This is a genomic window from Azospirillum rugosum, from assembly GCF_017876155.1.
Taxonomy (GTDB): Bacteria; Pseudomonadota; Alphaproteobacteria; order Azospirillales; family Azospirillaceae; genus Azospirillum; species Azospirillum rugosum.
Genome location: NZ_JAGINP010000008.1, coordinates 1 through 57,671, shown reverse-complemented (window position 1 = coordinate 57,671; position 57,671 = coordinate 1). Strand labels below are relative to the sequence as shown.

Genomic DNA, 57,671 nt, shown 5'->3' with positions numbered 1-57,671 from the left:
GAGGCCATGTGAATCTAAAGCGAACGGAAGTTCGCTTTAGTGGTCCTGCTTCACCTGCGCGTGGTTGATCAGCGCCACCATGCCCACGCCCCCGATCACGTTGCCGATGAGCGACGGCAGCAGGAAGCTGAGCGCGTAGGCGCCCCAGGTCACCACCCCGGTCATGGCCGCGAAGGAGACCTCGACCGAGCCCGCGACGACGTGCGCGAACTTGCCCAGCGCGATCAGCCAGGTCAGCGCGACGATGACGAAGAAGCGCGCCTGCCCGACCGACGGCGTGATCCAGACCAGCAGCGCGATCAGCCAACCGGCCAGAATGCCGTGCAGCAGGGTCGACCAGAATCCGCCGTCGGCGGCGTTGCGGCCAAGCTCCGCGAAGGCCTCGTGCAGGTCCGGGCTGAAGGCCGGGGTGAAGGCGGCCAGGGCGGCGAACAGCAGGGTGCCGACGATGTTCGCGACGAACACCAGCGCCCACAGCCGGGCGACGTGCCCCAGCGTGCTCGTCCGCCGGCTGTGGAGCAACGGCAGGATGACGGTCAGCGTGTTCTCGGTGAACAGCTGCTGGCGGCCGAGGATGACGATCAGGAAGCCGAAGCTATAGCCGAAGCTCGCCAGCAGTGGCCGCCACTGGGCATCGGGCAGATGCGTCTGCATCAACGCCTCCCCCACCATGGAGAAGCCCATGGACAGCCCGGCCGCCAGCCCCGACCACAGCAGGGAGGAGGACGGCCGCTTCAGCTCCTCCTCGCCTTCCAGGCGGATGGCCTCGTGCAGGATCAGGGCGGGCGGGTTCGACCGCTCGCGGACTTCGGCGCGTTCCTCGTGGTCGAGGTGGGGATCATGGACATCGGGCAAGGGGGAGTCTCCGGCGGGCTGGGCTCAAAGACCCTCAACCGGATTGCGCGGCGTTCGGCGCGGAAAAGGCTGGCGGAGGCGGATGGGAATCGAACCCACCGTTCGCTTTTGGCGAACCGTCGATTTTGAAGATCGCGAGGGCCACCAGACCCTTATCGCCTCCGGTCCTGAGATGGCGCCGCCATGGCCGCAGCGCCATTGTCCTTTCGGGGCGGCGGGGCGGCGGCCACGCGGCGGTCGCCCATGCGCCGCGACAGGCCAAGCCCGTCCAGATGCTCCAGCAAGGGAACCGCGAACTTGCGGGAGGTGCCGAGCAGGCGGCCGAGATCGCCCGTGGTCAGGCCTTCCGGCGCGCCGAGCAGCGCGTCGGTGACACGGGTGGCGGCGTCCGCGACGGCGTCGCGGTGGAAGACGATCTCGCGCTTCTGCACGCGGTCGAGCGTGCGTACCAGGATGCCGGCGCGCGCGAGGTAATGCAGGGCCTTGTGCCGGCGCTGGTCGCGGCCGGCGACCGCGGCCACGTCCGGCGGCGACAGGCCACCCTCGCGGAAGGCCGCCTCGACGGTTGCCAGCACGGCGCGGTCGGTGGAGGAGAGCAGGGACGAGGCCTCCAGGTCGCGTCGGCGCAGCCGGCCGGCGTCGCGGACCAGCGTCCCCTCCGTCACGAGCCGGTCCAGAAGCGCCGCGAACAGCGGTTCCGGCAACTCCGGCGGCAGTGCGTTCTTCAATTGGTCGGGGGAAGCGCCGCGTTCCGTGGGGCGGGCCGCCTGGAACTCGCGCACGGCCGTCAACAGGGCGGTCTTGAGATCGCGGAAAGCCGTCGCCGCAAGAAGCATGTCAGGCGGCAGGCGTTCCGCCCCCCAGGCGGTGGGGTCCACATGGTTGGCCGTGGTGCCGAGAAGCCGGGCCATATCGCCGATTTTCAGGCCGCGCACCCCCGCCTCGGCCAGCCGCGCCGCGACCGCGTCGTGCAGGCGCCCCTCGGCCAGGGCGGCGAGAGGGCGGCTCACGGCCGGGTCGAACCGGCGCCGCCGCGCGGAGGCCGGGTCGAGAATGCGCCCGCCCCCCACGGTCCGCGCCGGGGACCCGCTGCGCAGGATGAAGGGCTCGCCCGCCGGGACCGTCACCGGGGCCGCGGTGTGCAGTTGTGCCGGTGCCGTCTCGCCCGGTTCCAGCCGGTCGCGGTCGAGCAGGCGGAGGCGGGCCGGCACGTCCGTCGTGCCGAACAGCAGCTGCGCCGTGACGCCGGTCTCCAAGGACCGGTCGGCGCCGGGTAGCAATTCCAGATGCACATCCAGCCAGCGCGCGGGCTCCAGGACGCCCGGTGTCGCCAGGGCGCAGCCGGGGCCGAGGTCGTCCAACTCCACACCCCGCAGGTTCACGGCCACACGGCTGCCCGGTCCCGCCCACTCCACCGGCGTGCCATGGCGATGCAGCCCGCGCACGCGCGCCTCGGTTCCGCTCGGCCACAAGGTCACCGCATCGCCCACGCTGAGTGACCCGCGGCGCAGCGTGCCGGTCACCACCGGGCCGAAGCCGGGCACCGCGAAGGCCCGGTCGACGGGCAGGTAGAAGGCGGGGGACGGTGGGGGAGGGGCGTCGGCGTCGAGCAGCCCGGCCAGGGCGCGGGCGAGATCGTCCAGCCCCTGGCCGGTGGCGGTGGAGGTGAAGACCACGGGCGCCGCGGCCAGCGGGGTTCCGGCCAGCCGCTGCCCCACCGCTTCGGCCGTCCGCCGGGCGTCGTCCGGGGGCACGAGGTCGCATTTGCTGATGGCGACCACGCCGCGCGTCACGCCGATCAGGCGGGCGATGTCCAGATGCTCGACGGTCTGCGGCTTGACACCTTCGTTGGCGGCGACGACCAGCAGGACCGCGTCGATGCCGGTGGCCCCGGCGACCATGGTGCGGACGAAGCGCTCGTGCCCCGGCATGTCCACGAAGGCGAGCGTGCCGCCGGGCACCGCGCGGTGGGCGAATCCGAGCGCGATGGAGATGCCGCGGCGCTTCTCCTCCGCCAGACGATCCGTGTCCATGCCGGTCAGCGCGCCGACCAGGGCGGTCTTGCCGTGGTCCACATGGCCGATCACGCCCACAACGGCCGTCCTGTTCATGCCAGCACCGCGCGGCAGGCGGCGGCGATCTCCGGCAGTTCGGAGTCCGCCACCGTCCGCAGGTCGAGCAGAAGGCGACCGTCCTTGACGCGCCCCACCACGGCCGGCCGATGGCGGCGCAGGCGGCGGGCGAGGTCGCCGGATTCGATGGTCGGCGTGTTCAGCGCGACGACACGCGTCGGCAGCTCGACCCCCGGCAGGGAGCCGCCGCCGACGAAGCCGGTGCCGGACTGCACCTCCGCCCCCAGCCCCGGCAGGCCGGCCAGCAGCGCACGGAGGCGTTGGGCGCGGTCCTCCAGCACCGCCACCGGGGCGGCCAGCATGGCGAGCGCGGGGATGCGGGCCACCGCGCGTTCCGGATCCCGGTAGAGTTTCAGCGTCGCTTCCAGCGCCGCCAGGGTCATGCGGTCGACGCGCAGGGCGCGCATCAGCGGGTGCGCCTTCAGGCGCGCCACGAGGTCCGCCCGCCCCAGGATCAGGCCGGCCTGCGGGCCGCCCAGCAGCTTGTCGCCGCTGCAGGTCACCAGATCCATGCCGGCGGCGAGGCTGTCCTGCACCGTGGGCTCCTGCGGCAGGCCGAGGCTGCGCAGGTCGATCAGGCTGCCGCTGCCCAGATCCTCCAGCGCGACCAGCCCGTGGGCGCGGGCGAGGGCGGCCAGTTCGGACCGCTCCGGCGCCGCGGTGAAGCCCTGGATGCGGTAGTTGCTGGGGTGGACCTTCATCAGGACGCGGGTGTCCGGGCCGACGGCGCGGGCGTAGTCGGAAATCCGCGTCTTGTTGGTGGTGCCGACCTCCACCAGCCGGGCGCCGCTCTGCGCCACGACGTCCGGAACCCGGAAGGACCCGCCGATCTCCACCAGTTCCCCGCGCGAAACCACCGCTTCGCCCGGCACGGCCAGGGCGGCGAGGACGAGCAGGACGGCGGCGGCGTTGTTGTTCACCACCAGCGCCGCCTCCGCCCCCGTCAATTCGCACAGCAGGCCGGTGACGCCCTGGGTGCGGGAGCCGCGCCGGCCCTCCTCCAGGTCGTATTCCAGGTTCAGGTAGCCGGTGGCTGCCTCCGACACTGCGGCCACGGCCTCCGCGGCCAGCGGCGCGCGGCCGAGGTTTGTGTGCAGGACGATGCCGGTCGCGTTGATGACGCGGCGCAGGCGCGGGGCCGCCTCACCATGCAGACGCTCCGCCACCGCGGCCAGGATCGCCGCCGGGGCGGCCGCGGTCGCGTCTGCCTCCCCCGCGCGCAGCCGGGTGCGCAGGTCGTCCAGCCGGTCCCGCACGGCCTTCAGCACGGGCGCGCGGCCATGGGCGGCCACGAGCGTTGCCGCCTCCGCGCTGTCCATCAGCCGCTGCACCTGGGGCAGGAGCCGCAGGGGCGAGGCATCAGGGCTGGCCGTGTCCCGCACCGGCGCACTCCATGGGTGATCACCTGCCTGTGATTACTTGCAGGTCAGAACCCCGCCCGATCCCGCGGGTTCCTGGATTCCGTCGCGGTCCTCCTCCCGGACGAGGTCGAAGCCCTCGTCCAGCCAGCCGGTAATGCCGCCGGCCATGACCTTCACCGGCCGGCCGAGCTTGGCGAGGCGCAGGGCGCCGCGGGCTGCCCCGTTGCAGTGCGGGCCGGCGCAGTAGGTGACGAACAGCGTGTCCGCCGGCCAGTCCGCCATGCGGGATGCGGTGATCTTGCCGTGGGGAAGGTTGACGGCGCCCCGGATGTGCCCCGCGGCGAACAGGGCCGGACTGCGCACGTCCAGCAGCACGAATCCGGGTTCTTTCGACGCCAGAGCGTCGTGGGTGTCCCAGCAGTCGGTTTCGAAGCGGAACTGGGCCTCGAAATGCGCGACGGCCTCGGCCGAGGGGGCGGCGGGCACGGCGGTGACGGCGTTGCTCATGGCGGTTCTCCGGGTGATGGGGCTCGATCGCGATTTCGCCGCAACGGCGCGGAGGACGTAAGGGGCTGGCCGGACATCCACCGGCAGGATTCCGCCAATTCGAGCGGCCGCGGTGGACCGGGCGTCCGGAGATTGGCAGGATGCTGCCGTTTCCAGGCGTGGAGGTGCGGTGTGAAGGATCATCTCGTGGCGGCGCTCGCCTACGACGGGCTGTGCACCTTCGAGTTCGGCTGTGCGGTGGAGGTGTTCGGCCTCGCGCGGCCGGAGCTGCCGGTGGACTGGTACGATTTCGCGGTCTGCGGGGTGGAGGAGGGGCCGCTGCGCTCCACGGCGGGGGTCATGGTCACGCCGCCGCACGGGCTCGACACGCTGGACCGCGCCGGCACCATCATCGTGCCGGGCTGGCGCGGCATGGACGCCCCCGTTCCGCAACCGCTGGTCGAGGCGCTGCGGCGCGCCCACGCGCGCGGAGCCCGCGTGGCGTCGATCTGCTCCGGCGTGTTCGTGCTGGCGGCGGCCGGGCTGCTCGACGGGCGGCGCGCGACCACCCACTGGCGCTACACCGACCGGCTGCAAGCGATGCACCCGGGCGTCCGGGTCGAATCCGACGTTCTGTATGTGGACGAGGGCGACGTGATCACGTCGGCGGGATCCGCGGCGGGGCTCGACATGATGCTGCATCTCGTCCGGCGGGACCATGGCGCCGCGGTCTGCAACATGGTCGCGCGGCGGCTCGTCGTGCCGGCCCACCGCGACGGCGCCCAGGCCCAGGTGATCGAGCGGCCGGTCCCCGCCAGCCGCGACGCGCGGCTGAGCCAGGTCATCGGCCACCTGCGCGCGCGCATCACGGAGCCGCAGCGCGTGGAGGATCTGGCCCGCATGGCGGCAATGAGCGAGCGGACCTTCTTCCGCAAGTTCCGGGAGGCCACCGGCCTGACCCCGACCGACTGGATCGTCGCCGAGCGCGTCGCGCTCGCCAAGGACCTGCTGGAGCGCGGGCGGGACGGCGGGCGGCTGACCGTCGACCAGATCGCCGAAGCCTGCGGGTTCGGCGCGCCCGAGACGCTGCGCCACCATTTTCGCCGGCTCATCGGGCAGAGCCCGGCGGCCTACCGGCGCGGACACCGGGACGGCGGGCCAACCGTGGCGTAGATGAGCCCAGGCATTCGAACATCCGCAATCGCCTGGAACATATGCGCCACCCGTCTTCATTTGTGTCGCCGAGCATAAAACAGCTTTGCATTTACGTCTAAAGTAAGGTCGATAATTTCCGAACCGTATGTTGCTATGCGCCGGCAGAACGAACGGCGAAAAGTTCCGAGGCAAAGTCTTATGGATTTCCGTCATTTCGATGTTTTGATCGTCGAAGACGACGTTGTTGTTTCAGAAAGCGTCAGGGCTGTCCTCCTGGTTGCAGGATTTACCCTGGTGCGTACGGCGCGGACACTTGCGGAGGGGCTGGCGGAAGCGGAGCGGCGGACGCCGGACGGCGCCATCATCGACGGCAATCTGGCCGACGGGTCGAGCGGCCTCGACCTCGTGGCGTGGCTCTCGGCGCTGGGCGCGCCCTGCCTGGTGATCTCCGGCCACTTGATGCGCGAAGACGCGCTCTCCGCCGGGGCGCGGGGCTTCCTGCCCAAGCCCTTCACCGAGGCCCAGCTTCTGCGCCACGTCACCCGGCTCTTTCAGGCGCGGGGCGTCACAGGATGAAGCGGTTGCCCTCGTCCACCGCGCTGTAGCCGGCGAAGGTTTCCAGCCGCTTGCGGTCGAGCAGGACCAGGACGTTGTTCCCCAGGGTCGCCAGGCCGCTGTCGCGCAGGTCCGCCATGGAGCGGTTGACGTGCGCCCCGGACAGGCCCAGGGCGTCGGCGAGGTGCCGGCGCTGCGGCGGGAACTGGCACCAGCTGTCGCTGGTCATGCCGACCCGTTGCAGGCGGTCGAACAGCTCCAGCAGCAGATAGCCCATGCGCTGGGCCGCGGTGCGGCGGCCGAGGAAGGCCAGCTGCCCGTCGGTGCGCCTCTGGTCCTGCATCAGTGAGCGCAGCAGGATGCGGGTCAGGTCGGGCAGCCGTTCCGGCATCTGGTCGAGCATGTCGGCGTCCAGCGCGCACAGGCTGACCGCGGTCAGCGCCTTCACGCCATATTGGGTCTTGGGCAGGATCGCGGCCTGGAGCCCGATCAGGTCGCCGGGCAGCAGGAAATCCAGGATCTGCCGGGACCCGTCGGGGAAATCGCGGTAGCGGTAGGCCCAGCCCGCGAAGAGGGTGAAGAGCTTCCCCGTCTCCCCCGTGTGCAGGATGTCTGCGTCGGGGGAGAGCGTCGTCTGCTCGCGCTTCATGGAGCGGACGAAGGACAGTTCCTCATCGGATAGTTGATGGAAGAAGGTCCGTCGGCGGAGCTGGCACAAGTCGCACGCCACAAACGGCATCGTTCGGAGACCCACAAAAACCCGGCACGGACAGATTCTGCCCACGATGGAGCAACACGCTGGTGGATGGCGCGAACAATTATGACCGCATTGCCGATTTCCATGCCAGATGATCTTGGTGTCCTGGTGGATCATATGTGCCATCAACGCACCGACGTTCCCCCTTTTTCGGCGACGGACGGACATGTTGCGCAGAGCCCGCGGAGCCATGAAGGATTCGAACACAGGCTTGCCACTTAACGCAATGTTCGTTGGACGATGACGGCTGATTCCAAAGATGGAGTCATGGCGGGCCAAGAAGGACAAGCCCAAGTCTGAATTGATGTCCAGTCGGTAGGAACCGGATCGTGGTTCCGTCCGTTGTATCCATTCATTTTTACCCCGATGCGATTTCGGAGCTTCCGCCGATCGACATCGGGTCCTGTCAACATGGCGGAGCAATGACATGCAAACGACGCACATTCGAATCGTGATCCTTGATCGCGATCTGTCCGACGCCTTTTCCATGCGGCAGTGGCTGGAAGGCTCGGGACACCGCGTGATCGGCATCGCCTCGTCCCTGGCCCAGGCGCGCCGGATCGTCAGCCACGAACACGCGGATCTGGCCTTGGTGGAGACGGAGCTGGAGGATGGGACGGATGGCGCCGAGGCGGCCCGCATCCTGAAGCAGAGGCACGGGCTGAAGGTCCTGTTCGTGACGGCGGCGCCCGAGGCGGCCCGGCGTGGGGCCGATGCGGCGGTGGGCTGCGTGCTGAAGCCGATTCGCCCCCTGACGCTGCTCGCGGCAATCCAGCACGCGTTCGGTCCCTGCGCCGACCGGCACGTGCCCGTCGAACGGTCACGCGCCTTCGAGATGTATTGAGCGGCCGGCGGCGGCCCCTGTTATGGAACCCGCTTCTTCTCCAGCTTGCGGGCCAGCGTACGCCGGTGCATGCCCAGCCGGCGGGCGGTTTCGGAGATGTTGAAGCCGGTGTCGGCCAGCGTCTCGTGGATTCGCTCCCACTCCAGGTTCTTCAGGGAGGTCGTGCGCGCGGAGGGGGCCACGGACGGGTCGCCTTCCGTCCGGTCGAAGGCGGCCTCGATGTCGTCGGTGTTGGACGGCTTGGCGAGATAGTGGCAGGCGCCGAGCTTGATCGCCTCCACCGCGGTGGCGATGCTCGCGAAGCCGGTCAGCACGACGATCTTCATGTCCGGGTCGTGGTCGTGCAGCTCCTTCACGCACTCCAGCCCCGACCCGTTGGCGAGCTTCAGGTCAACCACGGCGTAGCCGGGCTGGCCTTCTTCCAGGAAGGAGCGCACGCCGTCCAGCCCGGTGCACCAGTGCACGTCGTAGTCGCGGCGCTTGAAGGAGCGGCCGAGCGCCTTGGCGAAGCTCTCGTCGTCCTCGACGATCAGGAGATTGCGCTTATCGTCCATCGTCGCGTCCATCGTCTGGTTCCTCGTCTCCCTGGGGGGAGAGTGCGGCCAGCGGCAGCGTCAGCTGGACCGACGCGCCGCCCCCGGACCGGTTGCGCGCCGCGACGGAGCCGCCCAGCTTGCGGACGACGTTCACCACCAGGAACAGGCCGAGACCGCCGCCGGGGCGGCCCTTGCTCGACCGGTAGGGCTTGCCGAACTCGGCCAGCATGCCCTCGGAAAAGCCGGGACCCTTGTCGTTGATGGAGATGATCAGGCTGTCGTCCTGCTGCCCGACCCAGACGCCGACCCAGTCCGGCGACGCCTCCAGCGCGTTGTCGAGCACGTTGAAGACCACCTGCTTCAGGGCAAGGTCGGAGATCATCGCGACCTCCGCGCGGAAGCTGTTGTCGTAGTCGAGGTTGGCCGGGGAACGGCCGGCGCGCCAGTCGGCGATCAGCTCGTCCATGAAGCAGCCGACCGTCGTGCGCAGCGTGCCCTCGCCGCGCGCCTCGCCGGACGACATCAGGATGCCGGAGACGATCGCCTTGCAGCGGTCGATCTGGCTCTGCATCTCCTCGATCTCCTCGGCCATGTCGGGGTCGCGGGCCAGCGCCGGCATGCGCCGCCAGTCGCTGACGATGACCGACAGGGTAGCGAGCGGGGTGCCCAGTTCGTGCGCGGCGCCGGAGGCGAGAAGGCCCATGCGGACGATGTGGTCCTCCTCGATCGACCGCTGGCGCAGGTCGGCCAGATAGGCGTCACGATCGCGCAGGTTCCGCGTGATCCGCGTGATGAAGGGAACGATCAGGCTCGCCGCCAGGACGAAGCAGATGAACATCCCCTGGATGTGCAGGTTGAGCAGCTCGCCCTCGTGCCGCGGCGGCAGGGCCAGCGCGCGGTAGGAGCCGGTCAGCCAGGTGAAGCAGGCGGTCGCGACGAAGACGAGCGCCCAGGTGGACCACGCTTCCAGCAGCACCGCCCCCAGCGTCACCTGGAGCAGATAGAGCGAGATGAAGGGGTTCGACGCGCCGCCGCTCAGATACAGCTGCACGGTCAGCGCCGCGACGTCGATCAGCAGTTCCAGGAACAGGTGGGTGTTGGTGACGACCGCCTGCTGGCGCAGCTGGAACAGGCTGGCGAGGTTCAGCCCAACCAGGAACAGGATGACCACGGCCATGGGACCCAGCGGCAGAGGAATCCCCAGCTGGACATGGACGATCAGGATCGTCACCACCTGACCGACGACGGCGAGCCAGCGCAGTTGAACCAGAAGAAGAAGGTTTTTCTTGTTGGTTGTGTCGCGCGCGGAAATCGTCCGGCTCCTCATCGGCTCTTCTTATCCCGACCTATATAGTCGGCCTCAGCCGTAAAGGGAGCCCTTTTCAAGGACTTTGCCGCTGTGCAGAACGCTGGGTCTTCCCCTGGCGGAGGTCATGGCGCAGGACGAAGGCACCGGCGCCCGCGGTCATGATCGCCAGGGCGAACCAAGTCAGCGCGTATTGCAGGTGGTTGTTCGGGAAGCTGATCACGGTCAGGCCGCCGACCGGAAAGCCCCCGGGGTTCGGCGTGCCGTCCGCGTCGATGAAGTAGGGGGCGGTGTCGGAAAGTCCACGCGCGGCGGCGATGGCGGCGACGTCGCGGGAATACCAGCGGTCCCCGGCGGGGTCGTTGGAGCGCAGGAAGCCGCCCTTCGGCTCCGTCATACGCAGCAGGCCGGTGACGGTCGTCTCGCCGGCGGTTTGGCCCTCCGCACGGCTGGCCGGGTCGCGCTTGTCCGGGGGAACGAAGCCCCGGTTGACCAGGACCGTGAAGCCCTCGGTGGTGCGGAAGGGGGTGAGGACCCAGAAGCCCCCGCCCAAGTTGGTCACCGCCTGGACCAACGTTTCGCGGTCGTTCAGGAAGGTGCCCCTCGCCTGGACACGGCGGTATTCGTCGCCTTCGGTGCTCACCGCCGGCCAAGTGGCCGGGCTGGGGGCGGGAACGGGGGCGGCGTGCACCCGCTCCTCCACCCGGTCGATCAGGGCGAGCTTCCAGACCCGTCGTTCCAGCTGCCAGACGCCCAAGGCGGTCAGGCCGGCCACGCCCGCCAGGGTGAGCAGCCCGATCAGGAGCAGCACCCAGCGCGGACGGGACCGGCCCGACCCGGACGTCACGGCAGCTGTCTCGGGTCCGGCATCGGCATCATGTTGGTGTTCAGGTGGTACATAACCCACAGCGAACCCGCCAAACAGATGACGACGACGATGATGGTGAAGATCATGGCCAGCATCGACCAGCCCCCTTCCACACGGCCGTTCATGTGCAGGAAGTAGATCATGTGGACCACGATCTGCACCGCGGCCAGGGCCATGATCGCCAGCGCCGTCTGCGTGTTGTCGAGCGTGCCCGTCATCACCAGCCAGAAGGGAATGGCGGTCAGGATCACCGACAGCACGAAGCCGAACATGTAGCTGCGGAACGTGCCGTGGGCGTGGCCGTCGTCATGGTGGTCGACATGACCGTGGCCATGTCCGTGGCCGTGGCCGGCCGGCGCGTGAGAGGTGTGCGCGTGGGTGCTCATCGCAGCATTCCCATCAGGTAGACGAAGGTGAAGACGCCGATCCAGATCACGTCCAGGAAGTGCCAGAACATGCTGAGGCAGGTCAGGCGCCGGCGGTTGGCCGGGATCAGGCCGTGCTTCTGGACCTGGACCATCAGCGTCACCAGCCAGACGATGCCGAAGGTCACGTGCAGGCCGTGGGTGCCGACCAGGGTGAAGAAGGACGACAGGAAGGCGCTGCGCTGCGGCCCGGCTCCCTCGTGGATCATGTGCGCGAACTCGTACAGCTCGATCCCGAGGAAGGCGAGGCCGAACAGGCCGGTGATGGCGAGCCAGATCTGCGTCTGCCGGGCCTGCCCCTTCTCCATGGTCAGCATGGCGAAGCCGTAGGTGATCGACGAGAACAGCAGCATCGAGGTGTTCACCGCCACCAGCGGCAGGTCGAACAGCTCCTTCGGCGTCGGTCCGCCGGCGAAGCTGCCGCCCAGCACGCCGTAGGTGGCGAACAGGATGGCGAAGATGAGGCAGTCGCTCATCAGGTAGATCCAGAAGCCCAGCAGCGTGCTGTGGCCTTCCGGATGCTCGTGCTCGTCCACCACGTGGAAGACCGGGGTCTCCTCGGTCCGCTCCGCGGCGGTCATGGTCATCGTCATGGTTTACACTCGCCCAGAGAGGAGACGCGTCCGGTCATTCTCGGTCTGCACGACCTCATCGGCCGGGATGTGGAAGTCGCGGTGATAGTTGAAGGTGTGGCCGATGGCGACGACCAGGATGCCGATGAAGCTCAGCGCGGCCAGCCACCAGATGTACCAGATCATCGCGAAGCCGAAGGCGACGCTCAGACCCGCCAGGATGACGCCGGTGCCGGTGTTGCTGGGCATGTGGATGGCCTTGAAGCCGCCCATCGGGCGCGTGTAGCCGCGCTTCTTCATGTCCCACCACGCGTCGTTGTCGTGGATCACCGGCGTGAAGGCGAAGTTGTAGTCCGGCGGCGGGGAGGAGGTCGCCCACTCCAGCGTGCGGCCGTCCCACGGGTCGCCGGTGACGTCGCGCAGCTCATGCCGCTTCCACACGCTGACGGCGATCTGCAGCAGGAAGGCGCCGATGCCGGCCGCGATCAGGGCGGCGCCGATGGCGGCGACGATGAACCAGGGCTGCAGCGACGGATCCTCGAACACGCGCAGGCGGCGGGTGACGCCCATCAGGCCGAGGACGTAGAGCGGCGTGAAGGCGACCCAGAAGCCGATCACCCAGCACCAGAAGGACACCTTGCCCCAGAACGGGTCCAGCCGGAAGCCGAAGGCCTTCGGGAACCAGTAGTAGATGCCGGCGAACAGGCCGAACAGCACGCCGCCGATGATGACGTTGTGGAAGTGGGCGATCAGGAACAGGCTGTTGTGCAGGACGAAGTCGGCCGGCGGGACGGCCAGCAGCACGCCCGTCATGCCGCCGATCACGAAGGTCAGCATGAAGGCGACCGTCCACATCATCGGCAGCTCGAACCGGATGCGGCCGCGGTACATGGTGAACAGCCAGTTGAAGATCTTCGCACCCGTCGGGATCGAGATGATCATCGTCGTGATGCCGAAGAACGAGTTCACGCTGGCGCCCGAGCCCATCGTGAAGAAGTGGTGCAGCCACACCAGGTACGACAGGATCGTGATGACCACCGTCGCGTAGACCATGGAGGTGTAGCCGAACAGCTTCTTGCCCGAGAAGGTCGAGGTGACCTCGGAGAAGATGCCGAAGCAGGGCAGGATGAGGATGTAGACTTCCGGGTGGCCCCAGATCCAGATCAGGTTCACGTACATCATCGGGTTGCCCCCGAGGGTGTTCGTGAAGAAGTTGGTGCCGACGTAGCGGTCGAGCGACAGCAGGACCAGTGCTGCGGTCAGGATCGGGAAGGACGCGACGATCAGCACGTTGGTGCAGAGCGAGGTCCAGGTGAAGACCGGCATCTTCATCATGGTCATGCCGGGCGCGCGCATCTTGATGATGGTGCAGACCAGGTTGATGCCGGACAGTGTTGTTCCGACACCCGCGACCTGCAACGCCCAGATGTAGTAGTCGACGCCCGTCGCGGGGCTCGCCTCCAGGCCGGACAGCGGCGGGTAGGCCAGCCAGCCGGTCTGCGCGAACTCGCCGACGAACAGCGAGATCATCACCAGCACGGCGCCGCCGACGGTCATCCAGAAGCTGAAGTTGTTCAGGAACGGGAAGGACACGTCGCGCGCGCCGATCTGCAGCGGCACGACGTAGTTCATCAGGCCCGTCACGAACGGCATCGCCACGAAGAAGATCATGATCACGCCGTGGGCGGTGAAGACCTGGTCGTAGTGATGGGCGTTCAAGTAGCCCTCGCTGCCGCCGAAGGCCATGGCCTGCTGGAGGCGCATCATCACCGCGTCGGCGAAGCCGCGCAGCAGCATCACGAGGCCCAGCACCATGTACATGATGCCGATGCGCTTGTGATCGACCGTGGTGAACCACTCCTTCCAGAGATAGCCCCACAGCTTGAAGTAGGTGAGGGCCGCGACGAGCGCGGCGCCGCCCAGCACGACCGCGACGAAGGTCGCGACCACGATGGGCTCATGATAGGGGAAGGCCTCCAGGCTCAGGCGCCCGAAGATCGCGTGCATCACACTGGACATATCGAATCTGCCGGTTGGCCGTCAGGAGTTGGAGGGACGCGGCAGGCCCGCGCCGGTGAGGGGGGCGTCCGGGGCGGCACTGCCCTGGATGGACTGGCCCTGGATGGACTGGCCCTGGATGGGCTGGCCCTGCGGCGCGGCGCCGTGCCCGCCGTGTTCGCCGCCGTGGCCGGAGGAGCCATGCTCGCCGTGACCGGAGGAACCGTGCTCGCCGGTGCCCATGCCCATGTTGTCCGTGCAGGTCCTGGCCGGATCGACGCACTGGCCGAGGACCGCCTTGAAGAGGGCCGGATCGGTGGTGGCGAAGCGGCGCACGGGGTCCGCCACGCTCGGCTTCTCCAGCTGCAGGTAGCCGTTGCGGTCGAGCGAGCCGCCGCCCGCCTTCACGTCCGCCACCCACGTGTCGAAGCCGTCGTGGTCGAGGCCGTGGAAGGCGAAGCGCATCTGCGAGAAACCGGCGCCGCTGTAGTTGGCCGAGAAGCCCTTGTAAGTGCCGGGCTTGTTGATGACCGCGTGCAGCTGCGTCTGCATGCCCGGCATGGCGTAGACCTGGCCTGCCAGCGCCGGGATGTAGAAGCTGTTCATCACCGTGGAGGCGGTGATGTTGAAGCGGATCGGCCGGTCGACCGGGGCCGCCATCTCGTTCACCGCGGCGATGCCGTATTCCGGATAGATGAACAGCCACTTCCAATCGAGGGCGACGACGTTCACCTCCAGAGGCTTGGCGTCCGCCGGGACCGGGCGGTTCGCCGCGATCCGGTCGATCGGGCGGTACGGGTCCAGCAGGTGCGAGCCCATGTAGGTCAGGGCGCCCAGGCAGATGATGATCAGCAGCGGGGCGGCCCAGATGACCAGCTCAAGCTGCGTCGAATGGTCCCATTCCGGCTCATACCGCGCTTTGGTATTGGACTGCCGGTAGCGCCATGCGAACAGCACGGTCAGGGCCATGACCGGCACGATGATGAGCAGCATGAGCAGGGTGGAAATGACCACAAGGTTCCCCTGCTGGCTCGCCACGTCGCCGGACGGGTTCAGCACCACCAGGTTGCAGCCACTCAGTGCCGCCATCAGGGGCAGCATGGCGAAGACACGATAACGGCTCAAGGCATGACCTGTTGACTAAGGTTTGCTTTGGGCGAACAGCTAGTTCCCACGCCGCGGGTGGGACATTGGACAATTTGTCCAATGCCCCCGCGCGCCGTCGCGCGACAGATCTTGGGCAGCCGGTGCGGCGTGGCGTCGCACCGCTATGCATTTATGTCGCAACTGCCCACCGGTGCCGAGATCATGGGGACCCCTACAACGGCGGCTGAGCACGACGCGCGGCTGGTCAACGCTCGCCATCACGGAGTGAATCCGGGCGAGATCGCCATCGGCGTCATCATCGGCCGGACATCCGAATTCTTTGACTTTTTCGTCTACGCAATCGCTTCGGTCATCGTGTTCCCGAAGCTCGTGTTCCCCTTCGTCGACGCGCTGACCGGCACGCTCTACTCCTTTGCCATCTTCGCGCTCGCCTTCGTGGCGCGCCCGCTCGGCAGCGTCGTCTTCATCTCCATGGACCGTGCCTTCGGACGCGGCGCCAAGCTGACGCTGGCCCTGTTCCTGCTGGGCACCGCCACCGTGGCGCTCGCCTTCCTGCCGGGCTACGAGCAGATCGGCGTCTATTCGGTCTGGCTGCTGGCCTTCTTCCGCATCGTCCAGGGCATCGCGCTGGGCGGCACCTGGGACGGGCTGGCCTCGCTGCTGGCGCTGAACGCGCCGGAGAACCGCCGCGGCTGGTACGCGATGATCCCGCAGCTGGGCGCCCCGCTGGGCCTGATGGTGGCGAGCGGCCTGTTCGCCTACTTCGCCGGCAACCTGTCGGCCGAGGATTTCTTCAGCTGGGGCTGGCGCTACCCGTTCTTCGTGGCCTTCGCCATCAACGTCGTGGCGCTGTTCGCGCGCCTGCGCATCGTGGTGACGCCGGAGTTCACCAAGCTGTTCGAAAGCCGCGACCTGCAGCCGGCGCCGGTGCTCGACACGGTGAGTTCGGAAGGCAAGCGCATCGTGATCGGCGCCTTCGCGCCGCTGGCCAGCTTCGCGCTGTTCCACATGGTCACGGTGTTCCCGCTGTCCTGGATCTTCCTGTTCACGAAGAACCCCCCGGCCGAGTTCCTGGTCATCGAGGCCATCGCGTCGGTCTTCGGCATCCTTGCCATCGTGGCGTCGGGCTTCATCGCCGACCGTGTCGGCCGCCGCACCCTGCTGGGCAGCTGCGCCGCGGTCATCGCGGTGTTCAGCGGCTTCGCCCCGCAGCTGCTGGACGGCGGCCCGATCGGCGAGACCATCTTCATGGTGCTGGGCTTCGTGCTGCTGGGCCTCGCCTTCGGCCAGTCGTCGGGCGTCGTGGCCTCGCAGTTCACGCGCTACTACCGCTACACCGGCTCCGCCCTGACGTCGGACCTGGCCTGGCTGTTCGGCGCCGGCTTCGCGCCGCTGGTCGCGCTGGTCCTGTCGGCCAACTTCGGCCTGGTGTCGGCGGGCGCCTACCTGCTGTCGGGCGCCATCTGCACGCTGCTGGCCCTGTGGTGGAACAAGGCCCTGGGCTGATGCCCGGCGTGTGAAAGTTTGAGACGGGCACGGGCGGCGAGGGGAGACCTTCGCCGCCCGTTCCGTTTTCGGCGCGCCCGTTTCCGGTGCGGGCTTGCCCGGCGGTGGCAGCATTGGGACAATGGTGCCATCGGCGGGACCGGCTCCCGCTTCCGAAGAGGACCAATTCCATGGCGCGCCGCTCCCGCCCCGTGCTGGCCGGATTGGGGCCGATTCCGCTCGACCGGGGGGCGGAGGGGCCGCTGTACCAGCAGCTCTACAAGGCCCTGCGGCAGGCCATCCTCGACGGGCGCATGAAGCCCGGCGCGCGCATGCTGGCAACCCGAGTCGCCGCTCAGGAATGGGCGGTGTCGCGCAACACGGTCGTCACCGCCTATGAGCAGTTGCTGACCGAAGGCTACGTCACCGGCCGGGTCGGGGCCGGGACCTACGTCGCGACCGCGCTGCCCGACCCGCCGCCCATCGGTTCGGCCGACGGGACGGGCGGGACGCGCGGCGTCAGCCTGTCGCGCCGGGGTGCTGCGCTCGCCACGCCATTCCATCCCTGCACTCCGGCCAAGCGCCCCTTCTCCCTCGGCATCCCGGATCCGGAGGGCTTTCCCTTCGCGCTGTGGAGCAAGCTGCTGGCCCAGCCCTGGCGGGTCGGCGGTCGGTCGCTCGCCGTCAGCGCCGATCCGCTGGGCTATCCGCCCTTGCGCGCGGTCATCGCCGATTACCTGCGGGCCATGCGCGCGGTGCGCTGCGAGCCGGAGCAGGTGGTCATCCTGTCGGGCGCGCAGCAGGCCCTGGCGCTGATGGCGCAGCTTCTGCTCGACCCCGGCGATCCCGTCTGGATGGAGGATCCCGGCTGGCCCGGCACGCGCTCCGCCCTGGCCGGGGCGGGCGCCCGCATCGTGCCGGTTCCCGTGGACGGGGAGGGGATCGACGTGGCGGAGGGGGAGCGGCGCGCGCCGGACGCCCGCATGGCGCTGGTCACCCCGTCGCACCAGTTCCCGCTCGGCGTCACCATGAGCCTGCGGCGGCGGGCCGCCCTGCTGGACTGGGCGGTGGCGCGCGACGCCTGGATCGTCGAAGACGACTACGACAGCGAGTTCCGCTACGCCGGGCCGCCGCTGGCCGCCTTGCAGGGCTTGGACGAGGCGGGGCGCGTCCTCTACATCGGCAGTTTCAGCAAGGTCATGTTCCCGACCCTGCGACTCGGCTATCTGGTCGTGCCGCCCGACCTCGTGGACGCCGTGTGCGCCGGGCGGCGCCATTTCGACGGCGGGACCAGCGTCGTGCCGCAGGCGGCGCTGCACCGTTTCATTGCGGAGGAGCATTTCGCCTCCCACCTGCGCGCCATGCGTGCGCTCTACGCCGAACGCCGCGACGCGCTGCTGGACGCCCTGCGCCGGCACATTGAGCCGGTCACCCGGATCGACGGCGGGGAGGCCGGGCTGCACGTCGTCGCCCATCTGGACGAGCGGCACCGCGACGTCGAGGTCGCCGCGCGGGCGGCACGGCTGGGGCTGAGCTGCCCGCCGCTGTCCGGCTATTACGCGGAGCCGACGGCTGCCAATGGACTTGTGCTCGGCTTCGCCGCCCACCCGGCGGAGACGCTGGCCGCTGCGGTCCGCGGACTGGCGGGGGTCTTCGCCGCATCGCCCTGACGCCCTCTGAAAGACCATAGAAGAAAAACGGTCAAATAACGTGAATAGTCAATTGAGTTTGGAAAAATTCTTCTGACCACCGCCGCTCAATTCGCAGGCAGTGGGAACGGCGTCGTGGGCATCCGCCTCCCCGGCTTCCATCGCACATCGCAACGCGTAAGCCTTTGAACGACAATGATGTTGCTTCCATGGGGAGCTTCCGGGCCATTCCCTTCCCGCAGCGTCCCAAAAGTGGCAATGACCGGTGCGCCGCCCAAATAGCGGGCAAGACAAAGCCAAAACATAGGCAGAAAACAGCCAAAAACTTACTTGCGAATTCAAGGGCTTGTGGCTTAATGGGCGGCGAGGATGCGCAGCGCGCGGCAAGAACCATCGATGTCGGCCGCCATGCAAGGGTGCCCGCAACCAGTCAACATCGGCCATCCACAGCCGCAAAACCCATTTTCCGATTCGAATCGCTGTTCTTTTGTTCATCAACACTCAAAGAGCGATGGCAAGCGCGGCACAACAACACGCGCACCCATCAACGAACCATGCCGGCTCGGCGGTCTCGCGAAGAACAAGGAGGGTTGTCGTGTTTGGAAGACGTTTCGCCTATTCGCTGCTGTTCAGCGCGCTGATGGTCGGCACCGCCCACGTGCAGGTCGCCCAAGCCCAAGTCAAGGTTGGGGTCGTCACCTCCTCGACCGGTCCCATCGCTCTGGTCGGCATTCCGCAGAAGAACAGCGTCCCGCTGCTGCCCACCACGGTCGCCGGCAAGTCGGTGCAGTACATCACGCTGGACGACGCCAGCGACCCCACCGCGACCGTTTCGGCCTTCAAGAAGCTGATCACCGAGGAGAAGGTCGACGCCATCATCGGCCCGTCGGGCTCGCCGAACGCCATGGGCGTCATCCAGTTCGCGGCGGAGGCCGGCGTCCCGATGCTGGCCCCGGTCGGCACGGCGGCGGTGGTGCTGCCGATGAACGACCAGAAGAAGTGGGTGTTCAAGACCACGCAGAACGACGACCTGATCGCCGCCGCCCTGATCGAACACATGGCCAAGACGGGCATCACGTCGGTCGGCTTCGTCGGCACCGCCGATCCCTACGGCGACAACTGGCTGAAGGTGTTCAGCGAGCAGGCGGCCAAGCAGAACATCAAGGTGGTGGCGAGCGAGCGTTTCCAGCGCCAGGACACCTCGCTGACGGCGCAGAGCCTGAAGATCATCGCCGCCAACCCGCAGGCGGTGCTGATCGCCGCGCCCGGCAGCTCCTCGGTCCTGCCGCAGACGACGCTGGTCGACCAGGGCTTCCGCGGCAAGTTCTACCAGACCCACGGCGCGGCGCTGCCCGACTTCCTGAAGCTGGGCGGCCGGAAGGTCGAGGGCACGATCCTGGCGGCCAGCCTGATGCTGGTGCTCGACCAGGTCGGCGACAACCACCCGTCGAAGAAGGTCGCCAGCGACTATGTCGCCGCCTACGAGAAGGCGAACGGCAGCAAGCCGGCCACCTTCGGCGCCAACGTCTTCGACGCCGGCCTGCTGCTGGAGCGCGCCATCCCCGTGGCGCTGAAGAGCGGAGAGCCGGGATCGCCCGCCTTCCGCTCCGCACTCCGCGACGCGCTGGAACAGGTGAAGGAGTTGCCCGCGACCCAGGGCGTCTACAACCTGACCCCGGCCGACCACAGCGGCTTCGACGAGCGCGGGCGTGAGCTGATCACCGTGTCCAAGGGCACCTGGACCCTGGTGAAGTAAGCCCCAGACCGGCCCGGCGGTACGGGGCTGAGCCCCGCCGCCGTGTCGAGACCACGGCCCGCACCCTCCTCCGCCGGGACATCGCGCAGACCATGAACACCCCCCTTCGATGGTGGCGGGCGAACGCCCTTGGCTTGCCCGCGTCCGCCGCGCCGCTCCGCCATGGAGGCGGCGCATGAACCTCCAGATCGTCATGCTGCTGGGCCAGGACGGCGTCACCAACGGCGCCATCTACGCCCTGCTGGCGCTGTCCATCCTGCTGGTCTTCACGGTGACCCGCATCCTCCTGATCCCGCAGGGCGAGTTCGTGTCCTTCGCGGCCCTGACCATGGCCGCCATGCAGTCGGGAACGCCGGTCCGCATGGGCTGGCTGCTGGTCGCCCTGGCGCTCGCCGCCGTGGCGCTGGACCTCTACGACGCCGCACGCGGCAAAGGTCGTTGGCGGCCGCGGGGCGCCGCCCTCGCCATGCTGGCCTACGCCGCGGCGGTCACCGCGCTGACCGGGCTCGTCCCGCTGGACAAGGCCGGGGTCGCGGTGCAGGCGCTGCTGACCGTGGCGCTCGTCGTGCCGCTGGGGCCGCTGCTCTACCGGGTCTTCTATCAGCCCATCGCCGCCGCCCATTCCCTGGTGCTGCTGATCGTGTCGATCGCGGTGCATGTGGTGCTGGTCGGCGCCGGGCTGCTGATGTTCGGCCCCGAGGGCGCCCGCACCGAGCCCTTCTCCGAGGAGGGGCTGAGCATCGGCATGGTGACGCTGAACAGCCAGACCCTGTGGGTCGTGGCGGTGTCGCTGCTGCTGATCGTCCTGCTCTACGCCTTCTTCGAGCGGACGCTCTACGGCAAGGCGCTGCGCGCGGCGGCGGTCAACCGGCTGGGGGCGGAACTGGTCGGCATCTCCCCGGAGATCGCCGGCAAGGCGAGCTTCGGGCTGGCCGCGCTGATCGGCGGGCTGTCGGGAATCCTGATCGCGCCGATCACCACCATCTACTTCGACAGCGGCTTCATCATCAGCCTGAAGGGCTTCGTCGGCGCCATCATCGGCGGCATGGCGAGCTACCCGGTGGCCGCACTCGGCGCCCTGTTCATCGGGCAGGCGGAATCCTTCTCCACCTTCTGGGCCAGCAGCTACAAGGAGGTGATCGTCTTCACGCTGATCCTTCCGGTCCTGCTCTGGCGCTCCCTCTCCCACAAAGGCGCGGAGGACGAGGAATGAGGATCGCTTCTCTTTCTCCACACGCGCGGATCTTCCTGGTCCTGGTGCCGCTGCTGGCGCTCCTGCCGCTGGTGCTGCCCACCTATCAGGTCACGCTGGCGAACAACATCGGCATCTTTGCCCTCGCCACGCTGGGCATCGTGCTGCTGACCGGCATCGGCGGCATGACCAGCTTCGGGCAGGCGGCCTTCGTCGGCATCAGCGCCTACAGCACCGCCTATCTGGCGATCGGCACCGACCTGCCGGCGCAGTTGGGCTGGCTCGGCGGTTCGCCCTGGGGCGGGCTGCTGCTCGGCATGGTGCTGACGCTGGCGGTCGCGGCGCTGCTGGGCGCGCTGACGCTGCGGCTGTCCGGCCATTACCTGCCGCTGGGCACCATCGCCTGGGGCCTGTCGCTGTTCTACCTGTTCGGCAACCTGGAATTCCTGGGCGGCCACACCGGCCTGTCCGGCATGCCGGCGCTGCGGCTGTTCGGGATCAGCCTCGACCGGGCGGAGTCCCTCTACTACCTGATCTGGGCCCTGGTGCTGCTCGCCGTCGTGGTGACGCTGAACCTGCTGGATTCGCGGGAGGGCAGGGCGATCCGGGCGCTGCGCGGCGGCCAGCGCATGTCCGAATCCATGGGCGTGAACACCTTCCGCGCCAAGATGGTCGCCTTCCTGGTGTCGGCCGGATTCGCCGCGCTTGCCGGCTGGCTCTACGCCTACACGCAGCGCTTCGTCAGCCCAGCGCCCTTCAGCCTCCAGGCCGGCATCGACTTCATGTTCATGGCGCTGATCGGCGGCGTCGGGCAGGTGTGGGGCGCACTGATCGGCGCCACGGCCGTCACCTTCCTGAAGCAGTGGCTCCAGGACTGGTTGCCGCACATCCTCGGCCGGACCGGCAATTTCGAAAGCATCGTCTTCGGCCTGCTGATCGTCGTCCTGATGCAGCGCATGCCCGGCGGCATCGCCGGCTGGCTGGCCCGTCACCTGGGCCACGCCCGCAAGCTCGCGCCGTCGGCGCAGCCGGCGCCGACCCCGGTGGAACCCCTGCCGCGCCGCGCCCTGCCGGCGAAGGGGGAGGCGATCCTGGAGGTGCGCGGCGTCACCAAGCGGTTCGGCGGGCTGGTCGCCAACAACGACATCAGCTTCGACGTCCACGCCGGCGAGATCCTGGCCGTGATCGGCCCCAACGGGGCGGGCAAGAGCACGCTGTTCAACCAGCTGTCCTGCGTCGACCGCCCGACGTCGGGCGAGATCCGCTTCCGCGGGCGGCGCATCGACGGGCGAACCGCGCGGGAGATGGCCGGCGCCGGCCTCAGCCGGACCTTCCAGCACGTAAAGCTTCTGCCCACCATGAGCGTGCTGGAGAACGCCGCCATCGGCGCCCACCTGCGCGGCGGCAAGGGCGTGGCCGCCGCAGCCCTGCGGCTCGACCGCCGGGAGGAGGCGCGCCTGCTGGACGAGGCCCGCCGGCAGCTTGGCCGCGTCGGCCTCGGCCAGCATCTGCACGCGGAAGCCGGCAGCCTCGCGCTCGGCCAGCAGCGCATCCTGGAGATCGCCCGCGCGCTCTGCGCCGACCCCTGCCTCCTGCTGCTCGACGAGCCGGCGGCCGGCCTGCGCCACCTGGAGAAGCAGGCGCTCGCCGAGCTTCTGAAGAGGCTGCGGGCGGAGGGCATGGCCATCGTCCTGGTCGAGCATGACATGGACTTCGTCATGGGCCTCGTCGACCGCGTCTTCGTCATGGAGTTCGGCGAGCAGATCGCGGAGGGCGTGCCGGAGACCATCCAGACCAACCCGGCCGTGCTGGAAGCCTATCTGGGAGGTGTCGAATGAGCCCGCACGGCCATCAGGCTCCCTTGCTGGAGGTCCGGGACCTCTGCGTGTCCTACGGCAAGATCCAGGCGCTGACCGATGCCAGCCTGCGCGTCGGGGACGGACAGATCGTCACGGTGATCGGCCCCAACGGCGCCGGCAAGACCACGCTGCTGTCCGCCATCATGGGCGTTCTGCCGTCGCGCGGGCGCATCGCCTTCGCCGGGGCGGAGGCGTCGTCTCCCACGATCAAAAGCATGATCGGGCGGGGCGTGAGCCTCGTCCCGGAAAGCCGCGCGCTGTTCGGTTCCATGAGCGTGGAGGACAACCTGCGCCTGGGCGGCTTCCGCTTCCACCCCCGGCCCCGGCGCGCGCAGGACGCGGCGCTGGAGGAGATGTACGCCCTTTTCCCGCGCCTGAAGGAGCGGCGCGCCCAGGTGGCGGCCACGCTGTCGGGCGGGGAGCGGCAGATGCTGGCGCTCGCCCGCGCGCTGATGACCCGGCCGAAGCTGCTGATGCTGGACGAGCCGAGCCTGGGCCTCGCCCCGCTGATCGTGCGCGAGGTCTTCCGCATCATCGCCGACCTGCGCCGCCAGGGCGTCTCCATCCTGCTGATCGAGCAGAACGCGCGGGCCGCCCTGCGCGTCGCCGATTACGCCTATGTGCTGGAGCTGGGGAAGATCGTCATGGAAGGCCCGGCGGCGGAGTTGGCGAACGACCCGCGCGTGGTCGCCGCCTATCTCGGCATCGCCGGCAAGCACCAGGAGATGCTGGCGACATGACCGATCCGTCTTTGCGCATCGGCATCGCGGGCGCCGGCGCCATCGGCACGACGCTCGGCGTCCGCTTCGCGCTCGGCGGGCACCGCGTCAGCGTGCTGGCGCGCGGCGGCACGCTGGACGCCATCCGCGACCACGGGCTGCGGCTGGTCGACCGGCAGGGCGAGCACCACGCGCCGGCGACGGCCGGCGGGCCGGACGATCTGGGGGAGCAGGACGTGCTGTTCCTCTGCGCCAAGGCCCAGGATCTGGCGGCCCTCGCCCGGTCGTCGCAGGGGATGATCGGGCCGGGCACGCTGGTCGTCCCGGTGGTGAACGGCATCCCCTGGTGGTATTTCGAGGGGGAGGGCGGGCGCCACGACGGGCGCACCGTCCGCGCCGTCGATCCCGACGGCAGCCTCAAGGCCCTGCTGCCGATGGACCGCATCATCGGCTCGGTGGCCTTCATCACCGCCGAGCGGCTGGCCCCCGGCGTGGCGCGCAGCCTGAACCCGCTGCGCCTGTCGATCGGGGAGATCACCCACCGCCATACCGGGCGGGCCGACCGGCTGGGCGCCGTGCTGACCGCCTGCGGCATCGACACGACGGTCAGCGACCGCGTGCGCGACCCGCTGTGGACCAAGGTCATCGCCAATCTGACCTCCAACCCGCTGTCGGTGGTGACCGGCGCCACGCTGCGCGACATCTACGGCGACCCGTCGCTGGCCCCCATCGCCCGCCAGATGCTGGACGAGGCGCTGCTGACCGCCGCCTCCTTCGGGGCGCGCGTGGCGCTCGACCCCGTGTCGCTGCTGGCGATGGGAGCGGGGATGGGGGACGTGAAGACCTCCATGCTCCAGGATTTCGAGAAAGGCTTGCCCCTGGAACTGTCCTCCATCTGCGACGCCGTCATCGAACTGGCCGAGATGCAGGGGCTGTCCATGCCGCTGACCAAGAACATCGCCAGCCTCGTCCGCTACAAGAGCGCGAGCGCGGCCGGCTGCCGAAAGGAAGAGGGTGCTCCATGATCGCGAACGCCGACACGCCTGTGGTCCAGCCGCCCCAGTGCAGCGACGAGGAATGGGCGCTGCGCTGCCAGCTGGCCGACTGCTACCACCTCGTCGATTTCATGGGCTGGACGGAGACCATCTTCAACCACATCTCCGCCCGCCTGCCCGGCCCGGCGCACCATTACCTCGTCAACCCCTTCGGCCTGAACTACACGGAGGTCACGCCGGCCAACCTGCTGAAGGTGGGGCTGACGGGGGAGAAGCTGGAGGAGTCACCCTATGACGCGAACCCCGCCGGCTTCGCACTGCACAGCGCGATCCACGAGGCGCGCGAGGACGTCCACTGCATCATCCACACTCACACGACGGAGCTGTCGGCCATCGCGCAGAAGAAGGACGGCTTCTCCCACAACGACTTCTACGGGGCGCAGCTGTTCGGGCGCGTCGGCTACCACGCCTTCGAGGGCATCACCCTGTTCGCCGACGAGAAGCCGCGCATGCTGGAGAGCCTGGGCGACAAGCACGTGCTGGTGCTGCGCAACCACGGCATCGCGGTGGGGGAGGGCAGCATCGCCAAGGCCTTCTTCCTGCTGTGGACGGTGCAGCGCGCGGCGGAGATCCAGTGCTTGGCCGATTCCATGCGCGGCGAGGACACGGTGCTGGGCGACGAGGTGCGGACCAAATGCTCCGACCTGACGGCCATGCTGATCCGCGAGAGCGGCTTCGCCACCAAGTTCTTCAACGCCATGGTGCGCAAGATGCGCGCGGAGCGCGGCCCGGGCTGGTGACGGCCCGCCGCAAGGCGTTTGGAAAAGCAACGGTGCGTTGGTAAAAGATGAACCCCGGCATCGCCCGGCCCGCGCGTCAGGCGGGGCGGGGATGCCGGGGCTTTGCGGATCGAAGCACGGACACCGGGCACAATGGTCATCACCAAGAAACTTCGCCGCTACGTTCCGTCCAGCGACGATTTCCGCTATGAGGACTTCCCGTTTTATTGGGTGGCGCGCGTCCAGGGCATTTACCTTCAGCACATGGAAAAGGCGCTGAAGAAGATCGGGACGGACATCCCGACCTGGCGGGTCCTGTTCATCCTGAAGACCCACGGCACGTCGAGCATTTCGGAGATCGCGACCCACGCCATCGTCAAGCTGCCGACGATGACCCGCATCGTCTACCGCATGAAGGCCGAAGGTCTGGTCGACACCGGCCCGCACGCGGAGGACGGCCGCGTGACCGAGGTGACGATGACCGAGGCCGGCCGGGACCTCGTGCAGCAGATCCAGGCCGCGACGGAAAAGCTGTTCGCCCGCAGCTTCCGCGGCCTGTCGGAAGCGCAGATCGACAAGCTGAACGCGACGCTGGAGCAGCTCTACGACAATCTGGCGGAGGATTGAGGGGGGAGTGGTTGTGTTGGGCCCCCACCCTAACCCTCCCCCATCTTCGACGGGGGAGGGAACTCCGCCGGGCTCGCGCTCAACTCCTCCCCCCGCGAAGTGGGGGGAGGTCGGGAGGGGGGCCCAGCACAACCACTCCCCACACCCCCCACCACTCACCCCACCGTCGCCGGATGCCTTGCGGACACGGCGTAGCAGCCCTTGGCGAAGACCAGCGGGGCGAGTGCCGTCTGGTAGTCGTAGCGCATGACCTGCCCTACGATGATCAGGTGGTCGCCGCCGTCGTAGACGTTCCAGGTCCGGCATTCGAACCGGGCCGACACGCCGTCGAAGACCGGGCAGCCGCCCAGGCCTTCCGCCCAGTCGATGCCGCCGAACTTGTCCTCGCCGCGGCTGGCGAAGCGGTTGGAGAGAAGGATCTGGTCCTCGGTCAGAACGTTCACCGCGAAATGTTCGGCCGTCCGGAACGCCTCGGCGCTGAGGGCGGCCTTGTCGAGGCTCCAGAGGACCAGTGGCGGGTTCAGCGACACGGCGTTGAAGCTGCTGGCGGTCACGCCGACCGGGGCGCCGGCCGCGTCGCGCGTGGTGACCACCGTCACGCCGGTGGGGAAGTGGGAGAGCGCGCGGCGGAAGTCGCGCGGGTCGAGCGCCGGTTCGGTCATGAGATGTCCTTTGGGAAGTATCAGACGTCCAGCACCAGCCGGGCCGACTTGGCGCGCGAGCAGCAGACGACGATCTGGTCGTTGTCCTCCCGCTCCTCATCGCTGAGGAACTTGTCCTTGTGATCGGGCTCGCCCTCGATGACGTCGCACAGGCAGGTGCCGCACACGCCCTGCTCGCAGGATTTCGGGATCTTGATGCCGGCCTTGGCGAGCGCGTCCAGAATGGTCTGGTCCTCGGCCACCCGGACGGTGACGCCGCTGCGCTTGGCAACCACCTCGAAGGCGGCGCCGTGCGTGTCGATGTCGGCGTTGAAGTATTCAAAGTGGATGCGGCCGCCGTCGATGCCCGCCGCCTTCGCCGCGCCGATGACCCAGTCCATGAAGCCGGTGGGGCCGCAGACATAGAGGTGAACGCCGGCCGGAAGCCCGGCAAAGCAGGCCGCGGGGTCGAAGCGCTGGTCGGCCGCACCATCGTCGAAATGCAGCCGAAGCTGCTCCGGGAAGTCCTGCGCCAGCTCCTCCAGGAAGCCGGCGCGGTCGCGCGAGCGGGTGCAGTAGTGCAGCTCGAACGGCTTGCCCGAAGCGCGCAGCGCGTGGGCCATGGCGAGCATCGGCGTGACGCCGATGCCGCCGCCGACCAGCAGCGACCGCTCCGCCGCCGGGTCGAGCGGGAAATGGTTGCGCGGGGCGGAGATCCGCACCGTCGATCCCACCGCGAAATCGCGGTGGATGCCGCGCGATCCACCGCGGGAGTTCGGGTCGTCCAGCACGCCGATGCGGTAGCGGTCGGTGCCGCCCGGCGCGTTGCACAGCGAATACTGGCGCACCAGCCCATCGGCGACCTGCACGTCGATGTGCGCGCCGGCCTCGAAGGCGGGCAGGGGGGCGCCATCGGGTCGCGCCAGCTCGAAAACGGCGATGCCCGCCGCATGGTCCTCGCGGCGGAGGATCGTCACGTCGATCATGTCGTCGCTCATGTCCATTCACCCATTGCGGCTTCACCGCATGAAGATGCCGCCGTTCAGGTCCCAGGCAGCCCCGGTGACGAAGCCGGCGTCCCGGCCGGCCAGACGGACGACGATGTCCGCGACGAAGTCCGGATCGCCCAGCGCCTTCACCGGGATCATGGTGTCGATGATCTGCGCCAGCTTCTCCGGCGGGACGATTTCCCGCACTGAGGGCAGGTCCATCGGCCCCGGCGCCACCGCGTTGACCGTGACGCCCGACGAGGCCAGTTGGCGGGCGAAGATCTTGGTCAGCGTCAGGATGGCGCCCTTGCTGGCCGCGTAGTGCGCGCCCGACGCGGTGCCGCCGTTCTGCCCGGCCAGGGAGGCCATGTTGACGATGCGCCCGTAGCCCTGGAGTGCGAAATGCGCGCCGAAGACCTGGCAGCCGAAGAAGGTGCCGCGCTGGTTCACGGCGGTGACGCGGTCGAACTCCTCCGGCGTGATCTCCATCAACGGGGTGGTCGGCGTCATGGCGGCGTTGTTGACCAGCACGTCCACCCGCCCGAAGGCCTCCGCCGCGCGGGCGAGCCCGGTGGCGAAGTCCTCCTTCTTCAGGACGTCGAGGCCGAAGGCGGTGATCCGCTCCCCGGTCGGCGCGATCTCCCGCGCCGCCTCTTCCGCCGCGTCGGCCCGCACGTCGGTCACGGCGACGGAGAAGCCGGCCCGGTGCAGGGCGGCGGCGATGGCCTTGCCGAGCCCCTGCGCGGCACCCGTTACGACGGCTCCTGTGCTCATGCGCGCGCCCTCACAGGATGTAGCCGATGCTGGACAGGTGGTGGTCGGCGTTCAGCAGACGCACGACCTTCTCCACCATGCGGAATCCGTCGCCGGAGCGGCGCAGCGTGAAGGTCACGTCGGCCGGGTAGGTCTTCAGGTTGCCGTGCCGGTTCTCCGCGATGAACTGGGAGCAGCGCGCCTTCACCGTGTCGCCATCCTCCGCCAGGATGCGCAGGCGGCTGACCGAGCGCACGGTCTTGTAGGTGGTCTGGGTGGAGATGGCGTCGCCGCTCAGCAGCCGGGCGACGCGCAGCGACCGCATCTCGGCCTTGTCGTAGGCGAAGTTCAGGGTGTTGGCGAAATCCTCGGTCTCGCGGTCGATCGGCACGACGTAAACGCCGTCCGGCTCCCACAAATCCAGCCACTCGCGGTACTGGTTGAAGTCGAGCATGTCGGCTTCCAGGTCGATGAAGGCCGCCACCTCGGCGCGCAGGGTGCTCATGCTTTGGATCCTTGCTGTCGGGGCTGTCGGGGCTGGTCAGGCCGTCATCATCTGCTTGTACTTGCGGTAGGCCGCGCGCATGCCGGTCTCGGAGCAGACGGAGCCGGCGGTGTTGCCGTCCGGGCTGGTCACCAGCCGGCCGAGGCTGCGGTTGACCAGGATCCATTCCCGGTCCCCGGCGCGGGAGCCCTTCTGCACGCGCTCCCACGCCTCCGCGTCGTCCGGCGTGCCGAAGCCCATGGGGCCCTGGAAATGCTCGTGCAGGCGCATGCGCAGCTGGTTGAAGGCGGCCGGCGCGCCGTCGCCGCCGATGGCGACGTGGTGGATCTCCGTCTCGTCCACCGCGACCGGCCGCAGCACGCGGAAGAAGGCCATGGAGCAGGCAACGTTCGGGAACAGGTTCAGGTTGAAGCCCGACCCGCCGACCGCGCGCACCAGCCGGCGCACCTGGGCGTCGTCATAGCCCTCGCACTCCAGCTCCGCGGCGAAGTCCTTGAAGCGCTCGGGGATCGGCGCGTCGAGGTTGGCGTCGAGGTCCACCAGTTCCGGGATCATCACCATCACGGAATGGCCGTTGCCCAGATCCTCCACGAAGCCGGGACCGTCCAGGAAATCGAAGATCTTGCTGGTCTGGTCGTCGAGCGAGGAGACGAAGGATTTGTGCACCACCGGGAAGTGATAGGCGTCGGTGGTGTTCTCCAGCTGGATCTTCCAGTTGCCGGGGAAGCGGAAACGGTGGTCGCCCAGCACCTTCAGCGGGTAGCCGCCGGACTGCTTCATGAACAGGTCGATCCACTTCTTCGCCCCGCCCAGATGCTCCTCCAGCGGCTGGATGTCCGGGTTGAAGGTGGCGAAGATCATCCCCTGGTAGGTCTCGTGCCGAAGGCGGACGAGCGGGAAGTCCTTCTTGTCGAGGACGCCCTGGTATTCCTCCGGCTTCGGAATGGCGCGCAGCTCGCCGTCCAGCGCGTAGCCCCAGCCGTGGTAGGGGCAGACGAAGCTCTTCACCTTGCCGCGCTTGCCCTCGCAGACCGTCGCGGCGCGGTGGCGGCAGCGGTTCAGCATCACATGGATGTCGCCCTTGCGGTCACGGCTGACGATGACCGGCTGGCGGCCGATGAAGGCGGTCTTGTAGGACCCGCTCTCCGGCACCTCGCTGGTGTGGCCGACCCAGACCCAGGTGTTGTTGAACACCTTATCCAGCTCCGCCTCGAAGATCGCCGGGTCGGAATACAGCGAGGAATGAACCTTGTCGTCCTGCACCAGGTCGGCGATGTCGACCTCGGGCGCGCGGGTGGTGAGGCATGCGGTCATGTCGGTCGGTCTTTCTGATGGCGTCCGATGACGCGGGTCATTCGGGGACCGGAAGGTCCGTGTCTTCGTCCCAGGGCTGGGTGACCGCGCGGCTGAACAGCCGCTCCGTCTGGAAATGGGCGATGCGCCACCAGTCCCCCTCGCGGCGGAAGCGCAGGTCGAGGCGCGCGCTGCTGAGGCGCGAATCCCCGCTGGCGAAGGTGGAGGTCTGGAGCATCATCCAGCGGCCGGTCGCCTCGGCCCCCTGGACGGCGATCTCCTCGCCGGTCAGGTAGTGGGCGTTCAGGCGGAAATGCGCGGGCGGCACCGTGTATTTGGCGAACATGGCGCGGATCGCCTCCCGCCCCTCCAGCCGGCCGAAGGTCCGGGCGTAGCGCCCGGTCCCCTCCCAGACCGCGTCCTGCGTGAACAGGTCCATGAGGGGATCGAGGTCGAAGCCGACGTCCAGCCGGTCGCACAGGGCCATGTAGCGGTTGGCGCAGGCGCGCACCCGCTTTTCCGCCTCCAGATCCTCGACCCGCCGGAGCAGGGCGTCGAAGGCCTCACCCGTTGCCATGGCGGTCCTCAGGTCGGGATTTGCAGTTCGCGGCCGATGCGCGTCTCCACCGCGCAGTATTTCCAGAGCTTGTAGGTGCCGTCGCCGACCGGCGTGGTGCGGAACAGGTTGCAGGCGGCGACCACCGTGTCGTAGTCGGGCATGTCCGTCATGAAGTAGGCGGTGAAGGGATAGCCCTTGGACGGGCCGACCATGCTGCGGTCGTCGTCCAGCGTGCCGATGATCCGGGCGCCGGGCAGGGCGGCCATGCCCTTCATCATCGCGCTGAAGGCCTGCCACACCTGGCCGGCTTCCTCGGCGGTGGCATCCATGAAGTTCTGGTTGACGGAAATGCAGAACAGAACGCGCAAGGGCGTGGTCGCGGCCATGGGACCCTCCAAGGGAAAAATTCGGATTTCGGGGTGTCGGTTACAGGTAGCCGGGCAGGGGCTTCTTGCCGAAGAACATCGCCCCGGCGTTCTGGTAGGTGATGGCCCCCATGAAGGCGTGCTGCGTGCACATCGCCGCGTCCCGGAACAGACGGGACAGGGGGTGGGCGTTGTAGGTGCCGGTCATGCCGGACAGGTGATAGGCGCTGCGCACCGCCTCCGCGCATTCCTGCGTCAGGTGCGTGGTGGACAGGCGCAGCATGCTGGTCTGGTGCGGGGTTGGGCGCCCACCGTCGAGCACCGCCTGCCACGCGTCCTCGGTCGCCTCATAGAAGAAGGCGCGGGCGGCGCGGACCTTGGCCTCGGCCTTGGCGATCTCGGTCTGGACATGGGGCCGGTCGCCGATGTTCGGCGCGCCGGTGACGGAGGCGCGGGCGTTCGCCGTGTCCTGCACGACGTCCAGCGCCTCCCGCGCGAGGCCAAGCGTCACCACCGACAGCACCTGCGCCGCGAAGGCGAGGCTGGGGTAGCGGAAGAAGGGCGCGTCCACCGTCGGCGCGCCGCCGCGGGTGAAGGTCCATTCCTCCGGCACCACCACATCCTCGACGACGAGGTCGTGGCTGCCGGTGCCGACGAGGCCCAGCACGTCCCAGTTCGGCTCGATGGTCAGCCGGTCGCGCGGCATCACCGCCATGCGGGGAAGTGATTGTCCATCCTCCGGCATGATGCCGACGCCGCAGAGCGTGGCGCCCAGGCAGCCGCTGGCGAACTGCCAGCGTCCGCTGACGCTGTAGCCGCCTTCCACCTTCCGGGCCGGCTGCGGCGGGAAGATGCCGCCGGCGAAGACGACGTCGGGACCGTCGGCCCAGACCTTCTCCACCGTTTCCGGCGGCAGGGCCGCGAGATAGGCGGGGTTCATGCCGAAGCTGGCGACCCAGCCCGCCGACCCGTCGGCCGCGGCGATGGCCTCGACCATCAGCAGGAAGTCGAGCGGCGATTTCTCGTCCCCGCCATACCGCTTGGGCACCAGGGCGCGGTAGACGCCCATGGCTTTGAAGCGGTCGATGATGTCGGGGGAGATGTGACGCTGGCGTTCGAAGTCGCCGCGCCGGGCGCGGATGTCGGCGAGCAGCGCGTCGAACACCTCCGCGCCGCCCCAGGCGTCCTTGTCGATCACGTGACGAGGCATGTCGTGAGAACTCCCGCCATCAGGATTACGGGTTGGCCACCAAGGGGGCGATCCGCCGGCCGATGGCGCAGACCGCCTCGTCCTCGCCCTTGCGGCCGACGAGTTGCAGGCCCACCGGGCGCCCATCGACGGCCGGCAGGGGAATGGACAGGGCCGGGTGGCCCGACAGGTTGAAGGGCCGCACCAGCGCCGAGGCGCGCAGGTCGATCCGGCCGGCCAGGGCCTCCGCGAGCGTCATCGGGAAGCCGGGCAGGGTCGGCAGGACGAGCGCATCGACCGCGGCCAGGGCGCGGTCGACCTCCGCCGTGAAGCGGTCGCGGACGGCGTTGGCGGCGGCCACGTCGTCGGGCGTGGTGGCCCGGGCCTTCTCCAGGCGCGCGGCCACGTCCGCCCCAACCTTGCCGGTCGCCAGCAGCGCGCCGCAGGCGGCCCAGGTCTCCGCGTTGATCACTGTGAGGCCGGCGGCGAAGGCGTCCTCCAGGGACGGCAACTCCACCGGCCGGACCACGGCGCCGCTCGCCGCGATGGCGCGCACCACGGCTTCGGCAATCGCCGGATCCGCGGTCACGCTGGGCACGCCCAGGACAAGCGGGCCGTTGGGCGCGGGCGCCGGCGAAAAGCTCGGGTCCATCGTGTCCATGGCGGCGATGAGCCTGTCCATGGACGCCGCGAACGGGCCGACGCAGTCCAGGCTGGTCACCGCCGGCAGGACGCCGCGCCGGTCGACGCGGCCGAAGGTCGGCTTGAAGCCGTAGATGCCGCAGCAGGCGGCGGGCAGGCGGATGGAGCCGCCCGTGTCGGTGCCCAGCGCCACGTCGGCCAGGCCCGCCGCGACCACGGCGGCCGAACCGCTCGACGATCCGCCGGGGATGAGCGCGGGGAACCGCGGGTTGGCCGGTGTTCCTTCCCAGGCGTTCACGCCCGTCATGCCGAAGGCGAATTCGTGCAGGCCCGTCTTGCCGACGATCCGGCAGCCGGCGTCCAGCATCGCCTGCACGACGGCGGCGTGGCGGGAGGATGGCGGGGCATCTTCGAGGGAGCGGCTGCCGGCGCGGGTGGGCAGCCCGGCTACGTCGATGGTGTCCTTAACGGCGACGGTCAGGCCGTCACCGCCGATGGCACTGTGATGAATGAATCCGGTGAACACGGCGCGGTGCCCTCCTGCATTCCACCGGCGACGTTGTGTCGCATCGGAATGGGGTTGACCTCGAATGCGCCCTCAGGATGTTCCTTTATCACTTGAAAAGTCAACTACTCAAAACAGGAAAAATCACGCTTTTTCAATGATGTAAGAAATCTACTGATGCTGATTTTTTACGCGCGCTGCGCTTATTTTCTGATCAGGGAACGCACAAAGAGCGGGCGAATCACAGGCGGCACCGGTGAGGAAGCGCCAGGACGTACTGCCCGCTTTGCTTGCGCAACACGGTCTTCCAACAGCTTTTTCGTGCTTTCGATGTCGAACTTGGCCATTGCGGGGGGCCATTGCGGGGGGCCAGGGCGGGGCGGCCATGGAAGACCGCTCCGCCGACAGGACGCTCAGTGGTGGGGCTGGCGCCGGCACTCGGTTTCGAAAGCCGACAGCCGGGCGCGCAGGCGATCGTCGGTCATGCGGTCGAAGGGCAGGATCTCAGCCGGCGGCATGACGCTGCGGACGAGCATGCGCAGAGCGACCTGCCCGTCGTGGGTCAGGCGCATGTCGAAATTGCCGACCAGGGAATGGATGCCCTCGGCGTGGTGCGGGCGGAAGAGAACCGACACGTCGTCCCCGCGGTTCACGACTTCCAGATGGCCGATGTCGGCCATGCGCTCGGACAGGTCCACGACGGCGCGTTCCAGCAGGCCGACCTTCTCGTAGAAGCGGCGCCGGACATCCTGTGTGAGATTTTCGTGGTCGAGCTGAAGCTGGCTCGGGGTTACGGAGCCGTGGCGCGCGATGCGCGCGTACTGAATGCGGTGCACAATAGAGACTCCTCGGGGCACGCAGCCCGGGACCATCCCGGCGCGCGCCTTGATCTGAGCTATTTTGTGCTGCAACGCATCATAGCGCTGTGATAATCGACCGGGGCAGGGTCACGGACGGCGCATATCAGCCCTTCCGGGGTCGGAACGACATCGGCGGTTCGACCCCGGCCATTGGATAGCCATAGCGCTTCATCAGTGCCGGACGTTTCGGGATGGGGCACGTGCGTGTGGAGCACTAAAATCCCATAAGGTGTCTTATGGAAAAACACCGAAAGGCGGTCACCGGGAATTGCCGGCGGGGCCCAAACCATGTTGCCGCCTTTTCGATCACATGCCACGCTCTTCACCCGCTTCGCAGGCCAGTGACCACTTGGAGTGCACATTCGGGTGAAGGCCCGCCGTGTTGGCATTCCAGTTGCTAGCTGGGGCTGCACAATCCCATGAATCGGCCATACAAAACGGCAACGAACAGATGGAGGGCGATCTGATGAGGCTTCGCGGATTCAATACGGCGGCGCGGCTGATGCGGCGGACGGTGCTGTGCGGCCTGGCCGGAATGGCGGTGGCCGCGGCGGCATTGCCGGCGTGGGCGCAGTCCAAGGTCAAGGTGGCGGGCATCTACACGGTGCCGATCGAGCAACAGTGGGTCAGCCGCATCCACACCGCCCTGAAGGCCGCCGAGGCCCGCGGCGACATCGAGTATGTCTGGGCCGAATCGGTCGCCAACACCGACTATGAACGCGTCATGCGCCAGTACGCCGAAGGCGGCCAGCAGCTGATCTTCGGCGAGGTGTTCGGCGTGGAACGCGCGGCGCGCGCCGTCGCGAAGGACTACCCGAAGACCGCCTTCGTCATGGGCTCCAGCTTCAAGCCGCAGGAGCCGAACTTCTCGGTCTTCGACAACTACATCCAGGAACCGGCCTACCTGACGGGCATGATCGCGGGCGCCATGACCAAGTCGAACGTGATCGGCATGGTCGGCGGCTACCCGATTCCGGAGGTGAACCGCCTGATGAACGCCTTCATGGACGGCGCCAAGGAGGTCAACCCCAACGTGAAGTTCTCCGTCAGCTTCATCGGTTCCTGGTTCGACCCGCCGAAGGCCAAGGAAGCCGCCTTCGCCATGATCGACCGCGGCGCCGACGTCATGTACGCCGAACGCTTCGGCGTGTCCGACGCCGCGAAGGAGCGCAAGGTCCTCGCCATCGGCAACGTCATCAACACCCAGCCGCAGTATCCGGAGACGGTGGTCGCCAGCGCGCTGTGGCATATGGAGCCGTCGGTGGACCGCGCCATCGCGACCGTGAAGGCCGGCAGTTACAAGGCGGAGGACTACGGCCCCTACAGCCACATGAAGGCCGGCGGCTCCAGCCTCGCCCCGCTCGGCACCTTCGAAGGCAAGGTTCCCGCCGACGTGGTCGCCAAGGTCAAGGCCCGCGAGCAGGAGATCCGCGACGGCAAATTCACCGTCAAGGTGAACGACGGCGAGCCGAAGTCCACGATGTAAGGGGCAAACCTCGCCCCCCATCCTCCCATGCTGCGCATGGGCCCCTCCTTCCCCCGCTGGGCGGGGGAAGGTTTTTTTCGCTTCCCGCAAATCCAATCCCCTCCCCCGCCCAGCGGGGGAGGGTTAGGGTGGGGGAACGGTCGTGGATTCCACTGAGACAACAATGCCCTCCCCACCCGTCGTCCTGCGCCTGTCCGGCATCACCAAGCGCTTCGGCCCCCTGGTCGCCAACGACGCGATCTCTCTCACCCTGCATGAAGGCGAGGTGCTGGCCCTGCTGGGCGAGAACGGAGCCGGCAAGACCACGCTGATGAACATCCTGTTCGGCCATTACGTGGCCGACGAGGGCAGCATCGAGGCGTTCGGGCGGCCATTGCCGCCGGGCTCGCCCAAAGCGGCGCTCGCCGCCGGCATCGGCATGGTGCACCAGCACTTCACGCTGGCCGACAACCTGTCGGTCCTCGACAACATCGCGGTGGGGACGGAGCCGCTGTGGCGCTTCTGGTCCGACCGCGGTGCGGCGCGCCGGCGCCTGCTGGACCTTGCCGAACGGTTCGGGCTGGGCGTGCGCCCGGACGCGCTGGTCGGCGACCTGTCCGTGGGCGAGCGGCAGCGGGTGGAAATCCTGAAGGCGCTCTACCGCGACGCGCGCGTCCTGATCCTGGACGAGCCCACGGCGGTGCTGACCCCGCAGGAATCCGCCGGCCTGTTCGACACGTTGCGTCGGCTGACGGCGGACGGGCTCGCGGTCGTCTTCATCAGCCACAAAATGAACGAGGTGTTCGCGGCCAGCGACACGGTGGCGGTGCTGCGCGCCGGCCGCCTCGTCGCCACCCGGCGCACGGCCGAGACCGACCGCGAGGAGCTGGCCGAACTGATGGTCGGCCGCGCTCTCAAGCCGCCGACGCCCACCCCCATGGCGGCCGGCGAGCCGGTGCTGGCGCTTGCCCAAGTCACCGTGAACTCCGGCCATGGCAGGCCGCTGCTGGACGCCGTCGACCTGACGGTGCGCCGGCACCAGGTCATCGGCATCGCCGGCGTCTCCGGCAATGGGCAGACGGCGCTGGCCGACCTGGTCAGCGGCCTGATCCATCCCGATTCCGGGACGCTGTCCCTAAAGGGCGAAACGGTCGGCTACGCCGATCCCGCCGCGATGGTCCGGCGCGGAGTCGCCCGCATTCCGGAGGATCGGCACGCCGCCGGCCTCGTCGGCGCCATGGCGGTCTGGGAGAACCTGATCGCGGAGCGCTACCACGACCCGGCCTTCCAGCGGTTCGGCGTCATTCGCCGCGGGGCGGCCCGCGCCCACGCGCGCGCGGTGATCGAGGCCTTCGACGTGCGCTGCCCGGGGCCGGACGCGCGCACCCAGCTGCTGTCCGGCGGCAACATGCAGAAGCTGATCCTTGGCCGCACGCTGGCGCACGGGCCGGACCTGATCCTGGCGAGCCAGCCGACGCGCGGCCTGGACGTCGGCGCCGTCTCCTACGTGCACGGGCGCCTGCTGGAGGCGCGCGCGGCCGGGGCCGGCGTGCTGGTGATCTCCGAGGATCTGGACGAGATCCTGGCGCTCGCCGACGCCATCGCCGTGATCCATCACGGCCGCCTGACCCCTGCCCTGCCCCACGACCGCGTGTCGGTCCGCCAGCTCGGCCTGCTGATGGCCGGCCATTGGGATGTACTGCCGGAGATTCTCGATGCGGCTTGAACCGCGCGCCCACGCCCCCCTGGCCATCCGCCTGCTCGCCCCCGTCGGGGCGGTGGTGGCGGCGCTGGCGCTTTGCGCGCTGCTGGTCGCCTGGACCGGCGCCCCGGTGCTGCGCGCCTACGGCCTGCTGGTCGAAGGGGCGGTGGGGTCCCGTTTCGCGCTGACCGAAACCTTGACCCGCGCCACGCCGCTGATCCTCACCGGCCTTGCCGCCGCCGTCGCGTTCCGCGCCAAGCTGTGGAACATCGGGGCGGAGGGGCAGCTCTACATGGGGGCGCTCGCCGCCGTGGTGCTGGGCGGGGAGCTGCTGAACCTGCCCGCCTGGGCGGTCCTGCCCCTGGCGCTGATCGGCGGCGCGCTGGCCGGCGGCGTCACCCTGCTCGGACCCGCGGTGCTGAAGGTCCGCTTCGGCGTGGACGAGGTGGTGACCACGCTGCTGCTGAACTTCGTCGTGCTGCTGCTGGTCTCCATGCTGCTGGAAGGCGCCTTGAAGGACCCCATGGGCATGGGCTGGCCGCAGTCCGCCCCCGTCGTGGAGGCGGCGGAGCTGCCCAAGCTGATCGAGCGCACCCGCCTGCATGTCGGCCTCCTCCTCGCGCTGGGGCTGGCGGTGATCCTATGGCTGATCGACACGCGCACGATCTGGGGCTACGAGAATCGCGCTGTCGGCGCCAACCCGCGCGCCGCGGCCTTCGCCGGCATGCCGGTCACCCGCGTCATGCTGCGCACGGCCCTGCTGTCCGGCGGGCTGGCCGGGCTGGCCGGGGCGGCGGAGGTCTGCGGGCTGAAGGGCTACCTGACGCTGGACCTGTCACCGGGCTTCGGCTACAGCGGCATCGTCGTCGCCATGCTGGCGCAGCTCCACCCGCTGGGCGTGGTCGGGGCCGCGGTCTTCATCGCGGGCATCTTCGTCGGCGCCGACGCCATGAGCCGGGCCATGCCGGTGCCCAACTACATCGCCGACGTGCTCGTCGCGACCAGCCTCTTGTGCATGCTGGTGGCCGGGCTGCTGGCGCGCTATCGCCTGCGGCGGAGCTGAGTGTCCATCATGGAAATCGCCCAAGACATTCTGAACATCCTCCTCTCCGCCGCCTTCTGGACCGCCGTGCTGCGCATCGCCACGCCTTACGTGCTGGGCACGCTGGGTGAGCTGGTCTGCGAGCGCGCCGGGGTGCTGAACCTGGGCATCGAGGGCATCATGACGCTCGGCGCCATGGCCGGCTGGATGGCCGTCTACCAGGGGGCCGACCTGTGGACCGGCGTGCTGGTGGCGGCCGGCTGCGGGGCGCTGATGGGGCTGCTGCACGCAACGCTGACCGTACCGCTCGGCCTGTCGCAGCATGTGACGGGCATCGGGATCACACTGCTGGGCACCAGCCTGTCCTACTACGTCTACCGGCTCGTCCTGCCGCAGGCGAGCACGCCGCCGACCATCACGCCCTTCCAGCCGCTGGACCTGCCGGGCGCGCTGGCGCAGACGCCGCTGACCTATCTGGCGGTGCTTCTGGCGGGCGTGGTCGCCTACGTCCTCTACCGCACGCCGGTCGGGCTGGCGGTGCGCATGGTCGGCGAGAATCCGGCCGCCGCGGAGGCGCAGGGCCTGAGCGTCACCGGTGTGCGCATCGGTGCCGTCATGGCGGGAAGCGCGCTGATGGCGCTGGCCGGCGCCTTCCTGACGCTGTCGGCCTTCAACGCCTTCTTCTTCAACATGGTCAACGGGCGCGGCTGGATCTGCATCGCGCTCGTGGTCTTCGCCTCCTGGCGGCCGGGCAAGGCGCTGCTGGGTGCCCTGCTGTTCGCCGCCTTCGATGCGTTCCAGCTGCGCCTGCAACAGATTGCCGGCGGCGTGCTGCCCTACCAAGTCTTCCTGATGCTTCCCTATCTGCTCAGCATCCTCGCGCTGGTGCTGGTGGCGCGCCGCGCCTCGTACCCGCGGGCGCTGATGATCCCGTACCGCAAAGGAGAACGTTGATGTTCGATCTGGTCCTGCGCCGCGCCACCCTGCCCGACGGTCGGGTCGGCGTGGACATCGGCATCCGCGACGGCCGAATCGCCGCCGTGGAGCCGAACCTCGCGGGCGAGGCGGGACGCGAGATCGACGCGACCGGCCGGCTGGTCACCCCGCCCTTCGTGGACGCGCATTTCCACATGGACTCGACGCTCAGCTACGGCATCCCGCGCGTCAACCGCTCCGGCACGCTGCTGGAGGGCATCGCGCTGTGGGGGGAACTGAAGCCGCAGCTCGTCCAGGACGCCATCATCGAGCGGGCGCTCGCCTATTGCGACTGGGCGGTGGCGCGCGGCCTGCTGGCGATCCGCAGCCACGTGGACATCTGCGACCCGCGCCTGCTCGCCGTGGAATCGCTGCTGGAGGTGAAGAAGCGCGTCGCCCCCTACCTGGACCTGCAACTGGTCGCCTTTCCGCAGGACGGCGTGCTGCGCTTTCCCGGCGCGGAAGACCTGCTGAAGCGCGCGCTGGACATGGGCGTGGACGTGGTCGGCGGCATCCCGCATTTCGAGCGCACCATGGCCGACGGCGCCGCGTCGGTCCGCCTGCTCTGCGAGATCGCGGCGGAGCGCGGCCTGCTGGTCGACATGCATTGCGACGAGACGGACGACCCGCTGTCGCGCCATGTGGAGACGCTGGCCTATGAGACGCAGCGTCTGGGCATGCAGGGGCGGGTCACCGGCTCCCACCTCACCTCCATGCATTCCATGGACAACTACTACGTCTCCAAGCTGATCCCGCTGATGGCGGAGGCCGATCTGGGCGTCATCAGCAACCCGCTGATCAACATCGTCATCCAGGGCCGCCACGACACCTACCCCAAGCGCCGCGGCATGACCCGCGTACCGGAACTGATGGCGGCCGGCCTGACCGTGGCATTGGGGCACGACTGCGTGATGGACCCCTGGTATCCGCTGGGATCCGGCGACATGCTGGAGGTCGCGCACATGGGCCTGCACGTGGCGCAGATGACCGGCTACGACGGCATGGTCGCCTGCTTCAAGGCGGTGACCGAGGCGCCGGCCAAGCTGCTGCACCTCGACGGCTATGGGCTGGAGGTCGGCTGCAACGCGGACCTCGTGGTGCTCCAGGCGGCCGACCCGGTGGAGGCCATCCGCAACCGCGCCACCCGCTTGTTCGTCCTGCGGCGCGGCAAGGTCGTCAGCCGCTGCGCCCCGGTCGAGGCCGAACTCACCCTGCCCGGCCGGCCGGAACGCGTGGCCTTCACCATGCCGGTGGCGCGGGGGGAATGACTCCGGCTGGGGGAAATGCCCTTCTCCCCTTGTGGGAGAAGGGTTGGGATGAGGGGTCGTTACGCCCGGCAGGGCGGATATGAATTTCCTTCCGGCATAGGCCGGCTGCCCCCTCACCCCCAACCCCTCTCCCACAAGGGGAGAGGGGCTTTTCTTATGGTATCAACGCCTTAAAGAAGGGATATCTCACCACCCGCTTTCGCGGATCAGCACGCCGACGGCGATGCGCCACAGGCGCCGGCCCCAGCTTTCGCGTTCGCCTTCGATCAGGACGGTGCCGCGGCTGGCGTGCGGCAGGGTCGGGCCGTCCACCGGCGCCAGGGTGGCGCGGTAGACGGCCTCCTCCGTCACGGTCTTGCCGTTGGGCAGGGCGCGGGCGGCCACGCCGCCGCCGTGGGTGGAGGCCAGTTCCGCCGAATCCAGCTCCCGCGTGGCGAGCGCGTCGATGGTGCGCAGGCGCAGCGGGATGGGCGTCGACCCGTCCTCCGGGATGAACCGCGCGGCGGCGCCGGTCGTCAGGCGCGACAGGTCGGCTTCGGCCACATAGGCCTCCGCCACCACGCTGTCGGGGGCGACCAGCAGGGCCAGCGGCTCCTTCGCCGCGACCCAGGCGCCGGGGCGCAGATGGTCGGCAAGCTCCAGCACGCGGCCGGCGAAGGGCGCGCGCACGGTCATCTCGTCGCGCTGGGCGGTCAGCGTCTCCAGGTCGGCGACCGCGCCCTCCATCTGCTGCCAAGTGACGGGCAATTGCGAGGCCTGCTCCGGGTCGGCGGCCTGGGCGTTGGCCTGCACCTGGTAGAGCCGGATCTGCCGCTCGGCCTGCGCGATCTTGTAGGTCAGGTCGGGCGATTCCAGCACGAAGGCCGCGGCGTTCGCGTCCAACCCGGCGCCGATCCCCTCCGGCAGGCTGCGGATCCGGCCGGCGTGCAGGGCGTAGAGCACGGCCTGCCGCTCCGCGTGCAGCAGGGCGGGGGCGCTCACCTCGCTCCGCCAGGGGACGAGGAAGGCGGCAACGAGCAGCCCGACGGCGGCCAGCGTCGTCGCGCTGTTGCGGTTCCAGCGCATGGCGCGGCGTTGCGCCGTCCAGGCGGCGAGCTCGGTCACGATCGGTCGCACGATGAACCAGCCGATCTCCACCATCATCAGGAAAAGGCCGAGCAGCTTGAAGAATAGGTGGTAGACGAGCAGCGCGATGCCCGTGAACAGCACGAAGCGGTAGACCCAGATGGCGAAGGCGTAGCCGACCATGAAGCGCCGCCGCCCCGGCGGCTGCACCTCCGGCGGCGGCGCGCCCAGGCCGAACAGCCGCTCCCGCAGCCACCAGCGGCCCATGGCGAAGGCGCGGTCCTGGAGGTTCGGGATGTCCAGCGCGTCGGCCATCAGGAAATAGCCGTCGAAGCGCATCAGCGGGTTCAGGTTCACCGCCAGCGTCATGATCCAGGTCGTGCCGGCCAGCATGAACACGCCCGACCGCAGCGGCCCGTCCGGCAGGAAACTCCAGGCCAGGGAGGCGAAGGCGGCCAGCGTCAGCTCCGCCAGCATGCCGCCGGCGTCGATCAGAAGGCGCTTGCGCCGCGAGGTCAGGCGCCACGCCTCCGTGGTGTCGGTCCACAGCACCGGCATCAGCACCAGGAAGGCCACCCCCATGGCCGGCACCCGGCAGCCGCTGAGCCGCGCGGCGTAGCCATGGCCCATCTCGTGGATGACCTTGGCGACCAGCAGCGCGGCCCCGCCCATCGCTGCGCCTTCCAGCGTGAACAGGTGCAGGAAGCTGTGGGTGAAGCTGTCCCACTGCCGCCCGATCAGGTAGAGGCCGAGCATCGCCACGACCAGCACCAGCATCAGGAATCCGGGCGTGTAGAGATGCTTCGCCAGCGGCAGCGTGGCGCGCAGGAAGCCGTCCGGCCGCACCAGCGGCACGCGCAGGAACAGGTAGTTCTTCAGCAGCCACTTCAGCGGGTGCAGCCGGCGCGCCTCTACCCGCTGCGCCATGCGCGCCGTGCCCTGCGGTCCGACGGGGTGCAGAAGCTCGCTGCGCTCCGCGAACTGGACGAAATGCAGCACCTCCTCCGCCGAGACAGCCAGCGGCGTTTCCCGCCCGATGGCCTCCGCGATGGCGTCGGCGCGGCCGAGCGGCCAGCGTTGCAGGATCTCGAACTCCAGCCAGCCGATGCGCAGGAAGCGGTTGGCCGCGGGGTCGTGCAGCGTCCAGGTCGGCGCGCCCTCGTGCGTCGCCGGGCCGGGCAGCAGCGCCAGGTCGTCGCGCAGCGGCGGCAGCGGCATCTCGGCCGGTGACGGTGGCCGTCGCGGTGCCACCATGGCGGCGGGCATGCCTTCGGCTGCGGTCAGAACGTCAGCCATTGCCGCGCCGTGGCGATGGGACGACGGAGAATCCACAGCGCCAGCGGCGCCGTCTCGCCATAGACCTTGGCGGTGCCCTTGAAGCCCAGGCGCGGCGTATCCCCGGTTCCGTTGAATCCGGCCTTCAGCTTGTAGGCCACCACACCGTCCGGCATGGTCTGCGCGCGGTAGCTGCCGGACTGGAGCGTCGCCCGCATCGGCGCGTCCGGCGCCACGTTCAGGAAGAAGGCGACCTCGGCGTGCTCGTCCAGCGGGATGGCGTCGCCGACCGGCAGGCGGATTTCCAGGTCCACATCGGCCGGGTTGGCGACGATCATGATCCGCTCGCCCTGGGTGACCGGGCGCCCGATCCAGTCGTTGGGGTCGTCGAACACGGCCACCCCCGCCGCAGGCGCGGTCAGCGTCGCACGGTCGAGCAGGCTTTGCAGGTAGGCGATCTCCGCCGCCTGCTGCTCCAGGTGGCCCTGGAGGATGGCCAGCTTCGCCTTGGCCTTCGGGTCGAAGACGGCCAGCTGGGTGGCCTGCTGGTATTCGGTCTGCGTCACCTCGCGCGCCTTCTGCGCGACCTTCAGCTTGCTGCGCAGCTGCGCGGTGTCCAGTGTGGCGAGCGGCTGGCCGGCGCCGACGGACTGGTTGGGCGTCACCGTGACCTTGTCCACCACCCCGTCGAAGGGGGCGCGCACCAGCACCGGCGTGCGCGGCACCACCTCCGCCGGGGCCAGCACCGACTGGCGCACCGGGAAGGCCCCCGCCCCGACCACCAGCGCCAGCAGCGCCGCGAGCGCCGCCTTGCGCCAGACGGCGCCGCGGCGCTTCAGCCGCGGCCGGCGGGCGTGGGCGAGCAGCCAGGCGTGGGCGTAGGCGTCGGCAAGGTGGGCCAGCAGGTGCCGGTCGGCCTCCGCCCAGGGCTCCGCGCGGGCGAACAGCAGGGCGCCGACCAACTGGTCCCCCGGCGCCACCAGCGGAACCCACAGGGCGTGGGGCGCCAGATGCTCCGCCCAGTCGCGGCCGATGGCGGCGGGCACTTCCTCCGCCGTCACCGCGCGCGGCTCCGCCCCGGCTGGGCCACCGGCCAACTCGGCGCACAGCCGGGACAGCCACTGCCCGTAGGGGGCGGCGAGGTCGGCGACGGCCACGCCGGACAGCGCGTCGATGCGCCCCCGCGCGTCGCCGACCCACACCGCCGCCTGCTGGTAGGGCATGACGCCGGCGGTCTCGTTCGCCATCACGAAGGACAGCTCGTTCCGTGCGGCGTGGCGCGCGCGCCGTTCAATCTGAAGCAGAGCCGACAGCCGCAGAAGCTGCCGGTTCAACTGGGCGCTCATGGTGTCTTGCCCACCGGTTGCATGTCCGAAGGCTTCGCTTCTACCGGTTTCGCATCACCACCAGTTGTGTTCTCCGGAGGAGAAATCAGCGCCCGTCCGCTCATGCCCGGCAACAGGTCGCCCGACGCCCCGGTGATCGAGGCGTAGATCTTCACCGACTGGCTGACCGGATCGACGCGGCCGGACAGGCGCGACACCTTGGCCTGGTAGGTCTTGCCCGTCTCGTCAACCTCCACCTGGAAGCCGGTGCCGACGCCCAGCCACGCCAGCCAGCGGGAGGGGATGATGGCCTCCAGCTCCAGCTGCTTGTCGTCGAGGATGTCCAGCATCGGCTGGCCTTCCCCGATGAACTGGTAGCGCTTGACCGACACGCCGGCGACCCGGCCGGCGAAGGGGGCGGTGACGGTGCAGCGGTCCACCATGGCCCGCGTGATGCCGGCCTCCGCCGCGGCGGTGGCGACGTCGGCATGGGAGACGTTCATCTCCTTGACACTGACCGAGCCCAGCTTGCGCAGGCGCTCGTTCACCTCCTGCAACTGGCGGTTCTTCTCCAGCACCGCGACGGCGCGGGCGTGCTGGCCCTCCTGCACCGCGCAGTCGAAGCGGACCAGCACCTCCCCCTGTTTGAAGCGGTCGCCGTCCTCGATGGACAGGTCGCGGATGCGGCCGGCCATGGGGCTGGACAGGGTGGTGGCGACCCGCGCCGTGACCTGGGCGCGGATCTCCCGCGCGACCAGCGGCAGCGCGTCCCCGCCCCCCTCCGCCGCCATCCCCTCGCCCACGCCGGACAGGAGGACGGCGGCGGCCAAAAACACCGTGAAGCGATGCGTCATGACACCGGAGCGGTCTGGGGTTGCGCGGACGGAGCGGCGACGGGCTGTTCCGTCTTCGGCTTCTCGGACGTCTGGTCGGACACCGCCTCCGGATGCAGGGGCTCCAGATGCGGGATCTCTGGCAGCCGCCCGGCGTCGAGATCGTCGAGCGACCGCTTCACCACGACCGTCAGCGTCTTCAGGTCGTCGGTCTCCACCGCGGCCGGCACCGGGTCGAATCCCAGCGAGGTGTAGAGGTTGGCGAGCGACGATTGCAGGTCGGTGAAGGCGCGGTCGCGGTCCAGCTCCGCGGCGACGGCCGACAGGCCGCGGCGGATGCGCTCGAACTCCGGCTCCGCCTGGGCGAGGCCGCCGTCCGACACGGCCTTGGCGATGCCCGCCTCCACCTGCGAGATCTCCTGCGCCGAATCCAGCGTCTCGACCGAGCGGAGATACTGCTGGTAGCTGACGTTCACCTGGGTCAGCACCGCGACGCTGAGCGCCAGCCGACGGACCTTCGACACCTCGATCTGCTTCCGGGCGGCGTCGATGGCGATCGGGCCGCTGATCAGGTTGACGAGGTTGTAGGTGGCGCGCACCCCCGCCTCGGCCCACAGGTTGTTCACGAGATAGGAGTTGCTGTCGTAGTTCAGGCCGCCCAGCACCGACAGGCCCGGCACCAGCCGGATCATCTCCTTGTACAGGTTGTTGCGATCCACCCGTTCCTGATAGGCCTCCTCGCGCAGCTCCGGGCGCTGCGACAGGGCGATCAGCTCCAGGGACGGCAGATCGGCCGACAGGTTGCGCGGGAAGGACGGCGCCTCCGGCGGCAGCTCCACCGTGAAGTCGGTGCGCGGCGGGATGTTGACCAGGGCGGCGAGCTGCGCCTTGGCCACCGACAGGTCCGACTTCAGGCGGCGCAGCTGCGTGATCACCTGCAGCAGATTCTTGCGGTATTCCAGCGTCTGGAGCACCGGCTCCAGCGAGTTCTTGGCGATCTCCGCGTTCGCCTTCAGCGCCTTCTCGGCGTCGGCGAGCAGCGGGTCGATCCGCGGCAGCAGGCGCTGCGCCGTCGCCGTGCGCCAGTAGGCGCTGCGCACCTCCTTGGCGATGTTGTTGATGACGCGCCGGCGCCGCTCCACAGCGATCAGCGCCCGGTCGCCCTGCTGGCGCGCCTGGAAATAGCCGACGCCGAAGTCCAGAAGGTTCCAGGAGAAGGTCAGGTCGGCGGTGCCGCGGTCCTTGTCCTGTGAGGTCGAGGGCTCCAGCGACTGCCGCCGGGTGAGCACCGACAGGGACGAGGACGCGTTCTCGTTGTTGCGCACGTTGTAGCCGGCGCTGGCCGCCAGCCGCGGCAGCATGTTCGTCACCGCGACGTCGAACTGGCTGGCCTGCATGGACGCTTCCACGCTGGCGAGCTGCTGGTCGTAGTTGTACTTCAGCGCCCGCGCCACCGCCTCCGACGCGGTCAGCGGACCGGTCAGCGGCGCCTGGTCCTTGTAGAGTTGCGCGTAGTCGGTCCTGGCGCGCGCCAGATGCTCCTCCGGCTGGATCGGGGCCGGGGCGACGGCACAGGCTCCGAGGAGGGCGACCGCGCCAAGCGGGCCGAGGGAGCGTAGCATGCGGTGAGGGCTCATGCGGGTCGTAGGCTCTGTGTGATGCTGCGGGGGGCAGAGGGCGAGGTTCAGGGGGCGAGGTTTAGGCGGCGTTGCGGTCGTCGGTGACGAGAAGCGCGTTCAGAAGGCTGCGCGCCTCCGCCAGCAGGCCGGGCCGGCCGGCGGCGTGAAGCTGCGCGGTGAAGGAGGTGCGGCCGGCGAGCGGCGCCGCGCCGAAATGACCTGCGTCGGCGACGCTGCGGCCCGTCGTCGCCCAGGCGTCGGCCCCCTCCATGGAGTCCGGCGCCCCGGCGTCGGCGCGCTGGTCCTTCGGCACCTGAAGCGTTGGCTGGCCCGGCTCGCCGCCCTGCCCTTCGCCCTGGTTCCCGGACGGGCTTCCGCCCTGCCCCGGACCTTGCCCCTGCCCTTCGCCCGGAGGCTGTTGCCCCTGGGCCTGCGGGCGGCCTTCGCCACCGCTCGGCTGCTCGCCGCGGCCGTTGCCGATGGGGGCCTGGGTGTTCAGGTCCTGGGTGACCAGGATGCGGAATTGGGCCGCTGCCTGGTTGCCGCGGCCGTCCTTGGCGACGATGACGATGTCCAGCGCGCCGCGCGCCTGGGCCGGCGGCACGCCGCGGAAGGACAGATTCTGCGCGTCGAACTGCAGCCAGTTGGGCAGCGGGCTGCCATCCGGCCGGACCGCTTGGTAGACGAGCCGCTCGTTCGGGTTGGTGTGCCGGAAGATGTTCTTCGGCACTTGGAAGCTCGCCTGCTGCTCCGGCAGCACGGTCTGGTTGCCGACCGACCCGGCGAGGAACAGCTCCACGTTGGCCTGGCTGGTCTGCCGGAAGATGGCCGCGGTGGACAGGTCGCCGTTGCCCTGGCGGTTCAACAGGCTGGCCGTGTTCACCAACCCGGCGCCGAAGCCGCCGCTGTCGCCGGCCTGCACCTGGGTCAGCGGGTTCGCGGTGAAGCCGGTGGTCAGCCCGTCGCCCGCCGGGGTGGTGCCGGTGACCAGCGGCGCGTTCGGCGTGGCGTTGCCCGACCCGGTGATCAGCGAGTCCGAGTTGGTCGGCGTCGCGGCGGGGTTGGTGGGCGTGGTCGGCGTGGTGGTCGTCGGGGTGCCCGTCGTCGGCGTGTCCGACCGCGGCACCTCCGCCGTGATGGTGAAGGTCACGCCCAGCGTCGCCGAGGCGCCGGCCGTGTCGGTGGCCCGCAGCGTCAGCGCCAGGGTGCCGCCCGCGTCCTGCGGCGGCGTGCCGCGGAAGGTCAGGGTCGCCGGGTCGAAGGACAGCCAGGAGGGCAGCGGCCGGCCGTCGGCCAGCGTCGCCGTGAAGGTCAGGCTGTCGCCGCGGTCCACGTCGGCGAAGCGCCCGCGGTCGACGGTGAGCGCCATCTCCTGCCCGGCGTTGCCCGACGCGGTCGGCGGCGCGCCGGTGACGGTCGGGGCGTCGTTGGTGCCGGTGAGCGTGACGACCACGTTGCGCGTGACCGTGCCGCCCTTTCCGTCGGAGACGGTGATCGCGTAGGTCTCCGTCACCGTCTCGCCGGCGCGGAGGAACTGCAGGGCGGCGTTGTCGACGCTGTAGGTCCAGGTGACCTGCCCGCCGGTGCCCGTCCCCGTCGTGTCCACCGTCCGCACCGCGGTGAGGCTGCCCAGCGCGCCGCTCCCCGTCGTGGAGACGAAGGCGGCCGCGACGCTGTGCGCGTCGGTCAGATCCACGTCGGTGAAGGCGACCGTGCCCGTGTCGGTCAGCGTGCCGGAGCCGGCATCCTCGGTGACCGAGCCGGTCAGCTTCGCAGTCCCGATCACCGGCGCGTCGTTGGTGCCGGTGATGGTCACCGTGACGGTGCGGGTGGCGGTTCCGCCCTTCCCGTCCGACACCGTGACGGCATAAGTCTCCGTCACCGTCTGCCCGGCCGCCAGGAACTGCACCGCCGCGTTGCCCACGCTGTAGGTCCAGGTGACCGCGCCGCCGGTGCCGCTGCCCGTGGTGTCCGCCGTCCGGACGGCCGTCAGCGTGCCGAGCTGGCCCGTGCCGCTGCCCGTATTGTTGGTCGAGACGAAGGCCGCGGTGACGTTGTGCGCGTCCGTCAGGTCCACGTCGGTGAAGGCGATGGTGCCCGTGTCGGTCAGGGTCGTCCCGCCGCCGGCGTCCTCCGTCACGGCGCCGGTCAGCTTGGCGGTGCCGATCACCGGGGCGTCATTGGTCCCCGTGATGGTGACGGCAACCGTCCGCACGACCTCCCCACCCTTCCCGTCGGAGACGGTGAGCGTGTAGGTCTCCGTCACCGTCTGGCCGGCGGCCAGGAACTGCACCGCGGCGTTGTCCACGCTGTAGGTCCAGGCGATGGTGCCGCCCGTGCCGGTCCCGCTGCTGTCCGCCTGGACGACGGCGGTCAGCGTGCCCAGCTGCGCCGAGCCGGTGGTGGCGGCGAAGGCGACGTTAACACCGTGGGCGTCGGACAGATCCGTGTCACCGAGGTCGATCGTGCCCGTGTCGGTCAGCGTCGTGGCGGCCGCGTCCTCCGTGACGGCGCCGGCCAGCTTGTCGATGCCGACGACGGGCGTGTCGTTGGTGCCGGTGATTGTGATCGTGACATCGCGCGTGACCGTAGCGCCGCTCGCGTCCTTCAGGGTCAGTGTGTAGACCTGGGTCACCACCTCACCGGCCGCCAAGCCTTGCACGGCGGCGTTGTTCACCGCGAAGCTCCAGGCGATCTGGCCGGCGCTGCTCAGGTCCGTGGCATCTTCCACAATGCTGGCGGTCAGCGTGCCAAAGCCACCCGCCGGGACGAAGCCCGTGGGAACGCCCGTGGACGTGCTGACCGTCGCCGCGCCGACCGTGATCGTGTGCGTGTTGCTGAGGTCCACGTCGGTGAAGGCAATCGTGCCCGTGTCCGTCAGGGTCGGCGTGCCGGCGTCCTCCACCACCGCCCCGCTGGTCTTGCCCGCACCAATCACCGGCGCGTCGTTGGTGCCGGTGATGGTCACCGTCACGTCACGGGTCACCGTGGCGCCGCTCGAGTCCTTCAGGGTCAGGGTGTAGACCTGCGTCACCACCTCGCCGGCCGCGAGGCCCTGAACGGCCGCGTTGTCGACCGTGAAGGTCCAGGCGATCTGCCCGGCGTTGGACGTGTCGGTGGCGTCCTCGACGATGCTGGCGGTCAACGTGCCAAAGCCACCCGCGGGGACGAAGCCGGTCGGCACACCGGCCGACGTGCTGACCGTCGCCGCGCCGATGGTCACCGTGTGCGTGTTGCTGAGGTCCACGTCGGTGAAGGCGATGGTCCCGCTGTCGGTCAGCGTCGGCGTGCTGGCGTCCTCCACCACCGCTCCGGCGACCTTGCCCGCACCGATCACCGGGGTATCGTTGGTGCCGGTGATGGTCACCGTGACGTCGCGGGTCACCGTGGCGCCGCTCGAGTCCTTCAGGGTCAGGGTGTAGACCTGCGTGACGGCCTCACCCGCCGCGAGGCCCTGCACCACGGCGTTGTCGACCGCGAAGCTCCAAGCGATCTGCCCGGCGTTGGACGCGTCGGTGGCGTCCTCCACCACGCTGGCGGTCAGCGTGCCGAAGCCGCCGGTCGGCACGAAGCCGCTCGGGATGCCCGTGGACGTGCTGACCGTTGCCGCTCCGACCGTCACCGTGTGCGTGTTGGTCAGGTCCAGGTCGGTGAGGCCGATCGTGCCGCCGCTGGTCAGCGTCGGGCTGCTCGCGTCCTCGACCACCGCGCCGCTCGTGCCGGTGGTGCCGATCACGGGCACGTCGTTGGTGCCGGTGATCGTGATGGTCAGGGTGGAGCCGCTGGTGGCGCCCGCGGTGTCGGTGACGGTGTAGGTGAAGGTCTCCGTCAGCGTCTCGCCGGCCGCCAGGGCCTGCACGGCGGCCGAGCCGTTGTCGATGGCGTAGGACCAGGTGCCGTCCGCCTTCAGCGTCAGCGAGCCGTAGCCGCCGGCAAGCGCCGTTCCGACCGTGCCCGCCGTGGCGCCGAAGCCGACCGCCGTCACCGTGCCCGGATCGTTGGCGTCGATCTCCACGTCGTTCGACAGGACGGTGCCGGTCGCCGGGCTGGTGGCGTCCTCCTGGATCGCGCCGGTGTCGGGCTTGGCCACCGGAACGTCGTTCACGCCGGTGATGGTGATGGTGAGCGTCCGGCTGACCGCGGCGCTGCCCACGTTGCTGCCGTCGGCGGCCAGCACGTCGTCCACCGTGTAGGTGAAGACCTCGTCGTTCAGCGTCTGCCCCTGGCGAAGCTGCTGGATGACGTCGAGGCTGCTGTCCAGCGTGTAGCTGTAGCTGCCGTCGCGCTTGATGGTCAGCGTGCCGTAGCGGCCATTGACCGTGACGCTGGTGTTGGCGCTGGTGTCGATGGGGCTGGCCGTCGCCCCGGTGCCCCGAATCGCCGTCACATAAAGCGTCTGCGGCGCGATGGTGCCCAGGGAGTCGCGGTCGAAATCGTTGGCGAGCACGTTGCCCGTGGCCGGGGCCGCCGCGTCCTCCAGGATGCCGGTGCTGTCGTTGGCCGCCTCAATGGCGTCCTCCACCGCGGTGACGGAGGTGCCGAGCGTAACCGTCGTAGCGGACCACGGGTTGCTGCCGCCGATGGCCAGGGTCTGGCCACTCGCTGCGGCGCCAACCGTGGCGTCGGACAGACGCACGGTCAGGCCGCCCGGCGTGCCGTTCCAGTCCGCCGCCGGCACGAAGCGCAGGCTGGCGGTGGTCGGCAGGACCAGCGCGTTGCTGTCCGACAGGTTGGCGGGCAGCAGTGTCCAGGTCGTGCCGTCGGTCGAGTACCACCACTGGCCCTGGGCCGCCGTCGCGGCGTTGCCGACGATGGCGACGCCGGCCAGCGTGTGCGTGCTGGCGTCGGCACCGCCGGTGATGCCCGTGCGGTCGTCCGCCGCGTCGCCGTAGAGCGGGCCGAACAGGCTCGCCACCGTGGCGCCGGGGATCCCAGCGGTCGGCGTGTCCTCGGCGATGGCGGGCAGCGTCGCCGAGCCGCTGGCGGTCGGCGCGTCGTTGACGTTGCCGACGGTGGGTTGCAGGTCGACGCTGCCCAGCGACCAGCGGCCGGTCAGACCGGTGCCGCCGTTCGCCGACAGGTCCTTCAGGTCCGTGGCGGAGCCGCTGGCCGTGACCGGGTTGGCGGAGCCGTCGGCCAGCCGCAGCGTCAGCGCACCCGGCGTGCCGTGGAAATTCGCGGCCGGCACGAAGCGCACCTGCGTGGCGGCGTCGAGCACCAGCGCCGACGCGGCGGACAGGCCCGTGGTCGGGATGTCGGTCCAGGTCGTGCCGTTGGCGAGATACTGCCACGTGCCCTGCCCGGCCACCGACGCGTTGCCGACGATGGCGACGTAGCTGAGCGCCGTGGCGTCGGCCGAGCCCCCCTTGGCGGTCTGGTCGTCCGTCGTGTCGGTGTAGCGGCCGGCCAGCAGGCTGGCGAAGGTCGCGCCGGCCGGGGTGCTGTCCTCCGTCACCGCGATGGCGACGGGGCCGCTGCCGGTGACCACCGGGCGGTCGTTCACCGCCGTGACGCTGGTCGCCAGCGTCAACTGGTTTGCCGCGTCGGCGTAGCGGGTCTCGCCGCCCGTGGCCGTGGCGCCGCTGATGTCCACGACCGTGCCGCCGCTGATCGCAGCACCACCGTCCTCGACGAGGCGGAGTCCGAGCTGCGGCGCCGGGCCGTTGAAGTCGCCGGCCGGCTGGAAGCGCAGCCGGTCGCCGGACCCGAGCAGCAGCGCGGAGGCGAGCGTCCGGTCGCCGACATTGACCCAGGCGCCGGTGCCGCCGATCTGGTACTGCCACTGCCCCTTGGCCGCGTCGGCGGTGCCGGACACGATGGCGATGCCGGCGAAGGTGTTGGCGCTGCTGCCGCCGGTCACCGCGTCGGGCGCGTCGGTCAGGCGGGCGGCGAACAGGTCGCCGACCGTGGAGCCGGTGTTGGTGGTGCCGTCGATGTCCTCCGCCACCGGCGTCAGCGTGACCGTGGCGGTGGAGGCCGCCGTCGGGGCGTCGTTCACCGCCTGCACCGTGAAGGTGACGGTGTCCACGTCCTGGAGCGGACCGCCGGCCCCAAAATTGCCGCGGTCGTTGGTGGTGATGGTGATGCTGTCGGTGCCGTTGAAGTTGGCGTCGCCCTTGTAGGTGACCGACGCCAGCAGCGCCTGCAGGTTGGCGAGCGTGCCGGTCGCCGTCACCGTGGCGTCGGTGACGCCGTCGCCGCTGGTGAAGGTCACCCCGGCCCGGCTGGCCGCGTCACCGAGCGTCAGCACGCCGTGCTGCGCGGTGAGCGTGATGGTCAGCGTGCGGTTGGCGACGTCCGGATTCTCGTTCACGTCGACGTCGGCGATGGAGAAGGCGTTCGACCCGCTGAAGGTGAAGGCCGTGTCCTCCTTGATCCCCGTCAGCGTGGTGGGCACCGTGTTGACCGGCGCGTCGTTCACCGCGCTGACGCGGGCGGTCAGCACCACCGTGCGGTCGCTGAACTGGTCGTTGTCGCCCTTGTTGCGGTCGCCGTCGGTGGTGTTCGCGTCGTCGGCCGTGGTGTTGGTGCCGGTGCTCGTGCGGTCCCACAGCTTCAGCGTCAGCCGGGCCCCGGCATCGCCGTTGAACAGGGCCGTCGGCACGAAGCGGACGCGGTCGGTCGGGTTCAGCAGCAGCGCCGCGGTGGCCGACGTGCCAGTGGGGATGTCGGTCCAGGTCGAGCCGTCCGTGGAATACTGCCACCGCCCGTCGGTGTTGAGCACGCCGGTGACGGCGAGGCCCAGCCCGTCGGTCGGCGTGCCGACGCCGCCCGCGCGGTTGTCCGCGTCGTGGGCGTCGGCGCCCAGCAGGGCGACCAGCGAGGCGACCGTGTCGCCGCTGTTGGTGTAGGTGCCGCTGCCGTTCCACTCCGTGATCGTGGTGCCGCGGATGGTGCTGCCGTCGGCGCGGTCGATGACGGGTGCGTCGTTCTCCGGCGTGACCAGGACGGTGTTGGTGAACAGGCCGGTCGCGGTCTGGGTGGTGGCCGCCCCGACGGCGCCGTTGCGCACGTCGACCGAAACGGTGCGGATGGCGCCTGCGCCGCCGACCGGGTCGTCGCTGCCGTTGGCGAAGGCGATCTGGCGGATCAGCGCCTGCACCGCCGCCGGCACGGCGTTGCCGTTCAGCGCGATGGTCAGAGCGGTGTTCGCGTCGGTGCCGCCCGACAGGGTGCCGATCACCACGGCCGCCCCGGCGCCCGACCCGTCGGCGTCCCACAGAACGTCGGTGCCGGACACGCTGATCAAGTTCGACGCCGCGTCGCCGCTGCCGACCACCACCAACCGGTCGGACGCCTGGCCGCCGCTGGTGAAGCGTGCCGTGACGGCGCCGCCGTTGAAGGTGGCGTTGTCGTTGTCGGTGATGGTCACCGCCGCGTCGTTGAACAGCCGCTGCGGGGCCGCGTTCTCGGCGTAGGCGACCTGGGTCAGGACCGGCGCGGTGCCGGTGCGGATCGGCTCGTTGACCGGGACGATGGTGACGGAGGTGGTCGCGGTCGCCGCAAGCGCGCCGCCGTCGCCCTGGTTCACCTGGGCCGAGCCGTTGCGGTCGTCGACCGTCAGGTCGATGGACACCGGGCCGGCCGACACGCCGTCCACATTCTCGCTCAGGTTCGTGTAGGTGATCGCCTGGATCACCCGGCTGGCGACATCCTGGGTCACCGCCGCGGTGCCGCCCAGCGTGATGCGCAGGCGCCCGGCGGTCGTGGTGTCGATGGTGCCGATGACCACGTCATCGGACGGGTCCGCCGTGCCGTTGGCGAGCCGCAGCTCCGTCCCGACGGCGTAGATGGAGTTGGCGGTGGCGGCGCTGCCGTTGAAGCCGAAGCGGTCCTCCGCGTTCGGCGTGCCGCCGCTGCGCTGGAAGGTCAGGGTCACGCCGCGGTAGTCGTTCGGGCCGCCGCTGGCGTCGCCGATGTCGGCATCCAGCAGCGTGGCGTCGCCGTCCAGCACGACGGCCGCGCCATCCTCGGTGAAGGTCGGGCCGCTGGCGCCGAAGCTGGTGATGACCGGCCGGTCGTTCTCCGGCACCACGGTCAGGGCCAGGGTCGTCGTGCCGGCGATCCCAGTGCCGCCGTCGTTGACGGCGATCGTCAGGGTGCGCGGGCCCGGCGTCGGGCGGTCGCTGCTGTTCTGGTAGGTCAGCGCCTCGATCACCCGCTCGACGTTGGCGACGGTGCCGTAGGTGGCCGCATCGGCGCCGTTGATGGCGATGGTCAGGGTCGCGCCGTTGCCGCCCGACAGGGTGCCGATGCTGCGCCAGTCGCCGTTGGCGTAGACCTGGACGGTCGTGCCGCCGTTCAGCCGCACGCCCCCGTCCGCCGCCGTCACCGTCGCGGGCAGCGACAGCCGGTCGTCGGCCGCGAGGCCGGAGACGGTGATGGAGCCGCCGACGTAATTCGGGCTGTCGGCGTCGTTGAGAGTCACCGCCGCCGGATTGCCGATCAGCGCCACCGGCGCGCCGCCGGTCACGTTCACCGCGTTCTCCCGCGCCGTCCGGTCCTGGTAGTTGCCGGAGAAGCGCGGCTGGTCGTTGGCCGCGACGAAGGAGATGGTGGTGGTCGGCAGGTTGCTGACCCGCTCGTCTTCCGCCGCGATGGCGTCGTCCGTGCCGGCGTCGGTCACCTGCACCGTCACCGTGCGCGTGCCCGACGGGTTGTCGCTGGTGTTGCTGTAGGTGATGCCCTGAAGCAGGCTGGCGAAGTCCGCCTTCGTGTCCACCGTGGCGGTCGAGCCGGCGCCGAGCGCGCGGATGTCCACCCGACGGTCGCCGCCGACCGTCGCGATGGTCACGCTGAAGCGGCCGAGCGCCCCGGCGTCCACCACCTGCGCGGTGACGTCCGTGCCGATGGCGAAGCGGGTGCCGCCGATGGTCAGGAACTCGTGCGCGCCGTCGGCAACGGAGCCGACGGTCAGCACCATCCGCGTCAGGTTGGCGTTGTCGATGTCGGCCAGGGTGGCCGCGGCGGCGATGGCCAGCTCCGGCTCCGTCCCGTTGGCGACCTCGGTGTAGATGACCGCGTTGTCGGACCCGGCTGCGGCGCCGTTCAGGTCGACCACCGGCGCCTCGTTGGTCGTCACCACCGTCACCGTGGCCGTCGCCGTGTTGCTGGCGAGGCTGGTGCCGACCGGCGTGCCGTCGTCGTTGCTGCCGGCGTCGGTCACCTGCACGGCGAAGCCGCGGGTGCTGCTGGTGTTCGGCTTGTCCGACGTGTCGCGGTAGGTGATGCCGGCCAGCAGCGTCGCCGTGTCAGCAAGCGTCATGGCGCCGCCGCTGGCGGGCGTGATGGTGATCACGGCGCCGGTGCCGCTGGCGACCACGCTAACCTGGAAGCTGGTGGCGCCGGCCGTGACGGTGACCGGGCTGCCCGTGCTGGTGCCCAGCGCGAAGTCGGTGCCGCCGATGCGCAGAATCTCGGCGTTGCCGTCCAGGATGCTGCCGGCGGTGATGGTCAGGCTGGCGAGCTTGCCGCTGTCCGGGTCGGACAGGGTCGCCGACGGCCAGAGCGCGGTGCCCGTGCTGCTGTCGGTGCCGTCCACCTCCGTGTAGGTCAGGGTGGTGCCGGTCCCGGCGACCGCGCCGTTCAGGTCCACCACCGGCGCGTCGTTCAGGCCGTTGATGGTGATGGTCAGCGTCGCCGTCTTCGGCGCGCCGAGCGCGCCGGTGTCGTTCACCGTGTAGGTGAAGACGTCCGTGCGGGTCTGGCCGTCGCGCAGGAACTGAACCGACGCGGTGTCGAGCTGGTAGCCGTAGGAACCGTCGGCGTTCAGCGTCAGCCGGCCCCAGGTCCCGGTGACCGCGCTGCCGACGCCGGTGCCGTTGGTCAGCGCCGTGCCGGTGTTGCCGGCGGCCACGCCCTGCACGCTCAGCGTCTGCTCCAGGTCCACGTCGCTGTCGTTGGACAGCACGCCGGTGGCCGCGGTCTTGGAGACGCTCGCGGTGTCCTCGGTCAGGCTGTTGGTGTCGTTGGCCGGCACCGTGTCGTCGCTGACCGGGGCGACGTTCAGGACGATCGTGCCGGTCCGCGTCGCCGCCGTAGCCCCCTGGTCGGCGCTGTAGGCCGTGATGGTCAGCGTCGGCGCGGTCTTGCCCGGCTGCTGCGCGTTCCAGTCCTGCGGCGGGCGGATGGTCAGGGTCGCCAGCTTGGCGCCCGCCAGCACGCCCGTGTTGAAGGTGCCGTTCCCATTGGCGACCAGGGTCAGCGGGGTGCCGTTGTCCTTGACCACCCAGCCGGCCGGGATGCCGTCCAGATTGAAGCTGATGGTCTCGTCCACGCCCAGCGTGTCGGTCTCCCCGATCACGGTGGCGATGGAAATGTCGCTGTCCTCGTTCCCCATCACGGTGATGGCGGCGGACGGATTGAGCGTGCCGTTGATGGTCAGATTCGGCGTGTCGGAGACCGGATTGACGGTGATCGTCTTGGTCGCCGTGTGGCTCAGCGCGCCCGTGCCGCCACCCAGGCTGCCGTTGCCGCCGTCGTTGACCGTCAGCGTCAGCGTGTTGTCACCGCTGTAGTCGTGCGTCGGGGCGTAGGTCAGCCGCTGCAAGGCCGCATTGACGTTGGCGATCGTGCCGCTCAGCGTCAGCGTGCTCGCTCCGTTGGAACCGGTCAGCGCGCTTGTGTCGCCGCCCAGCGTCAGCGTGCCGTGCGCCACGCCCACCGTCACGGTCACCGTCGCGTTCGCCACGCTGCCGAACGGCACGTCCAGGGCGTCGCTCACCGACAGGCCGGTGCCCAGCGCCAGTGTCGCGTCCTCGTCCACCGTGTAGGTGCCGGTGAT

General features: G+C 69.6%; 45 protein-coding genes and 1 tRNA gene (1 of these 46 running past the window's edge). 18 read left to right on the top strand and 28 right to left on the bottom strand.

Translation table 11 applies throughout. The annotated features are described in order from the left end of the window. Positions 1 to 12, top strand: the 3' end of a protein-coding gene (locus J2851_RS12665) for a hypothetical protein (RefSeq protein WP_209766645.1). Its footprint begins 405 nt before the window's first position; the window shows 12 of its 417 coding nt (coding positions 406–417); the start codon falls outside the window, past its left edge; the stop codon is at positions 10 to 12. A gap of 24 nt (positions 13 to 36) precedes the next feature. On the opposite strand, the gene J2851_RS12660 is transcribed toward J2851_RS12665, so the two are convergent. The 5 genes from J2851_RS12660 to J2851_RS12640 all read right to left on the bottom strand — a co-directional run bounded on the left by J2851_RS12660 (position 37) and on the right by J2851_RS12640 (position 4,855). Then, positions 37 to 855: a formate/nitrite transporter family protein gene (locus J2851_RS12660; RefSeq protein WP_209766644.1), complete on the bottom strand. Its 819-nt coding sequence runs from the start codon at positions 853 to 855 to the stop codon at positions 37 to 39. Between the two features lie 70 nt (positions 856 to 925). Further along, positions 926 to 1,018 (bottom strand) — tRNA-Sec (locus J2851_RS12655). Then, a complete protein-coding gene (gene selB / locus J2851_RS12650; RefSeq protein ID WP_209766643.1) occupies positions 1,008 to 2,966 on the bottom strand; it encodes a selenocysteine-specific translation elongation factor in 1,959 nt (652 codons plus the stop codon). The genes J2851_RS12655 and selB overlap by 11 nt, the downstream gene beginning before the upstream one ends. Continuing rightward, on the bottom strand, positions 2,963 to 4,369 hold the full coding sequence (selA, locus tag J2851_RS12645) for an L-seryl-tRNA(Sec) selenium transferase (protein WP_307419763.1): 1,407 nt from the start codon (positions 4,367 to 4,369) through the stop codon (positions 2,963 to 2,965). The genes selB and selA overlap by 4 nt, the downstream gene beginning before the upstream one ends. A gap of 33 nt (positions 4,370 to 4,402) precedes the next feature. Next, positions 4,403 to 4,855 (bottom strand): rhodanese-like domain-containing protein, encoded by a 453-nt coding sequence (locus J2851_RS12640; RefSeq protein ID WP_209766642.1) that lies wholly within the window; start codon positions 4,853 to 4,855, stop codon positions 4,403 to 4,405. A 171-nt stretch (positions 4,856 to 5,026) separates the two neighbouring features. Between J2851_RS12640 and ftrA the strand changes: the two genes are divergently transcribed. Then, entirely contained in the window at positions 5,027 to 6,007 is a 981-nt protein-coding gene (gene ftrA / locus J2851_RS12635) for a transcriptional regulator FtrA (protein ID WP_307419761.1), read from the top strand. Positions 6,008 to 6,142: 135 nt separating this feature from the next. Continuing rightward, positions 6,143 to 6,565, top strand: coding sequence for a response regulator (locus J2851_RS12630; RefSeq protein ID WP_307419759.1), 423 nt, complete (start codon positions 6,143 to 6,145; stop codon positions 6,563 to 6,565). Here the strand turns inward: J2851_RS12630 and J2851_RS12625 are convergent. Continuing rightward, complete coding sequence (locus tag J2851_RS12625) at positions 6,555 to 7,274, bottom strand: Crp/Fnr family transcriptional regulator (protein ID WP_209766639.1); 720 nt, start codon at positions 7,272 to 7,274, stop codon at positions 6,555 to 6,557. The genes J2851_RS12630 and J2851_RS12625 overlap by 11 nt on opposite strands. Positions 7,275 to 7,728: 454 nt before the next feature. Here J2851_RS12625 and J2851_RS12620 point away from each other — a divergent pair, with 454 nt between their 5' ends. Beyond that, positions 7,729 to 8,145, top strand: a complete 417-nt coding sequence (locus J2851_RS12620; protein WP_209766638.1) for a response regulator — start codon at positions 7,729 to 7,731, stop codon at positions 8,143 to 8,145. A gap of 20 nt (positions 8,146 to 8,165) precedes the next feature. On the opposite strand, the gene J2851_RS12615 is transcribed toward J2851_RS12620, so the two are convergent. Genes J2851_RS12615 through cyoA form a run of 7 tightly spaced genes read right to left on the bottom strand, consistent with a single transcriptional unit; the run spans position 8,166 to position 14,975 of the window. Next, positions 8,166 to 8,711 (bottom strand): response regulator transcription factor, encoded by a 546-nt coding sequence (locus J2851_RS12615; RefSeq protein WP_246500614.1) that lies wholly within the window; start codon positions 8,709 to 8,711, stop codon positions 8,166 to 8,168. Further along, positions 8,689 to 10,008 carry an ATP-binding protein gene (locus J2851_RS12610; RefSeq protein ID WP_209766637.1) on the bottom strand — a complete coding sequence of 440 codons (1,320 nt, stop codon included), beginning with the start codon at positions 10,006 to 10,008 and terminating at the stop codon, positions 8,689 to 8,691. The genes J2851_RS12615 and J2851_RS12610 overlap by 23 nt, the downstream gene beginning before the upstream one ends. Positions 10,009 to 10,063: 55 nt before the next feature. After that, positions 10,064 to 10,834, bottom strand: a complete 771-nt coding sequence (locus J2851_RS12605) for an SURF1 family protein (RefSeq protein ID WP_307419756.1) — start codon at positions 10,832 to 10,834, stop codon at positions 10,064 to 10,066. After that, positions 10,831 to 11,241: a cytochrome o ubiquinol oxidase subunit IV gene (cyoD, locus tag J2851_RS12600; protein ID WP_209766636.1), complete on the bottom strand. Its 411-nt coding sequence runs from the start codon at positions 11,239 to 11,241 to the stop codon at positions 10,831 to 10,833. Before cyoD ends, J2851_RS12605 begins: the two co-directional genes overlap by 4 nt. After that, positions 11,238 to 11,873 (bottom strand): cytochrome o ubiquinol oxidase subunit III, encoded by a 636-nt coding sequence (gene cyoC, locus J2851_RS12595; protein WP_417281609.1) that lies wholly within the window; start codon positions 11,871 to 11,873, stop codon positions 11,238 to 11,240. Before cyoC ends, cyoD begins: the two co-directional genes overlap by 4 nt. A gap of 3 nt (positions 11,874 to 11,876) precedes the next feature. Continuing rightward, on the bottom strand, positions 11,877 to 13,871 hold the full coding sequence (cyoB, locus tag J2851_RS12590; RefSeq protein ID WP_209766635.1) for a cytochrome o ubiquinol oxidase subunit I: 1,995 nt from the start codon (positions 13,869 to 13,871) through the stop codon (positions 11,877 to 11,879). Between the two features lie 21 nt (positions 13,872 to 13,892). Further along, positions 13,893 to 14,975 (bottom strand): ubiquinol oxidase subunit II, encoded by a 1,083-nt coding sequence (cyoA, locus tag J2851_RS12585; protein ID WP_209766634.1) that lies wholly within the window; start codon positions 14,973 to 14,975, stop codon positions 13,893 to 13,895. Positions 14,976 to 15,158: 183 nt separating this feature from the next. On the opposite strand from cyoA, the gene J2851_RS12580 reads away from it, so the two are divergent. The 9 genes from J2851_RS12580 to J2851_RS12540 all read left to right on the top strand — a co-directional run bounded on the left by J2851_RS12580 (position 15,159) and on the right by J2851_RS12540 (position 26,018). Further along, complete coding sequence (locus J2851_RS12580; RefSeq protein WP_209766633.1) at positions 15,159 to 16,463, top strand: MFS transporter; 1,305 nt, start codon at positions 15,159 to 15,161, stop codon at positions 16,461 to 16,463. A 170-nt stretch (positions 16,464 to 16,633) separates the two neighbouring features. After that, entirely contained in the window at positions 16,634 to 18,112 is a 1,479-nt protein-coding gene (gene pdxR, locus J2851_RS12575; protein ID WP_209766632.1) for a MocR-like pyridoxine biosynthesis transcription factor PdxR, read from the top strand. A gap of 574 nt (positions 18,113 to 18,686) precedes the next feature. Continuing rightward, on the top strand, positions 18,687 to 19,847 hold the full coding sequence (locus J2851_RS12570) for an ABC transporter substrate-binding protein (protein ID WP_209766631.1): 1,161 nt from the start codon (positions 18,687 to 18,689) through the stop codon (positions 19,845 to 19,847). A 175-nt stretch (positions 19,848 to 20,022) separates the two neighbouring features. Then, complete coding sequence (locus J2851_RS12565) at positions 20,023 to 21,060, top strand: branched-chain amino acid ABC transporter permease (RefSeq protein ID WP_209766630.1); 1,038 nt, start codon at positions 20,023 to 20,025, stop codon at positions 21,058 to 21,060. Next, positions 21,057 to 22,877 (top strand): branched-chain amino acid ABC transporter ATP-binding protein/permease, encoded by a 1,821-nt coding sequence (locus J2851_RS12560; RefSeq protein ID WP_209766629.1) that lies wholly within the window; start codon positions 21,057 to 21,059, stop codon positions 22,875 to 22,877. Before J2851_RS12565 ends, J2851_RS12560 begins: the two co-directional genes overlap by 4 nt. After that, positions 22,874 to 23,638 carry an ABC transporter ATP-binding protein gene (locus J2851_RS12555; RefSeq protein WP_209766628.1) on the top strand — a complete coding sequence of 255 codons (765 nt, stop codon included), beginning with the start codon at positions 22,874 to 22,876 and terminating at the stop codon, positions 23,636 to 23,638. Before J2851_RS12560 ends, J2851_RS12555 begins: the two co-directional genes overlap by 4 nt. Next, a complete protein-coding gene (locus J2851_RS12550) occupies positions 23,635 to 24,642 on the top strand; it encodes a ketopantoate reductase family protein (RefSeq protein ID WP_209766627.1) in 1,008 nt (335 codons plus the stop codon). Before J2851_RS12555 ends, J2851_RS12550 begins: the two co-directional genes overlap by 4 nt. Then, positions 24,639 to 25,412 (top strand): class II aldolase/adducin family protein, encoded by a 774-nt coding sequence (locus tag J2851_RS12545; protein WP_209766626.1) that lies wholly within the window; start codon positions 24,639 to 24,641, stop codon positions 25,410 to 25,412. The genes J2851_RS12550 and J2851_RS12545 overlap by 4 nt, the downstream gene beginning before the upstream one ends. Positions 25,413 to 25,544: 132 nt before the next feature. After that, on the top strand, positions 25,545 to 26,018 hold the full coding sequence (locus J2851_RS12540; protein ID WP_209766625.1) for a MarR family winged helix-turn-helix transcriptional regulator: 474 nt from the start codon (positions 25,545 to 25,547) through the stop codon (positions 26,016 to 26,018). A gap of 155 nt (positions 26,019 to 26,173) precedes the next feature. Here J2851_RS12540 and J2851_RS12535 read toward each other — a convergent pair whose 3' ends face one another. The 10 genes from J2851_RS12535 to J2851_RS12490 all read right to left on the bottom strand — a co-directional run bounded on the left by J2851_RS12535 (position 26,174) and on the right by J2851_RS12490 (position 34,295). Continuing rightward, entirely contained in the window at positions 26,174 to 26,680 is a 507-nt protein-coding gene (locus J2851_RS12535) for a flavin reductase family protein (protein WP_209766624.1), read from the bottom strand. Positions 26,681 to 26,700: 20 nt separating this feature from the next. After that, complete coding sequence (locus J2851_RS12530; RefSeq protein WP_246500613.1) at positions 26,701 to 27,657, bottom strand: PDR/VanB family oxidoreductase; 957 nt, start codon at positions 27,655 to 27,657, stop codon at positions 26,701 to 26,703. Between the two features lie 21 nt (positions 27,658 to 27,678). After that, positions 27,679 to 28,422: an SDR family NAD(P)-dependent oxidoreductase gene (locus tag J2851_RS12525; protein WP_209766623.1), complete on the bottom strand. Its 744-nt coding sequence runs from the start codon at positions 28,420 to 28,422 to the stop codon at positions 27,679 to 27,681. Positions 28,423 to 28,432: 10 nt separating this feature from the next. Beyond that, positions 28,433 to 28,906, bottom strand: coding sequence for an aromatic-ring-hydroxylating dioxygenase subunit beta (locus J2851_RS12520; protein WP_209766622.1), 474 nt, complete (start codon positions 28,904 to 28,906; stop codon positions 28,433 to 28,435). Positions 28,907 to 28,942: 36 nt separating this feature from the next. Then, positions 28,943 to 30,220, bottom strand: a complete 1,278-nt coding sequence (locus tag J2851_RS12515; RefSeq protein ID WP_209766621.1) for an aromatic ring-hydroxylating oxygenase subunit alpha — start codon at positions 30,218 to 30,220, stop codon at positions 28,943 to 28,945. Between the two features lie 37 nt (positions 30,221 to 30,257). Then, a complete protein-coding gene (locus tag J2851_RS12510; protein ID WP_209766620.1) occupies positions 30,258 to 30,776 on the bottom strand; it encodes a nuclear transport factor 2 family protein in 519 nt (172 codons plus the stop codon). 8 nt (positions 30,777 to 30,784) lie between these two features. After that, a complete protein-coding gene (locus tag J2851_RS12505) occupies positions 30,785 to 31,144 on the bottom strand; it encodes a hypothetical protein (protein ID WP_209766619.1) in 360 nt (119 codons plus the stop codon). A 40-nt stretch (positions 31,145 to 31,184) separates the two neighbouring features. After that, entirely contained in the window at positions 31,185 to 32,333 is a 1,149-nt protein-coding gene (locus tag J2851_RS12500; RefSeq protein WP_209766618.1) for an acyl-CoA dehydrogenase family protein, read from the bottom strand. A gap of 25 nt (positions 32,334 to 32,358) precedes the next feature. Next, positions 32,359 to 33,480, bottom strand: a complete 1,122-nt coding sequence (locus J2851_RS12495; protein WP_209766617.1) for an amidase — start codon at positions 33,478 to 33,480, stop codon at positions 32,359 to 32,361. Between the two features lie 392 nt (positions 33,481 to 33,872). Beyond that, entirely contained in the window at positions 33,873 to 34,295 is a 423-nt protein-coding gene (locus J2851_RS12490; protein WP_209766616.1) for a hypothetical protein, read from the bottom strand. Positions 34,296 to 34,785: 490 nt separating this feature from the next. On the opposite strand from J2851_RS12490, the gene J2851_RS12485 reads away from it, so the two are divergent. The 5 genes from J2851_RS12485 to J2851_RS12465 all read left to right on the top strand — a co-directional run bounded on the left by J2851_RS12485 (position 34,786) and on the right by J2851_RS12465 (position 40,771). Beyond that, complete coding sequence (locus tag J2851_RS12485; protein WP_209766615.1) at positions 34,786 to 35,805, top strand: BMP family protein; 1,020 nt, start codon at positions 34,786 to 34,788, stop codon at positions 35,803 to 35,805. A 163-nt stretch (positions 35,806 to 35,968) separates the two neighbouring features. Continuing rightward, a complete protein-coding gene (locus tag J2851_RS12480) occupies positions 35,969 to 37,510 on the top strand; it encodes an ABC transporter ATP-binding protein (RefSeq protein WP_209766614.1) in 1,542 nt (513 codons plus the stop codon). After that, positions 37,500 to 38,549, top strand: a complete 1,050-nt coding sequence (locus tag J2851_RS12475) for an ABC transporter permease (RefSeq protein ID WP_209766613.1) — start codon at positions 37,500 to 37,502, stop codon at positions 38,547 to 38,549. Before J2851_RS12480 ends, J2851_RS12475 begins: the two co-directional genes overlap by 11 nt. A 9-nt stretch (positions 38,550 to 38,558) precedes the next feature. Next, positions 38,559 to 39,482: an ABC transporter permease gene (locus tag J2851_RS12470; protein ID WP_209766612.1), complete on the top strand. Its 924-nt coding sequence runs from the start codon at positions 38,559 to 38,561 to the stop codon at positions 39,480 to 39,482. After that, complete coding sequence (locus tag J2851_RS12465; protein WP_209766611.1) at positions 39,482 to 40,771, top strand: amidohydrolase family protein; 1,290 nt, start codon at positions 39,482 to 39,484, stop codon at positions 40,769 to 40,771. Before J2851_RS12470 ends, J2851_RS12465 begins: the two co-directional genes overlap by 1 nt. Before the next feature lie 186 nt (positions 40,772 to 40,957). Here J2851_RS12465 and J2851_RS12460 read toward each other — a convergent pair whose 3' ends face one another. The 5 genes from J2851_RS12460 to J2851_RS12440 all read right to left on the bottom strand — a co-directional run bounded on the left by J2851_RS12460 (position 40,958) and on the right by J2851_RS12440 (position 57,653). Further along, positions 40,958 to 43,132, bottom strand: coding sequence for an HlyD family efflux transporter periplasmic adaptor subunit (locus J2851_RS12460; protein ID WP_209766610.1), 2,175 nt, complete (start codon positions 43,130 to 43,132; stop codon positions 40,958 to 40,960). Next, positions 43,117 to 44,457 (bottom strand): efflux RND transporter periplasmic adaptor subunit, encoded by a 1,341-nt coding sequence (locus J2851_RS12455; RefSeq protein WP_209766609.1) that lies wholly within the window; start codon positions 44,455 to 44,457, stop codon positions 43,117 to 43,119. The genes J2851_RS12460 and J2851_RS12455 overlap by 16 nt, the downstream gene beginning before the upstream one ends. Next, entirely contained in the window at positions 44,454 to 45,290 is an 837-nt protein-coding gene (locus tag J2851_RS12450; protein WP_209766608.1) for an efflux RND transporter periplasmic adaptor subunit, read from the bottom strand. Before J2851_RS12450 ends, J2851_RS12455 begins: the two co-directional genes overlap by 4 nt. After that, positions 45,287 to 46,891, bottom strand: a complete 1,605-nt coding sequence (locus J2851_RS12445; protein WP_209766607.1) for a TolC family protein — start codon at positions 46,889 to 46,891, stop codon at positions 45,287 to 45,289. Before J2851_RS12445 ends, J2851_RS12450 begins: the two co-directional genes overlap by 4 nt. A gap of 76 nt (positions 46,892 to 46,967) precedes the next feature. After that, positions 46,968 to 57,653 carry a VCBS domain-containing protein gene (locus J2851_RS12440; RefSeq protein ID WP_209766606.1) on the bottom strand — a complete coding sequence of 3,562 codons (10,686 nt, stop codon included), beginning with the start codon at positions 57,651 to 57,653 and terminating at the stop codon, positions 46,968 to 46,970. Between the last annotated feature and the right edge of the window lie 18 nt (positions 57,654 to 57,671).

Bases quoted from the DNA above. Each gene is read 5' to 3' on its own strand.
- selB (WP_209766643.1), bottom strand. From the start codon at position 2,966: ATGAACAGGACGGCCGTTGTGGGCGTGATCGGCCATGTGGACCACGGC.
- J2851_RS12640 (WP_209766642.1), bottom strand. From the start codon at position 4,855: ATGAGCAACGCCGTCACCGCCGTGCCCGCCGCCCCCTCGGCCGAGGCC.
- J2851_RS12630 (WP_307419759.1), top strand. From the start codon at position 6,143: ATGCGCCGGCAGAACGAACGGCGAAAAGTTCCGAGGCAAAGTCTTATG.
- J2851_RS12620 (WP_209766638.1), top strand. From the start codon at position 7,729: ATGCAAACGACGCACATTCGAATCGTGATCCTTGATCGCGATCTGTCC.
- J2851_RS12615 (WP_246500614.1), bottom strand. From the start codon at position 8,711: ATGGACGCGACGATGGACGATAAGCGCAATCTCCTGATCGTCGAGGAC.
- J2851_RS12610 (WP_209766637.1), bottom strand. From the start codon at position 10,008: ATGAGGAGCCGGACGATTTCCGCGCGCGACACAACCAACAAGAAAAAC.
- cyoD (WP_209766636.1), bottom strand. From the start codon at position 11,241: ATGAGCACCCACGCGCACACCTCTCACGCGCCGGCCGGCCACGGCCAC.
- cyoC (WP_417281609.1), bottom strand. From the start codon at position 11,873: ATGACGATGACCATGACCGCCGCGGAGCGGACCGAGGAGACCCCGGTC.
- cyoB (WP_209766635.1), bottom strand. From the start codon at position 13,871: ATGTCCAGTGTGATGCACGCGATCTTCGGGCGCCTGAGCCTGGAGGCC.
- J2851_RS12580 (WP_209766633.1), top strand. From the start codon at position 15,159: ATGGGGACCCCTACAACGGCGGCTGAGCACGACGCGCGGCTGGTCAAC.
- pdxR (WP_209766632.1), top strand. From the start codon at position 16,634: ATGGCGCGCCGCTCCCGCCCCGTGCTGGCCGGATTGGGGCCGATTCCG.
- J2851_RS12565 (WP_209766630.1), top strand. From the start codon at position 20,023: ATGAACCTCCAGATCGTCATGCTGCTGGGCCAGGACGGCGTCACCAAC.
- J2851_RS12560 (WP_209766629.1), top strand. From the start codon at position 21,057: ATGAGGATCGCTTCTCTTTCTCCACACGCGCGGATCTTCCTGGTCCTG.
- J2851_RS12555 (WP_209766628.1), top strand. From the start codon at position 22,874: ATGAGCCCGCACGGCCATCAGGCTCCCTTGCTGGAGGTCCGGGACCTC.
- J2851_RS12550 (WP_209766627.1), top strand. From the start codon at position 23,635: ATGACCGATCCGTCTTTGCGCATCGGCATCGCGGGCGCCGGCGCCATC.
- J2851_RS12545 (WP_209766626.1), top strand. From the start codon at position 24,639: ATGATCGCGAACGCCGACACGCCTGTGGTCCAGCCGCCCCAGTGCAGC.
- J2851_RS12540 (WP_209766625.1), top strand. From the start codon at position 25,545: ATGGTCATCACCAAGAAACTTCGCCGCTACGTTCCGTCCAGCGACGAT.
- J2851_RS12535 (WP_209766624.1), bottom strand. From the start codon at position 26,680: ATGACCGAACCGGCGCTCGACCCGCGCGACTTCCGCCGCGCGCTCTCC.
- J2851_RS12530 (WP_246500613.1), bottom strand. From the start codon at position 27,657: ATGAGCGACGACATGATCGACGTGACGATCCTCCGCCGCGAGGACCAT.
- J2851_RS12525 (WP_209766623.1), bottom strand. From the start codon at position 28,422: ATGAGCACAGGAGCCGTCGTAACGGGTGCCGCGCAGGGGCTCGGCAAG.
- J2851_RS12520 (WP_209766622.1), bottom strand. From the start codon at position 28,906: ATGAGCACCCTGCGCGCCGAGGTGGCGGCCTTCATCGACCTGGAAGCC.
- J2851_RS12515 (WP_209766621.1), bottom strand. From the start codon at position 30,220: ATGACCGCATGCCTCACCACCCGCGCGCCCGAGGTCGACATCGCCGAC.
- J2851_RS12510 (WP_209766620.1), bottom strand. From the start codon at position 30,776: ATGGCAACGGGTGAGGCCTTCGACGCCCTGCTCCGGCGGGTCGAGGAT.
- J2851_RS12505 (WP_209766619.1), bottom strand. From the start codon at position 31,144: ATGGCCGCGACCACGCCCTTGCGCGTTCTGTTCTGCATTTCCGTCAAC.
- J2851_RS12500 (WP_209766618.1), bottom strand. From the start codon at position 32,333: ATGCCTCGTCACGTGATCGACAAGGACGCCTGGGGCGGCGCGGAGGTG.
- J2851_RS12485 (WP_209766615.1), top strand. From the start codon at position 34,786: ATGAGGCTTCGCGGATTCAATACGGCGGCGCGGCTGATGCGGCGGACG.
- J2851_RS12480 (WP_209766614.1), top strand. From the start codon at position 35,969: ATGCCCTCCCCACCCGTCGTCCTGCGCCTGTCCGGCATCACCAAGCGC.
- J2851_RS12475 (WP_209766613.1), top strand. From the start codon at position 37,500: ATGCGGCTTGAACCGCGCGCCCACGCCCCCCTGGCCATCCGCCTGCTC.
- J2851_RS12470 (WP_209766612.1), top strand. From the start codon at position 38,559: ATGGAAATCGCCCAAGACATTCTGAACATCCTCCTCTCCGCCGCCTTC.
- J2851_RS12465 (WP_209766611.1), top strand. From the start codon at position 39,482: ATGTTCGATCTGGTCCTGCGCCGCGCCACCCTGCCCGACGGTCGGGTC.
- J2851_RS12460 (WP_209766610.1), bottom strand. From the start codon at position 43,132: ATGGCTGACGTTCTGACCGCAGCCGAAGGCATGCCCGCCGCCATGGTG.
- J2851_RS12455 (WP_209766609.1), bottom strand. From the start codon at position 44,457: ATGAGCGCCCAGTTGAACCGGCAGCTTCTGCGGCTGTCGGCTCTGCTT.
- J2851_RS12450 (WP_209766608.1), bottom strand. From the start codon at position 45,290: ATGACGCATCGCTTCACGGTGTTTTTGGCCGCCGCCGTCCTCCTGTCC.
- J2851_RS12445 (WP_209766607.1), bottom strand. From the start codon at position 46,891: ATGCTACGCTCCCTCGGCCCGCTTGGCGCGGTCGCCCTCCTCGGAGCC.